51 protein-coding genes and 1 other RNA gene (2 of these 52 running past the window's edge) are annotated in these 57671 nt (G+C 36.1%); 24 read left to right on the top strand and 28 right to left on the bottom strand.

Annotated features, from left to right (window positions below; translation table 11 throughout):
* Window positions 1-2521, top strand: partial view of an ATP-dependent Clp protease ATP-binding subunit gene (locus ULVI_RS10495; RefSeq protein WP_068592518.1) — the 3' portion only. The gene continues 35 nt to the left of window position 1, outside the view; 2521 of the gene's 2556 nt are visible here — the last part of the coding sequence; the start codon falls outside the window, past its left edge; the stop codon is at window positions 2519-2521.
* 215 nt (window positions 2522-2736) lie between these two features.
* Window positions 2737-3114 carry a hypothetical protein gene (locus ULVI_RS10490; protein WP_068592515.1) on the top strand — a complete coding sequence of 126 codons (378 nt, stop codon included), beginning with the start codon at window positions 2737-2739 and terminating at the stop codon, window positions 3112-3114.
* 14 nt (window positions 3115-3128) lie between these two features.
* Here ULVI_RS10490 and ULVI_RS10485 read toward each other — a convergent pair whose 3' ends face one another.
* Window positions 3129-4019 carry a T9SS type A sorting domain-containing protein gene (locus tag ULVI_RS10485; protein WP_068592513.1) on the bottom strand — a complete coding sequence of 297 codons (891 nt, stop codon included), beginning with the start codon at window positions 4017-4019 and terminating at the stop codon, window positions 3129-3131.
* Between the two features lie 5 nt (window positions 4020-4024).
* A complete protein-coding gene (gene hutH, locus ULVI_RS10480; protein ID WP_068592511.1) occupies window positions 4025-5536 on the bottom strand; it encodes a histidine ammonia-lyase in 1512 nt (503 codons plus the stop codon).
* A 99-nt stretch (window positions 5537-5635) separates the two neighbouring features.
* Here hutH and ULVI_RS10475 point away from each other — a divergent pair, with 99 nt between their 5' ends.
* Genes ULVI_RS10475 through ULVI_RS10465 form a run of 3 tightly spaced genes read left to right on the top strand, consistent with a single transcriptional unit; the run spans window position 5636 to window position 8090 of the window.
* On the top strand, window positions 5636-7003 hold the full coding sequence (locus ULVI_RS10475; RefSeq protein ID WP_068592509.1) for a TlpA family protein disulfide reductase: 1368 nt from the start codon (window positions 5636-5638) through the stop codon (window positions 7001-7003).
* Window positions 7004-7020: 17 nt separating this feature from the next.
* A complete protein-coding gene (locus tag ULVI_RS10470; protein WP_068592507.1) occupies window positions 7021-7668 on the top strand; it encodes a hypothetical protein in 648 nt (215 codons plus the stop codon).
* A gap of 56 nt (window positions 7669-7724) precedes the next feature.
* A complete protein-coding gene (locus ULVI_RS10465) occupies window positions 7725-8090 on the top strand; it encodes a DUF2200 domain-containing protein (protein ID WP_068592505.1) in 366 nt (121 codons plus the stop codon).
* A 33-nt stretch (window positions 8091-8123) separates the two neighbouring features.
* On the opposite strand, the gene ULVI_RS10460 is transcribed toward ULVI_RS10465, so the two are convergent.
* Window positions 8124-9665: a bifunctional ADP-dependent NAD(P)H-hydrate dehydratase/NAD(P)H-hydrate epimerase gene (locus ULVI_RS10460; protein ID WP_068592503.1), complete on the bottom strand. Its 1542-nt coding sequence runs from the start codon at window positions 9663-9665 to the stop codon at window positions 8124-8126.
* Between the two features lie 285 nt (window positions 9666-9950).
* Between ULVI_RS10460 and thrA the strand changes: the two genes are divergently transcribed.
* The 8 genes from thrA (at window position 9951) to ULVI_RS10420 (ending at window position 18882) form a co-directional block, all read left to right on the top strand.
* Window positions 9951-12392: a bifunctional aspartate kinase/homoserine dehydrogenase I gene (gene thrA, locus ULVI_RS10455; RefSeq protein ID WP_068592501.1), complete on the top strand. Its 2442-nt coding sequence runs from the start codon at window positions 9951-9953 to the stop codon at window positions 12390-12392.
* 68 nt (window positions 12393-12460) lie between these two features.
* The gene (locus tag ULVI_RS10450) at window positions 12461-13405 is read left to right on the top strand and encodes a homoserine kinase (RefSeq protein WP_068592500.1); all 945 of its coding nucleotides are present in this window, start codon (window positions 12461-12463) and stop codon (window positions 13403-13405) included.
* Between the two features lie 35 nt (window positions 13406-13440).
* Window positions 13441-14742 (top strand): threonine synthase, encoded by a 1302-nt coding sequence (gene thrC / locus ULVI_RS10445; RefSeq protein ID WP_068592499.1) that lies wholly within the window; start codon window positions 13441-13443, stop codon window positions 14740-14742.
* A gap of 47 nt (window positions 14743-14789) precedes the next feature.
* On the top strand, window positions 14790-15872 hold the full coding sequence (gene gcvT / locus ULVI_RS10440; RefSeq protein WP_068592498.1) for a glycine cleavage system aminomethyltransferase GcvT: 1083 nt from the start codon (window positions 14790-14792) through the stop codon (window positions 15870-15872).
* A 74-nt stretch (window positions 15873-15946) separates the two neighbouring features.
* On the top strand, window positions 15947-16861 hold the full coding sequence (locus ULVI_RS10435) for a glutaminase (RefSeq protein ID WP_068592497.1): 915 nt from the start codon (window positions 15947-15949) through the stop codon (window positions 16859-16861).
* An 18-nt stretch (window positions 16862-16879) separates the two neighbouring features.
* A complete protein-coding gene (locus tag ULVI_RS10430) occupies window positions 16880-17740 on the top strand; it encodes a sugar nucleotide-binding protein (RefSeq protein WP_068592495.1) in 861 nt (286 codons plus the stop codon).
* Between the two features lie 4 nt (window positions 17741-17744).
* Window positions 17745-18026, top strand: a complete 282-nt coding sequence (locus tag ULVI_RS10425; protein WP_068592493.1) for a 4a-hydroxytetrahydrobiopterin dehydratase — start codon at window positions 17745-17747, stop codon at window positions 18024-18026.
* Between the two features lie 133 nt (window positions 18027-18159).
* Entirely contained in the window at window positions 18160-18882 is a 723-nt protein-coding gene (locus tag ULVI_RS10420; protein ID WP_068592491.1) for a YebC/PmpR family DNA-binding transcriptional regulator, read from the top strand.
* A gap of 75 nt (window positions 18883-18957) precedes the next feature.
* Here the strand turns inward: ULVI_RS10420 and ULVI_RS10415 are convergent, their stop codons facing one another.
* The 5 genes from ULVI_RS10415 to ULVI_RS10395 all read right to left on the bottom strand — a co-directional run bounded on the left by ULVI_RS10415 (window position 18958) and on the right by ULVI_RS10395 (window position 24659).
* Window positions 18958-19983 (bottom strand): hypothetical protein, encoded by a 1026-nt coding sequence (locus tag ULVI_RS10415; RefSeq protein ID WP_068592489.1) that lies wholly within the window; start codon window positions 19981-19983, stop codon window positions 18958-18960.
* Between the two features lie 180 nt (window positions 19984-20163).
* Window positions 20164-20700 (bottom strand): 1-acyl-sn-glycerol-3-phosphate acyltransferase, encoded by a 537-nt coding sequence (locus ULVI_RS10410; protein ID WP_068592487.1) that lies wholly within the window; start codon window positions 20698-20700, stop codon window positions 20164-20166.
* 17 nt (window positions 20701-20717) lie between these two features.
* Window positions 20718-22550, bottom strand: a complete 1833-nt coding sequence (kdsB, locus tag ULVI_RS15795; protein WP_394330940.1) for a 3-deoxy-manno-octulosonate cytidylyltransferase — start codon at window positions 22548-22550, stop codon at window positions 20718-20720.
* 100 nt (window positions 22551-22650) lie between these two features.
* Window positions 22651-23229: a DUF4126 domain-containing protein gene (locus tag ULVI_RS10400; RefSeq protein WP_068592485.1), complete on the bottom strand. Its 579-nt coding sequence runs from the start codon at window positions 23227-23229 to the stop codon at window positions 22651-22653.
* Window positions 23230-23234: 5 nt separating this feature from the next.
* Window positions 23235-24659 (bottom strand): ATP-dependent DNA helicase, encoded by a 1425-nt coding sequence (locus ULVI_RS10395; protein ID WP_068592482.1) that lies wholly within the window; start codon window positions 24657-24659, stop codon window positions 23235-23237.
* Window positions 24660-24786: 127 nt separating this feature from the next.
* Between ULVI_RS10395 and ULVI_RS10390 the strand changes: the two genes are divergently transcribed.
* From ULVI_RS10390 to ULVI_RS10380, 3 genes are read left to right on the top strand one after another with little or no spacing between them, the layout of a single operon-like run.
* The gene (locus ULVI_RS10390; protein WP_068592481.1) at window positions 24787-25458 is read left to right on the top strand and encodes a hypothetical protein; all 672 of its coding nucleotides are present in this window, start codon (window positions 24787-24789) and stop codon (window positions 25456-25458) included.
* A complete protein-coding gene (locus ULVI_RS10385) occupies window positions 25403-26260 on the top strand; it encodes a DUF3822 family protein (RefSeq protein WP_082830842.1) in 858 nt (285 codons plus the stop codon). Before ULVI_RS10390 ends, ULVI_RS10385 begins: the two co-directional genes overlap by 56 nt.
* Window positions 26260-26796 carry an RsmD family RNA methyltransferase gene (locus ULVI_RS10380; RefSeq protein WP_068592480.1) on the top strand — a complete coding sequence of 179 codons (537 nt, stop codon included), beginning with the start codon at window positions 26260-26262 and terminating at the stop codon, window positions 26794-26796. The genes ULVI_RS10385 and ULVI_RS10380 overlap by 1 nt, the downstream gene beginning before the upstream one ends.
* 685 nt (window positions 26797-27481) lie before the next feature.
* On the opposite strand, the gene rnpB is transcribed toward ULVI_RS10380, so the two are convergent.
* Window positions 27482-27803, bottom strand: an RNA gene (gene rnpB / locus ULVI_RS10375) — RNase P RNA component class A.
* A gap of 91 nt (window positions 27804-27894) precedes the next feature.
* On the opposite strand from rnpB, the gene ULVI_RS10370 reads away from it, so the two are divergent.
* The 4 genes from ULVI_RS10370 (at window position 27895) to ULVI_RS10355 (ending at window position 31562) form a co-directional block, all read left to right on the top strand.
* Window positions 27895-29757, top strand: coding sequence for a DNA polymerase III subunit gamma/tau (locus tag ULVI_RS10370; protein ID WP_068592476.1), 1863 nt, complete (start codon window positions 27895-27897; stop codon window positions 29755-29757).
* Between the two features lie 30 nt (window positions 29758-29787).
* Entirely contained in the window at window positions 29788-30372 is a 585-nt protein-coding gene (miaE, locus tag ULVI_RS10365; protein ID WP_068592591.1) for a tRNA-(ms[2]io[6]A)-hydroxylase, read from the top strand.
* Window positions 30373-30375: 3 nt separating this feature from the next.
* On the top strand, window positions 30376-30687 hold the full coding sequence (locus ULVI_RS10360; RefSeq protein ID WP_068592474.1) for a hypothetical protein: 312 nt from the start codon (window positions 30376-30378) through the stop codon (window positions 30685-30687).
* A 137-nt stretch (window positions 30688-30824) separates the two neighbouring features.
* A complete protein-coding gene (locus tag ULVI_RS10355) occupies window positions 30825-31562 on the top strand; it encodes an RluA family pseudouridine synthase (protein WP_241780978.1) in 738 nt (245 codons plus the stop codon).
* Here ULVI_RS10355 and ULVI_RS10350 read toward each other — a convergent pair.
* The 11 genes from ULVI_RS10350 to ULVI_RS10300 form a co-directional block, all read right to left on the bottom strand.
* A complete protein-coding gene (locus ULVI_RS10350; protein WP_068592471.1) occupies window positions 31559-32473 on the bottom strand; it encodes a Ppx/GppA phosphatase family protein in 915 nt (304 codons plus the stop codon). The genes ULVI_RS10355 and ULVI_RS10350 overlap by 4 nt on opposite strands.
* 3 nt (window positions 32474-32476) lie before the next feature.
* Window positions 32477-34567, bottom strand: a complete 2091-nt coding sequence (gene ppk1, locus ULVI_RS10345) for a polyphosphate kinase 1 (RefSeq protein WP_068592469.1) — start codon at window positions 34565-34567, stop codon at window positions 32477-32479.
* Window positions 34567-35055, bottom strand: coding sequence for a SixA phosphatase family protein (locus tag ULVI_RS10340; RefSeq protein ID WP_068592467.1), 489 nt, complete (start codon window positions 35053-35055; stop codon window positions 34567-34569). Before ULVI_RS10340 ends, ppk1 begins: the two co-directional genes overlap by 1 nt.
* Window positions 35056-35100: 45 nt before the next feature.
* Complete coding sequence (gene pdxH / locus ULVI_RS10335) at window positions 35101-35745, bottom strand: pyridoxamine 5'-phosphate oxidase (protein ID WP_068592465.1); 645 nt, start codon at window positions 35743-35745, stop codon at window positions 35101-35103.
* 83 nt (window positions 35746-35828) lie between these two features.
* Window positions 35829-36734, bottom strand: coding sequence for a ribonuclease Z (locus tag ULVI_RS10330; RefSeq protein WP_068592463.1), 906 nt, complete (start codon window positions 36732-36734; stop codon window positions 35829-35831).
* 76 nt (window positions 36735-36810) lie between these two features.
* A complete protein-coding gene (locus ULVI_RS10325) occupies window positions 36811-37146 on the bottom strand; it encodes a ribonuclease Z (RefSeq protein ID WP_068592461.1) in 336 nt (111 codons plus the stop codon).
* Window positions 37136-38074 (bottom strand): aspartate carbamoyltransferase catalytic subunit, encoded by a 939-nt coding sequence (locus ULVI_RS10320; protein ID WP_068592460.1) that lies wholly within the window; start codon window positions 38072-38074, stop codon window positions 37136-37138. The genes ULVI_RS10325 and ULVI_RS10320 overlap by 11 nt, the downstream gene beginning before the upstream one ends.
* Before the next feature lie 90 nt (window positions 38075-38164).
* The gene (gene pyrR / locus ULVI_RS10315; RefSeq protein WP_068592458.1) at window positions 38165-38704 is read right to left on the bottom strand and encodes a bifunctional pyr operon transcriptional regulator/uracil phosphoribosyltransferase PyrR; all 540 of its coding nucleotides are present in this window, start codon (window positions 38702-38704) and stop codon (window positions 38165-38167) included.
* 213 nt (window positions 38705-38917) lie between these two features.
* Window positions 38918-40204 (bottom strand): glycosyltransferase family 4 protein, encoded by a 1287-nt coding sequence (locus ULVI_RS10310; protein ID WP_068592456.1) that lies wholly within the window; start codon window positions 40202-40204, stop codon window positions 38918-38920.
* A complete protein-coding gene (locus ULVI_RS10305) occupies window positions 40204-42678 on the bottom strand; it encodes a glycosyltransferase family protein (RefSeq protein WP_068592454.1) in 2475 nt (824 codons plus the stop codon). The genes ULVI_RS10310 and ULVI_RS10305 overlap by 1 nt, the downstream gene beginning before the upstream one ends.
* A 123-nt stretch (window positions 42679-42801) precedes the next feature.
* Window positions 42802-43065 carry a DUF4834 family protein gene (locus ULVI_RS10300; RefSeq protein WP_317039837.1) on the bottom strand — a complete coding sequence of 88 codons (264 nt, stop codon included), beginning with the start codon at window positions 43063-43065 and terminating at the stop codon, window positions 42802-42804.
* 85 nt (window positions 43066-43150) lie between these two features.
* Here ULVI_RS10300 and ULVI_RS10295 point away from each other — a divergent pair, with 85 nt between their 5' ends.
* Together ULVI_RS10295 and ULVI_RS10290 are read left to right on the top strand one after the other, a co-directional pair.
* Complete coding sequence (locus ULVI_RS10295; protein ID WP_241780977.1) at window positions 43151-44176, top strand: transporter; 1026 nt, start codon at window positions 43151-43153, stop codon at window positions 44174-44176.
* A gap of 11 nt (window positions 44177-44187) precedes the next feature.
* Window positions 44188-45306: a GTP cyclohydrolase gene (locus ULVI_RS10290; protein WP_068592448.1), complete on the top strand. Its 1119-nt coding sequence runs from the start codon at window positions 44188-44190 to the stop codon at window positions 45304-45306.
* 216 nt (window positions 45307-45522) lie between these two features.
* Here ULVI_RS10290 and ULVI_RS10285 read toward each other — a convergent pair whose 3' ends face one another.
* The 3 genes from ULVI_RS10285 to ULVI_RS10275 form a co-directional block, all read right to left on the bottom strand.
* Window positions 45523-46782 carry an aminotransferase class I/II-fold pyridoxal phosphate-dependent enzyme gene (locus ULVI_RS10285; RefSeq protein ID WP_068592447.1) on the bottom strand — a complete coding sequence of 420 codons (1260 nt, stop codon included), beginning with the start codon at window positions 46780-46782 and terminating at the stop codon, window positions 45523-45525.
* A 139-nt stretch (window positions 46783-46921) separates the two neighbouring features.
* Window positions 46922-47959: a PLP-dependent cysteine synthase family protein gene (locus tag ULVI_RS10280; protein ID WP_068592445.1), complete on the bottom strand. Its 1038-nt coding sequence runs from the start codon at window positions 47957-47959 to the stop codon at window positions 46922-46924.
* A 79-nt stretch (window positions 47960-48038) separates the two neighbouring features.
* The gene (locus ULVI_RS10275; RefSeq protein ID WP_068592443.1) at window positions 48039-50174 is read right to left on the bottom strand and encodes a S9 family peptidase; all 2136 of its coding nucleotides are present in this window, start codon (window positions 50172-50174) and stop codon (window positions 48039-48041) included.
* 65 nt (window positions 50175-50239) lie between these two features.
* Here ULVI_RS10275 and ULVI_RS10270 point away from each other — a divergent pair, with 65 nt between their 5' ends.
* On the top strand, window positions 50240-50563 hold the full coding sequence (locus ULVI_RS10270; protein ID WP_068592589.1) for a YbaB/EbfC family nucleoid-associated protein: 324 nt from the start codon (window positions 50240-50242) through the stop codon (window positions 50561-50563).
* Between the two features lie 151 nt (window positions 50564-50714).
* Here the strand turns inward: ULVI_RS10270 and ULVI_RS10265 are convergent, their stop codons facing one another.
* Together ULVI_RS10265 and ULVI_RS15800 are read right to left on the bottom strand one after the other, a co-directional pair.
* A complete protein-coding gene (locus ULVI_RS10265; protein ID WP_068592441.1) occupies window positions 50715-51182 on the bottom strand; it encodes a thioredoxin family protein in 468 nt (155 codons plus the stop codon).
* 121 nt (window positions 51183-51303) lie between these two features.
* Window positions 51304-52995 carry an OmpA family protein gene (locus tag ULVI_RS15800; protein ID WP_068592439.1) on the bottom strand — a complete coding sequence of 564 codons (1692 nt, stop codon included), beginning with the start codon at window positions 52993-52995 and terminating at the stop codon, window positions 51304-51306.
* Between the two features lie 240 nt (window positions 52996-53235).
* Here ULVI_RS15800 and ULVI_RS10255 point away from each other — a divergent pair, with 240 nt between their 5' ends.
* Window positions 53236-53559, top strand: coding sequence for a YegP family protein (locus ULVI_RS10255; protein WP_068592436.1), 324 nt, complete (start codon window positions 53236-53238; stop codon window positions 53557-53559).
* On the opposite strand, the gene ULVI_RS10250 is transcribed toward ULVI_RS10255, so the two are convergent.
* The 3 genes in view from ULVI_RS10250 to ULVI_RS10240 are tightly spaced (at most 52 nt apart) and all read right to left on the bottom strand, a layout consistent with a single transcriptional unit that may run on beyond the window.
* The gene (locus ULVI_RS10250) at window positions 53556-54578 is read right to left on the bottom strand and encodes a threonine aldolase family protein (protein WP_068592434.1); all 1023 of its coding nucleotides are present in this window, start codon (window positions 54576-54578) and stop codon (window positions 53556-53558) included. The two genes, ULVI_RS10255 and ULVI_RS10250, sit on opposite strands and share 4 nt — an antisense overlap.
* A gap of 5 nt (window positions 54579-54583) precedes the next feature.
* Window positions 54584-55216, bottom strand: coding sequence for a hypothetical protein (locus tag ULVI_RS10245; RefSeq protein ID WP_157632609.1), 633 nt, complete (start codon window positions 55214-55216; stop codon window positions 54584-54586).
* Between the two features lie 52 nt (window positions 55217-55268).
* Window positions 55269-57671 carry the 3' portion of a zinc-dependent metalloprotease gene (locus ULVI_RS10240; protein WP_068592431.1) on the bottom strand. Its footprint extends 6 nt past the window's final position, so 2403 of the gene's 2409 nt are visible here — the last part of the coding sequence; the start codon falls outside the window, past its right edge; it ends in the stop codon at window positions 55269-55271.

Below are 57671 nucleotides of genomic sequence, written 5' to 3'. Positions count from 1 at the left end.
AATCGCTTACAGCAAAGAAGAAGCCTTGCGGTTAGGTCACGATTTTATAGGCACCGAACATTTAATGTTGGGGCTCTTACGTGATGGTAACGGCAAAGCAGTAACAATTTTAAATGCGCTGGATGTAGATTTAAATCATTTACGTAGAAAAGTAGAAATACTAAGCCCTGCCAACCCTAGCGGTGGTATTGGGACAAACGATAAAAAGAACTTACATTTAACTCGTCAGGCTGAACGCGCTTTAAAAACAACATTTTTAGAAGCGAAATTGTTTCAGAGTTCTTCGATTAATACTGCACATTTGTTGTTGTGTATTCTTCGAAATGAAAACGACCCTACTACAAAGCTTTTAAATAAAATGAAAGTAGATTACGACGGTGTTAAAGATCAATTTAAACTTATGATTGCAAACGATGATGATTATATAGACAGCCCATCGGCTGAGTCTTTTTCAAACGACGATGACACAGGCGGTGAAGATGCTAACAAAGACAATCTTTTTGCTAGCTCCACAGGAGGCAAAACTAACAAGAAATCGAAGACTCCTGTATTAGATAACTTCGGAAGAGACCTTACCGCACAAGCTGAAGACGGAAAACTAGATCCAGTAGTAGGACGTGAAGCAGAAATACAACGCGTTTCTCAAATCCTTAGCCGTAGAAAAAAGAACAACCCGCTACTTATTGGTGAGCCCGGAGTGGGTAAATCGGCTATTGCGGAAGGACTGGCACTACGAATCGTTCAACGAAAAGTTTCTCGTATTCTTTACGATAAACGTGTGGTAACGTTAGATCTTGCAAGCCTTGTAGCAGGTACAAAATACAGAGGTCAGTTCGAAGAACGCATGAAAGCGGTGATGAATGAACTTGAAAAGAACGATGATATCATCCTCTTTATTGATGAAATACACACCATCGTTGGAGCTGGTGGAGCAACTGGATCACTGGATGCTTCAAACATGTTCAAGCCTGCTTTAGCACGTGGAGAAATTCAATGCATCGGGGCAACCACTTTAGATGAATACCGACAGTATATCGAAAAAGATGGTGCTTTAGAACGACGTTTTCAGAAGGTATTGGTAGAACCTACTTCGGTAGAGGAAACTATTGAGATACTTCAAAATATAAAAGATAAGTACGAAACGCACCATAATGTTCAATATACAGACGAAGCATTAAAAGCATGTGTGAAGTTAACGAATCGATATATGACAGAACGTTTTCTTCCAGACAAGGCTATCGACGCTTTAGACGAAGCAGGGTCGCGTGTACACATAACAAATATTCATGTACCGGCCAAAATTTTAGAGATCGAAGGAAAACTAGAAGAAGTTCGCGAGCTTAAAAATTCTGTTGTGAAAAAACAGAAATACGAAGAAGCGGCTAAACTTAGAGATGACGAAAAGAATCTAGAAAAAGAATTAGCAACTGCCCAAGAAGCTTGGGAAGCCGACGCTAAAGAACACAAAGAAACCGTTAGTGAAGAAAATGTAGCGGAGGTAGTTTCTATGATGACAGGAGTTCCTGTGAATAGAATTGCTCAAACCGAAAGCAATAAATTAGCAGAATTACCCCAACTTATTAAGGGAAAAGTGATTGGTCAAGATGAAGCTGTTTCGAAAGTGGTAAAAGCCATGCAACGAAATCGTGCTGGATTAAAAGACCCTAACAAACCCATTGGTTCTTTTATTTTCTTAGGTCAAACAGGTGTAGGTAAAACACAACTTGCAAAAGTTTTAGCGAGAGAATTGTTTGATTCTGAAAGTGCGTTAGTACGTATCGACATGAGTGAGTACATGGAGAAATTTGCTATTTCAAGATTGGTTGGAGCACCTCCAGGATATGTTGGGTATGAAGAAGGAGGACAATTAACCGAAAAAATTCGACGCAAGCCTTATGCTGTTGTATTATTGGATGAGATCGAAAAAGCACATCCCGACGTTTTTAATATGTTATTACAAGTGTTGGATGATGGGTATTTAACAGACAGTTTAGGTCGTAAGATCGATTTTAGAAATACAATTATTATAATGACCTCGAACATAGGAGCTCGTAAATTGAAAGATTTCGGACAAGGGGTTGGTTTTGGTACTACCGCAAGAGCAAGTCAAGTAGATGCGAATGCAAAAAGTATTATCGAAAATGCCTTGAAAAAAGCATTTGCTCCCGAATTCTTAAATCGTGTAGATGATGTTATGGTGTTTAATCCACTAGAACGAGAAGACATTCATAAAATTATCGATATCGAGTTAGATCAATTGTTTCTTAGAATTAAAGATCTTGGATACGATCTTAAATTAACCGATAAGGCGAAAGATTACATTGCCGACAAAGGATTTGATAAGGACTATGGAGCAAGACCTTTAAAACGGGCGATTCAGAAATATATTGAAGATGCGCTTGCTGAAGAGATTATTAATTCTAATCTTCAAGAAGGAGATACCATTACGATGGATCTCGATGAAAAGTCGAACGAATTAACAATTAAAATTAAAAAGCAAAAGAAAACGACCGAGTCGTAAAAGATTTATTCGTTTTAAAATGCATATAATAAGACTGGGAGATATATTATCTTCCGGTCTTTTTTTATCCTTATCCTAATTACCCTATTTTTAACAAAACGTAATTTTAAATTACTATAACCTTCAAAAACCAGATTCAGAAAAAAGCAAATTCAGAAAACTGAAACTATAATTCAAAAAGCTATATTTACAGCCTCAACTTAATATCCCCACAAGTGCATAAAACAATACAAGTAGATTTCGGTATTATCGAAATTCATAATTTTTATGTTATTGCAACGATTAATGAAGGCGTTGTATTAACCAATGATTTAAGTTATGAAATTATTCAACATGCAGTAGAACATTTTCAAGACGCCCCATTTGTTTACATCACCAATCGAATTCATTCTTATTCGGTAGATCCAAGTGTTTACATAATGACCAACGACATTAAAAACCTTAAAGGCTTCGGAGTTGTTTCTCCACATGTGTTGGCGAGAGACAATGCGACATTTGAAAAAAATTTTTTAAATAAAGAATTTGAAATCTTTAAAACCCTCGACGAAGCTATTGAATGGGCTCGTAATCTTATTTTTAGTGCCAACTTATAATATACTTGCAGGCCCTATCGTGTGATTATTTTAAAGATTTTCGTTTTATTCTTAGTGCCTTTTACCAACATGAAATAAACACTATCTCTCCAACCTTCAGAAGATATGGTTATTGTTGAAGTAGAATCATATTTTTTAGACAGTAAAGACCTACCTTGAAGATCGTAAATTGATAGCTGTTTAACAGCTAATGCATTTCTAATATATATGGATCCATCATAATTATAAATTTCTATCTCGGGAAACAATTCTTCCTCCTCCGCTTCCAATATATTCGGATTACAAGTTTCAATTCGCTCTGTGTTAGAATAAATATTTTCACCATCTGCAAATGAACAACATACTGCTCCAACTCCATCAAAATTTGGTTCACCTCCAGGAGCATTAATTAATGACAATGAACCAACACCTTCAATCCATACGGCATTCCAAGAACTAGTTGTATTTTCAGGAGATGGTGAAAAATAAAAATGTTTATAAAAATTTCCGTCTGTTAAAGGCTGTATTTCAATGCTAGTAAGAGTAAACATCCCTCCATTTTCTGGAAATGGGGATATAGGATTAAACATTTCTATTTCCTCCCCCACCTCTAAAGAAAAGTCATATAAAAGGTATTCTCTTAAAGAATTATTTATAATAGTTGTTAGGTAAACTTTTCTTTGGGAAATATCTTCTCGAAATAAAAAATTTCTAGCTATATAATGATGACCATCAAGAATTTTATAGCTTTTATTATTAACAATAGTATCTCCGTCAGTGAAATAAGTATCTACAAGATCGCAATCTCCTTGAAAGCAATTCAAAAACTGCCATTCATTTAATTCAGAAAACATGGGGCGGTAATTTTGAGCAACTCCTGTACTATAAAATAAAACTATTAATACGAATCCAATATGTTTTTTCATAACTATTAATTAAACATCAAATCGGTATCTATAGAAAGGCTCTGAAGAAATCCGATAGCAGCGTGAATGTCGTTTGCTAATAATCTGTCTTCAGCTACAAAGGGTACTGCTTCTCTAAAGCTAGCTACAAAAGATTCTACAAAAGGAGAGGATTTTTTAGGTGCCCTAAACGCTAATGCTTGAGAGGCATTCATAAGTTCAATAGCTAAAATAGTTTCAATATTTTCAATAACTCGAAGGCATTTTGTTGCTCCATTAGCTCCCATGCTCACATGATCTTCTTGTCCGTTACTGGAAACGATAGAATCTACCGAAGAGGGAGTTGCTAATTGTTTGTTCTGACTTACAATGCTTGCAGCGGTGTATTGTGGAATCATGAATCCACTATTTAAACCAGGGTTATTAACTAAAAAATCTGGAAGACCTCGTAACCCAGAAACTAATTGATACGTCCTTCGTTCAGATATATTCCCTAATTCAGCCATGGCGATTGACATATAATCTAGTGCAAGCGCAAGAGGTTGTCCATGAAAGTTACCTCCAGAAATTATTTCATCTTCCGCAATAAAAATATTTGGATTATCGGTTACCGAGTTAATTTCAGTCTTAAAAGTTTTACTCACAAAATTTATCGTGTCTTTGGTAGCACCATGAACCTGTGGTATGCAACGAAACGAATAAGGATCTTGCACGCTCATTTTTTCTGAAACTCCCAACTCACTTCCTTCTAAAAATGTACGCATTTGCTCGGCTGTTCTAACTTGACCACTATGGGGACGCACCATGTGTACTAAGGGATTAAAAGGACTCATGTTACAATCGAATGCATCTACCGAAACTGCGCCAATAAGATCTGCTAAGTATGACAATTTATAGCTTTGAAGTAAAATATAAACCCCATATGCACTCATAAACTGTGTTCCATTAAGTAGCGCCAATCCTTCTTTAGCTTGAAGTACTATAGGCTCCCAATTGTATTTTTTTAAAATTTCTTCGGAAGCAATAATTTCATCCTCCACGTACACCTCCCCTTTTCCTAATAACGGAAGGGCCAAATGGGCTAAAGGAGCTAGGTCTCCAGACGCTCCTAAACTTCCCTGTGAATAGACTACAGGAAGAATATCGTTATTATAAAGGTCGACCAATCGTTGTACCGTTTCAAGTTGCACCCCACTATTTCCATAACTAAGCGATTGAATCTTCAGTAGCAACATGAGCTTCACAATATGTTTTGGCACATATTCTCCAGTACCACAAGCATGCGACATGACTAAATTTTCTTGAAGCTTCGAGAGGTTTTCAGAAGATATTTTTACATTACATAGAGACCCAAAGCCGGTATTAATTCCGTAGATAGGTGTATCGTTAGTCTTTATTTTTTCGGCTAAATAATTTCTCGATTTCTTAATATTAAGTATTGCCTCTTCAGAAAGTTCAAGTTTAACATCATGTTCTCGAATGTGCTTAATTGCCGTAAGGGTAAGAATTTCTGTACTTATATAATGAGTATCTTGCATTGTTTCATTGTTTGGAACGTAAAAATACAATTTCTTGTTTAGGTTTTATTTATATTTACTAAGACCTTATCAACTTAAGTAGAATCTAAAACTCCAACCATGAAAAATTTATTTCTATTGGCATTGACCCTCACAATATTCTCTTGTGAACAACCAAAACAACCCGAGTATGTAATTTTTAATGGTACTATTAAAAATAGTGTTGCCGAAGAGGCCATATTAAGTGGCAAGGGGTTTAAAACTACATTACCTATTTCTACGGAAGGGAAATTTACCGATACATTAGATATAGAAAGAAACGGATATTACGATCTTTATATTAATAGAGAACGTACGGCTGTCTACCTTGAAAAAGGAAAGCACGTTACAGTTACTTTAGATGCTTTTAAGTTTGATGAAAGTCTTATCTATGGAGGTTCTCTTGCTCCTGAAAATAATTATCTAGCCGCTAAGTTTTTAATGGATGAAAAATTTAATGACTTCGAAACATTATATAAAATGGAGCCTGCTCTTTTTTCTGAAGCATTATCTGCACAAAATGAACGTTACGATAGTCTTTTAAAAGCGAGTAACATAAAGAATAAAACATTTCTAAATATGGAGCAAAACGAAAATAAATTTGCCCATGCTACCAATCTAGAATCGTATGAAGAATACCATATGCATTTCACAAAAAAGGAAAACTTTGCAGTACCTCCTCAATTTTATGAAAAATTAAAAGACATTAATTACAGCGACACTACACTATTTCGATCCTCGGTTGCCTATCAAAGTCTTTTGAGCACACATTACGGTAGGATTGCTGCACAAAAAACAAAAAAAGACAGTACCCTAGGACCGGCAAAAAGCTTTTTAACCACGATCGACTCTAATTTGCCAGATGGATTTGCGAAAGATAAATTAATGACCGATTATCTTCGCTTCGGATTAAAATCCGATGATGAACTAGAAGAACTATTTAGTATATATAAAAATAGTAATCCTTCGGAAGAAAATCTTGCAATACTCACCGAACGGTATAATAAATTAAAAACCCTAACCAGAGGCAATGTATCGCCAGAATTTAATTACGAAAATCACAAAGGGGGCACGACATCATTAACCGATCTAAAAGGAAAGTATGTGTATATAGATGTCTGGGCGACTTGGTGTGGACCATGCATTAGAGAGATCCCTTCCTTACAAGAAGTTGAAGAAGCGTATTCTGGCAAAAATGTGGCCTTTGTAAGTATATCGATCGATGTGCCTAAAGACTATGAAACATGGAAAAGCATGGTTTCAGAAAAAGAATTGGGCGGCATTCAATTGTTGGCAGATAATAATTGGAAATCTAAATTTGTTCAAGATTATGGTATTCAAGGAATTCCAAGATTTATTCTTTTAGATCCCGAAGGAAACATTGTATCTGCAGATGCACCAAGACCTTCCGACACGAATTTACGGATATTATTAGATGGTCTAATTTAAGTATGCCATAGCAAAGAATGAATTATATAAGCAGAAAAGAAGCTCTTAAAGACCCCATATTTGCATCCTTTATAGCTGGTTGGCAGTATACGCAACATCCAAATAATAGCGGTATTTCTGAAGATGAAGAGCAATATAATGAGGAAGTTATTTCCTTCAAAAAAATTACAGACGAACCTGTAACACAAGAGTTTAAACTGCTATCTCAAATCGTGATTGATGCACCGCAAGATACCGACGAAATAGTATTTATAAGTACTGTAATAACGTTATTTGTTGAACAGCATAATAGTGAACTTATATTTATTCCTTTTTTTAAAACTTCTTGGTTTCAAGAAGACATTGCAACGTATCATCCTGAAACCAAAATAGCATACCATAACTTTAAAACCCATATTGGAAAAGAAAATTACAAAAGAGGAATTGTAGTTTCAAATCCAGTAGAATTACAAAAACTACTTCCAGATTATTTCAACTTGGTGCAAGGAAACTATTATGGTTTTAATTTCTTTTATTCAGAAACATTAAAAACAGTATTATCATTTCATTATTCAGGTCAATTGTTATTCTACGTGTTTAAAGAAGAATCTATAAAAAAGATCGAAACATTTATAACTAATAATAAATTGCTTTTAAATGAAACACAAACTTTTTATTCGAGCTAACATCAACACATTGCTACAAAATTAGAAATGGATCCCTGTAGTAAAATTTAAGAATTATGAAAACAACTCCCGAACACAACGAACGCATTGCTACAATGACCTTCTCTTCTGTATATCCACATTACGTCACTAAAGTGGAAAAGAAGGGAAGAACCCAAGAAGAATTACATCAAGTCATCGAATGGCTCACTGGATATGATGAAGAAAAACTCAACGAATTAATTCATAACAAAGTGACCTTTAAGACATTTTTTGAAAATGCTACACTGCATCCAAATGCACACTTAATTAAAGGTGTTATCTGTGGGTATCGCATCGAAGAGTTACAGAATTCGTTAACAAGACAAGTTCGCTATTTAGATAAATTAGTAGATGAACTTGCCAAAGGACGTAAAATGGAAAAAATACTACGTGCAGAATAGTTTATCCATCTTATTTTTCACATTGCTTTAAATTTATTGTTGCTGCTCCCCTCCTGGCACTGGGTCTTTAGCAAACAGTTCAATATACGCATCTCCAAGCGTATCGGCTATATCTGAAGCCATCACTGCTTCGAAACTAATTTGTTGTGACACGATATTTCCTGCGCTACCATGAAGGTATACTCCAAAAACCGAGGCTAACAACGGATCGTATCCTTGCGATAACAATCCAGTGATCACGCCCGAGAGCACATCTCCACTTCCTGCAGTTGCCATTCCGGGGTTTCCGGTCGAATTAATATACACCATATCTCCAAAAATAGTCATGGTATTTGCTCCTTTAATAAGAACTACAACTTCATATTTTTCAGAGAACTTTTTTGTTTTTTCAATTTTATCGAAGTCGTTTTTCCAATCGCCTATAAGACGTTTTAATTCTCCGGGATGTGGAGTTAACACCGATTGCTTCGGAAGGACCTTTAGCAGCGATTCATTTTCAGAAATACAATTTAAAGCATCGGCATCGATCACCATGGGTGCTTTTGCTTCAGAAAAAAGCTTTTGTAATGCTGCGACTGTTTCTTTTTTGGTACCGATTCCCATTCCTACTCCAATGGCTGCAACTTCAATGTCGAATTCAATGTTCGTGATAAGATCGTCCTCCTTATCGGTAAGTGTCATCGCTTCGGGTATTGCGGTTTGAACGATCTGATAGCCGCATTCTGGCACAAAACACGTAACAAGCCCCGCTCCTATTCGAAATGCCGCTTTTGACGAAAGTATTGCCGCCCCCATTTTCCCATAGCTTCCCGCTATAATGAGCGCATGACCAAATGTACCTTTGTGATCGTATTTTTTTCGTTGTCTGTAAAATTGTTGCGCCTGTGGTTTTAGAATTAATTGCGCTAGTGGTTCTGTAGTATGTAAAAATTCTGGATCAAGTCCAATATCTAAAGCTTCAAAATATGGGGCATATTTTCCAGTTTCGGGTAAAAAGAAAGAAAACTTTGGAGCTTGAAATGTAAGCACATGGTTCGCTTCTACCACCGCATCAAAATCTTCAGTTGCCGTATCTGCATACATTCCGCTAGGCATATCGATAGATAGTGTAAAAGATTCCGAAGTATTTATGTGTTGAATTAGTTTCTTTACCCAGCCCTCTGGTGATCGATTTAAACCAATGCCAAAAAGAGCATCAATCACGATATCTTTTTTATTAATCTGTGGAAAATCTTCTTCCGAAGTCATTAAAACAGGCCATTTCTTGCTTATACTTTTAACCTTATCGTAATTTACAAGAAAGCATTTAGAACGTTTGTCTGTAAAATTTGCAACGTATATCGTAACACTATAACCGTTTTCAATTAATAGTCTTCCTACAACCAAACCATCTCCCCCATTATTCCCAATTCCGCAAAAAATATGAATTGGAACAGGAGCACCTTGCAAGCGTTGATGCAACCAATTAAAAATTTGTGAACCAGCACGCTCCATTAAATCTAACGAAGTAATTTCATGTTTTTTGGTAGTGACTTTATCGGCTTGATGTAACTGTTCAGCAGAAAAAATTTTCATAAATAAAAAGACATTTTAAAAGTTGAAAAATAAACCTTGAGAAAAAAATTAAAAATAATTTTCTATAACATGGCTCTTTTCAGTAAAAATAATACATTTACTACAAGACATCTATGAAAAAGAAACTTTTACATACCACGCAACTATATCTCACCTCCTGCTGGGTTGAAAATTCTTATTGTTCTACAGGTACCCCTTGGGGGTCATAATTTTATATATCGTCGGTATCATGTTTTTCTATTCTGAAAAACTTTCTATTTATTCTATTGATTCAAAATATATTATATGCGTGTTTTAAAATTTGGCGGTACTTCTGTAGGTACCATTGCAAGTCTTCGGAATGTTCTCTCTATTGTTGAAAAAGCATCGAAGGAAGATCGTTTAATCGTAGTAGTTTCTGCATTTGGTGGCGTTACAGATCAATTACTGAAGGCGGGGTTGTTAGCTTCAAAGAACGATCCTAGTTTTAATTCGGTCTTCGACGCTATTAAAAGAAGACATCTCGAAGTAGCCACTGCATTTGGGATTGAAGAAGAAACTACCTCGAAACTATATAGCTATCTCTCTGAACTTGAAGATATGTTAAGGGGTATATACTATATTAATGAACTATCAGAAAAAACAACCAATCGCTTATGTGCTTATGGAGAATTGTGCTCTTCGTTGCTTATTACCGAAGCTATGAAATTGGAAGGCTTATCGGTAAATAGAAAGAATGCCACAGAATTAATTATTACCTCTAATGGAAAATCAAAACAAACCATTCGATATGCCGCAACTAACGCTAATATTACCTCCTACTTTCAAACTTCTTCGGAACGCATCACAGTACTCCCTGGTTTTGTAGCTGCTACTGAAACAGGAGAACTCACTACGCTTGGAAGAGGCGGGTCCGATTATTCAGCGGCCATTCTCGCGGCGGGTGTTGCAGCTTCCGAAGTTCAGATCTGGACCGATGTAAGTGGAATGTTTACGGCAAATCCGAAACTGGTAAAACAAGCCCGTCCAATTGCTACGATTTCGTATCAAGAAGCCATGGAATTATCTCATTTTGGAGCCAAAGTACTGTATCCTCCAACGATTGTTCCAGTGATGTTGCGACGAATTCCTATTCAGATAAAAAACACCTTTTCTCCCGAAGCTGCAGGGACCCTCATTACCCATGAAGGAACGGAACGAACCTTATCCGTTAGCGGATTAACAAATATAGATTCCATCTCATTAATCACGCTGGAAGGAACCGGAATTGTAGGCATACCTGGAATTTCTAAACGGTTATTTGAAACACTATCACAACAATCGATCAATGTAATTCTTATCACGCAGGCCTCTAGTGAACACAGTATTTGCGTAGGTATTTTAGACAATGAAGCAAGTTTTGCTAAGCAAGCGATCGACTCAGAATTTGAAAATGAGATTCAACTCGAAAAAATGCAACCCTTATTGGTAGAAACAAACCTTTCTATAATAGCATTAGTGGGTGACAATATGAAGAACCATCAGGGCATCAGCGGTAAAATGTTCAGCACGCTTGGAAAAAACAACATAAACATCCGAGCGATTGCTCAGGGGGCGAGTGAAAAGAATATTTCGGCCGTTATTGCTTCCAAAGATGTAAAGAAAGCATTAAATGCGTTGCACGAGCGATTTTTTGAAGACCAGCGAAAACAGCTTAATTTGTACATCGCAGGAGTTGGTAATGTTGGTGGCAAATTAATTAATCAGATCACGCAGCAAAAACAATATTTAAAGGAGAAACTCAATTTAAACATTCGAGTGATCGGAATTACAAACTCGCGGAAAATGCATTTTAATACCGATGGAATCTCTTTAAAAGACCATAAAACACTCTTAGAAGTTGAGGGGGTATTAGCAGACATGGATGTATTTATTAAAAATGCAATTTCTTTAAACAAACGCAACAGTATATTTGTAGATGTTACGGCAAGCGATTTAGTGGCAGCGAGTTACTCTAAGTTTCTTAAACAAAGCATTGCGGTGGTTGCCTGCAATAAAATCGCATGTTCTTCAGATTATGAAAACTACCGCAACCTAAAAGAATTATCTACAAAATACAACGCTCCGTTCTTATTTGAGACTAACGTTGGTGCCGGCTTGCCTATTATTGATACCCTAGCTAACTTAATGGCATCGGGTGATGAGATCACCTCCATTGAAGCCGTACTTTCAGGAAGTTTGAATTTTGTATTTAATAATTTTAAGAAAGAAGCAACATTCCACGACACAGTAAAACAAGCTCAGGCAGAAGGATATACAGAACCGGATCCACGTATTGACCTGAGCGGGATTGACGTCGCTCGAAAAATACTCATTTTAGCCCGCGAGAGCGGAATGGAGATGAATTTAGAAGAGGTAATTAACAAACCGTTTTTAACCGAAGAAAACCTGAACAGCAGTTCTGTTTCCCATTTTTATGAAACCCTTAAAAAGGACGAAGCTTATTTTCAGAAAATATTAGGGAAAGCTCAAAAAAAAGGGGCGCAATTAAAATACGTAGCGCAACTGAAAGATGGTAAAGCCAGTGTAGGATTAGAAGAAATCCCAGAAGGACATCCTTTTTATAATCTTGAAGGAAAAGATAACATCGTCCTGTTCTACACGAAACGGTATCATGAACAACCCCTTATTATTAAGGGCGCAGGTGCCGGAGGAGAAGTTACAGCCTCTGGATTGTTCTCAGATATTATTCGCATGCGAACGTACTAATAAAAGACTAATAAAAATCACAATCGCACTAGTGTATTCAATTGCAGATATTTAAACAAAAACAAATAATGAATAGCAAGAAAACCGTCACTATCTTTTCTCCGGCAACAGTTGCAAATGTAAATTGCGGGTTCGATGTCCTAGGCTTTGCTATTGAAGGAATGGGAGATATAATCACCTTAACAAAGGTCCCTAAAAATGGCATTCGCATCACCTCTATTACTGGAGCAACTCTTCCATTAGAAGCTTCAAAAAATGTTGCTGGAGTAGCAGGATTGGCTATGCTGGAATATTTAAAAGTAGACTTTGGATTTGAACTACAGATTAAAAAAGGAATTCCCCTCGGAAGCGGTACGGGAGGTAGTGCGGCGAGTGCGGCGGCCGTTGTATTTGGTATCAATCAGTTTTTGGAGAATCCGCTTTCACTTGAGGAACTTGCGTATTTCGGAATGAAAGGAGAAGTAGTTGCCAGCGGAAATGAACATGCTGACAATGTTGCACCCGCAATTTTTGGCGGATTTACACTTATTCCAGGATACGATCCTTTTGAAGTGGTTTCGCTTCCAACCCCTGCCAATTTATATGTGACTATTATTCATCCTCATTTAGTAATTAACACGAAAGACGCCCGAGAAATATTACCGAAAGTAGTGCCTTTACAACATGCGATACAACAAGCGGGCTACCTTGCAGGATTTGTATCGGGGCTATACACGAGCAATTACAATCTTATCTCTCGAAGTTTAAAAGATGTGTTAATCGAGCCCTATCGAAAGGAGCTTCTTCCCTTGTTTGACAAAGCGAAAAATATCGCATTACAAACAGGAGCATTAGGATTTGGTATAAGCGGTTCGGGACCTTCAATGTTTGCCTTATGTAAGGGGGAAGAAATTGCTGATGCTGTTTCAGAAAAGCTAAATTCCCTATACCAAACTTCAGAAATAAAAATAGATACACATGTTTCGAAAGTGAGTGAGAAGGGCAGTCGGGTTATTTCAGTTTACGAGGAATAAGAAAATACAAAACGAGTATAAATTATAATACAGATATGAAATACTATAGTTTAAATGGGGAGGCACCACAGACTTCTTTTAAAGAAGCAGTAATTAGAGGAATCGCACCCGACAAGGGATTGTATTTCCCGGAGCAAATTAAGCCTTTACCAAAGTCGTTTTTTGAAGATATACAGCATTATTCAAAAGAAGAGATCGCCTTCGAAATGATTCAACAGTTTATTGGGAACGAAATTCCTGCTTCGGCACTCAAAGAGATCATTCAAGATACGGTTTCATTCGATTTTCCGCTAGTTTCAGTTACTGAAAACATAGCATCCCTAGAGTTATTTCACGGTCCAACCATGGCTTTTAAAGATGTAGGCGCGCGTTTTATGGCTCGCTGTCTCGGGTACTTTTCTGAAACTTCCAAAGAAAAAAAGGAAGTTACGGTACTGGTTGCGACCAGTGGTGACACTGGTGGCGCAGTAGCTAATGGCTTTTTGGGAGTTGAAGGGGTAAAGGTGGTAATTCTTTATCCTAGCGGAAAAGTGAGCGATATTCAGGAAAAGCAATTAACTACTCTTGGACAAAACATCACAGCACTGGAAGTTGAAGGTAGTTTCGATGATTGCCAGGCCATGGTTAAAAAAGCATTTCTAGACGAATCTATTATTAAAAATCGCTCGTTAACTTCGGCAAATTCAATCAATGTAGCACGATGGTTGCCGCAATCGTTTTATTTTGCCTACGCATATCAACAACGCAAAGATTTTTCTAAACCTTTAGTATTTTCAGTACCTAGCGGAAATTTCGGAAACATCTGCGCAGGAATGGTAGCTCAGCGATTAGGAATGCCGGTCGCTCAATTTGTGGCTTCCGTAAACAGTAATGATGTGATTCCTTCTTTTATGGAAAGTGGAACCTATTCTCCAAAACCTTCCGTAGCAACTATTTCTAATGCAATGGATGTTGGTGACCCGAGTAATTTTATTCGCATTCAAAAGCTATTTAATAACGATTTTAAGGCACTTTCAAAAGTACTTACCTCCTATTCATTTTCAGATAAGGAAACAAAAAATGCTATTCAAGAATTATACGATAAGCACAACTATATTGCCGATCCGCACGGTGCCGTCGGCTATTTAGGGCTTCAGAAATACTTAAAAAATAATTCTGAAGAGGAAGGAATTTTTCTCGAAACAGCCCACCCAATTAAGTTCTTAGATGTTGTTGAGAACTCAACTGGCATAAAACTAGAAATTCCAAAACACATTCAAGAGTTAATTAAGAAGAAAAAGAAAGCTCATTCTGTTAAAAACTATACCGAATTCAAGTCCTATTTATTACAATCTTAATCGGTAAATAGTACCTTTGCACTTTAAAATTTCACCAATACTATCCTATGAAAAACACAGCACTCTCCAATATTCACGAAAAACTTGGCGCTAAAATGGTACCCTTTGCAGGGTATAATATGCCTGTATCCTACGAAGGTGTTAATGCCGAACATGAAACTGTAAGAAATGCAGTTGGCGTATTTGACGTATCCCACATGGGAGAATTTTTAATCACAGGACCTAACGCTTTGGCGCTCATACAACGTGTTTGCAGCAACGATGCCTCTAAATTGGTAGATGGACAAGCACAATATAGTTGTTTACCCAATGCAAAAGGTGGAATTGTTGACGACCTTATTATTTATCGCATTGAAGAAGAAAAATGGTTGTTGGTTGTAAATGCTTCAAACATTGAGAAAGACTGGGATTGGATTCAAGCAAACAACACTGTGGGTGCTGACATGAAAAATCTCTCGGAAGACTATTCACTCCTTGCCATTCAAGGACCTAAAGCGATTGAAGCGATGCAGTCACTTACTTCGGTAGATCTTTCAGAAATAAAATTTTACACCTTTAAAATAGCTGATTTTGCTGGAATTGAACACGTTATTATTAGTGCTACGGGATACACAGGTAGTGGCGGTTTCGAAATCTATTGTAAAAATTCGGAAGTAGCACAAGTTTGGACGAAAGTAATGGAAGCAGGAGCTGAATTCGGAATAAAACCAATTGGATTGGCTGCACGTGATACGCTTCGACTTGAAATGGGATATTGCCTCTACGGAAACGACATCGACGATACTACTTCTCCTTTAGAAGCTGGTTTAGGATGGGTAACTAAATTCACCAAAGATTTTGTAAACTCAGACAATCTGAAACAACAAAAAGAAGATGGAGTTCAACGCAAATTAGTTGGATTCGAACTTAACGAACGTGGTATTCCTAGACAAGGATATGCTATTGTTGATGCCGACGGAACAAAGATAGGAGAGGTAACAAGTGGAACTATGGCACCTTCAGTTAATAAGGGAATTGGACTTGGTTATGTACCGACAGCACTTTCTAAACCAGGCACAGAAATCATAATTCAGATTCGGAAAAACACCGTACCAGCAACAGTAGTAAAAACTCCATTTTATAAAGCATAAAATATTTTAGTCTAGTCTAAAAAATATAATTAAACATTTGATTGCTAGTAAACTAAACACCCTAAAGTAAATTAATGGTTGAATATCAAAAAATTTTAGATAAAATATATAGTGACCTAAAAAAAACCAAAGATCACGGTGAAGTTGCAGCTTATATTCCCGAATTAAAAAACGTAGATCCCGATAAATTTGGAATGTATTTAAACCGATTACATGGAGATAATTTTTATGTAGGTGATTGGAATGAATCTTTTTCAATACAGAGTATTTCTAAAGTTTTTACTTTGGGAAAAGCAATGTCTCTCATAGGAAATGATGTTTGGAAACGGGTGGATGTTGAACCCTCTGGAAACCCATTTAATTATCTTGCGCTATTAGAACAAGAAGAAGGAATTCCAAGAAATCCGTTAATAAATTCTGGAGCTATTGTTATGGCAGATATATTAGTATCTGAACTCGATGACCCTAAAAAAGATTTTTTACAATTTGTTCGTAATATTGCTAATGACGAATCGATTATCTACAATGAAAAAGTAGCAATATCTGAAGCAAAAACTGGCTTTACAAATTATGCAATTGCCAACTTATTAAAATCGTTTGATAATCTTCACAACGATGTGGAAACAGTAATGGACTTTTATTTCCATCAATGCTCACTTGAAATGACCTGTGAGCAGCTTTCAAATTCATTTTATTTGTTTGCCAATAGAGGGAAATGTCAACGAAATTGTGAATACCTCACTCTTAACCAAATAAAACGGATAAATGCCATTCTACTTACTTGTGGGTTTTACGATGAAGCCGGGGAATTTGCTTTCGAGGTTGGACTTCCTGGAAAAAGTGGTGTTGGAGGTGGAATTGTGGCACTATTACCTAACGAGTTTACGTTAACGTGTTGGTCGCCGGGTTTAAATCCGAAAGGGAATTCATATCTAGGCATGAAAGCTTTGGAAGCATTTACTACAGCGACCAATTTATCCATTTTTTAACGGATACAGGAGTCTTACATGGAAACAACCGCACGTACAAATATTGTTCTAATTCTTGGTGCTAGTGGATTTATTGGCAATACGATCTATAAGGAGCTTACCTCCTATTTTGATGTTTATGGAACCTATTGCACTCCTAACGACTTTTATAAATCGAATCAGGTTTTTTATCGTTATTGTGTAGAAGAAGACACTATTGAAACTATTCTCGAGGAAATACGCCCGAGTTTTATAATTTCTTGTATTCACGGAGATTTTGCAGCACAGTTTCAGTTATACAAAACACTATCAAAATACATTCAACAGCATCATTACAGCAACTTATTATATGTATCTTCCGCTAGTGTTTTCAGTGCGCGACACCACCTTCCTTCTTATGAAAATGACAAACCTGTTTCAGAAAGTGTTGAGGGAAAATTTAAAGCTTCCGTAGAAAAAATTTTACTTACTGAAATCCCCGCACAAACAGCGGTATTGCGATTGCCCATGGTTTTAGGGATTCATTCCCCTCGGATCATCCAATTTCGTGAAGCAATAAAACATCAAGCGGCATTCGAGGTATATCCTAATGTTATTATTTCGGTAACTACGGCACAAAAAATTGCACAGCAAATTCACTATATTTTAAACAAACGACTGTCGGGAATTTTTCACTTAGCAAGCAGCGACATGACGCATCATGAAGACCTGTTTCGGGAGATCGCTTCTACTATGAATACTAAAATGCCTATCTTTAAGAGCGTATTTACTAGTAATGACGATCGGTATGCGGCGATACTTTCAAAAATAAATCCCTTACCCGATCCGTATACAATTACAGTTTCCGAAGTAATTGAAGACAGTACATTACCAGAGGAAATTACAACATTTAGAAATTAAAATTATGAAAGCATTTACAGAGAAAGAAATTAACGAAAAACTGAAAGATTTTGAAGGTTGGGAATATTTTGAAAATAGCATTCACACCGCCTTTGAATTTGAAAACTTTAAAGAGGCCTTTACCATGATGACTCGCATTGCGTTTGAAGCAGAGCGACTACAACATCATCCAGACTGGTCGAATGTGTATAATACGGTAAGCATTAGTCTTTCCACACATGATGCAGATGGAGTTACTGAGAAGGATTTCGAACTAGCCAAAACAATAGACAATCTAATGGGGTAACTTCCTAAAAGAGCTGCTAAAATCATTTTTTAAATTTTAGCGGGTATAGGTAGGATTTTTTATATTTGGGTTGCACTAATTTATTAAAGAATAAAGGGTTTCTTCGGAAAGCCATACTAAACAAATTTGAATTATGGGAAGAGCTTTTGAATTTAGAAAAGCGAGAAAAATGAAACGTTGGTCGGCGATGTCGAAAGCGTTTACACGTATTGGAAAAGATATTGTAATGGCAGTAAAAGAAGGAGGACCAGATCCCGATTCGAATGCCCGATTACGTGCTGTAATTCAAAATGCCAAGGCGGTAAACATGCCTAAAGATAACGTTGAACGTGCAATTAAACGCGCCAGCGATAAATCGTTAGGAGATTTTAAAGAAGTTTTGTTTGAAGGCTACGCGCAACATGGAATTGCTATTCTTATTGAAACAGCTACCGACAATAACACACGAACCGTTGCTAATGTACGTTCGTACTTTAATAAAACAGACGGAAGCTTAGGAACATCTGGGTCTACCGTATTTATGTTCGACCATACCTGTAATTTCAGAATTAATGGAGAAGGAATTGAATTGGAAGAACTAGAGTTAGAACTTATCGATCACGGTGTAGAAGAAATTTTCGAAGATGATGATGGAGTTCTTATTTACGCTCCTTTTGAAAGTTTTGGTGCCATTCAAGCGTATTTAGAAGAAAATAACATTGAGATCTTATCTTCAGGTTTCGAGCGAATTCCTCAAGTAACTAAGAAGCTTACTTCGGAAGAAGCTGCCGATGTAGAGAAACTTTTAGAGAAATTAGAAGAAGACGATGATGTTCAAAACGTATATCACACGATGGAAGAAACCGCTGACGAATAACGTCTAAATTTTATATAATAAAAAAGCCCTTTTCAGAAATGAAAAGGGCTTTTAAGTTAAGTGTTTCGTATGAACTTATTCACTGTAAAAATACAATGAAGATGCACCGCTTAATGTATTATTTACACTAGGTGCAATATTACCGCCTGCATCAGCATTGGTAAAAGCAAGTACTCTTCCTCCTCCATTTGCTCTTTCAGCAATAAAAACAGTATTAGTATCTGAATCAAATTCAGCCGAAATAGGATTTCCTAAAAAAGTATTACTTCCTGCAACTCGAACTTGATCGCTAACCGCTAATGTTCCACCATCTGCAACGCCAGAGAATTTAGAGTCGAAATCGGTTATAATATGGAAACCTCCATCGTTATCTACTGCTGCATCACCAATATCAGTTAAGATCATTGTACCATCATCGTATCCAATACCATGAGTTCTAACAATACCTTCTACTGTAATCGTTTTACTTGCAGCTACTGTAGCGTCTGTAGTATTTGATGCACTAAAGTTAGTAAATACTGCTAATTGATTTGTTTTATCTACAACTGCATACAGGTTATTTCCAACAAATTCAATACCCCATACTGCAAAATCTACTGTTACAGTATTACGAAGTGTAAACCCGTTATCTCCTTTTACAAATACAAATAATCTTCCATCATTCGTAGTAGTATCACCATCTACATCTGCATTATCGGACACAACATAAATGTCGTCGTTTACTGCTAAATCTCTAGGACTTAATAAAACTGGTGAAGAACTAATAGTAGCATTTAATGTAACACCATCTGTTGCTGCATCAATATTTGCGTACGTATTTAATTGTAATGGGGCTCTTGAAGACAATGTTAACTCGTTAGTGTCATCATCATAATATAGACCTTCAGAATCGGTTGATAATGTTACAAACATTTCTGAAGTGGTATTGCTCATATCACTCATATCGTACTTAGTAACATTTCCATCGGTATTACTAGAAGCATACAGTTCTACTCTAAGATCTTCAGATGGAATTTCGCCACCGTTATCATCATCGTCGCTACAAGACACCATACCAAATGATACGATTGCAGCCATTGCTAAAAATTTAATTGATTTCATAAGTTTGTTTTTTTTATTTCTACATAGATAGGAATAAGTAGAACAACTTTGAAAAACCTAAAAAACACTTAACTAACATTTAACAACACATATCTGATTAACAAAGTGTTACGGAAACACAAGGTGATTTCTATTAACAAGATATTAATCTAAATTTCTGTTAAATTCTCGTAGCTAGAATTAACATTTATCGGGAAATTTTCCGATGATTCCTTTATAGAAACTTTTCAAGGTGTTTTCGTCGTTTTGAATGTTTCCTGTTGGGTAGAATGCGCTCCCGATATGAATTGTTTTATTTGGATAATCGAAACCTATAGGAATAATTGGAACATTTGCAGAAATAGCGATATAATAGTATCCGGTTTTCCACTTCTCAACTTTATTTCGGGTTCCTTCGGGAGCGATTGCAAGTCGAAACTCATCGTGTGCTTGAATTACTTTTGAAATAGCTTCAACTTTATTTTCTGAAGTACCCCGATTTAACGGTGCTCCCCCCATCCATTTAAAGAACCATCCAAAAGCACCGGTAAATAATTCTTTTTTCCCAACAAAGTTAATCTCCACTTTTAAGATTCTTCTTGCCGCAATCGAAATAAGAAAATCTTGATAACTGGTATGAGGCGCACAAATTAATACAGACCGCTTTATAGCACGATCAAAATCACCGTTGATTTTCCAACCAAAGACTGTAGTATATAAAAATTTTGTGAAGCCCATATAATGTAATTATCCAATTACATTTTTAAATATAGCTGTTTCAATTTATCACGAGTCATAATAGTTTCCCAATTATCTCCTAAGGCATTCTCCCAAAGGGGGACAAGACTAAGGGCGATATCGATCATCGTATTTATTTGATTTTCGGTAAGATTACTACAGAGTCCTTTTGGTATTGTAATATTAAATTTGTCGACCATCTTTTTAAACAATGCAACATCTTTAGGGTAAAATTCTTCTAAATGATCGAAAACGATGCAGTTTCCAATACCGTGCTTAGTTCCTAATACATAAGAAAGTCCATAACTCATAGCATGTGCGACACCAACTTGAGAGTACGCGATGCTCATTCCTCCGTGCCATGAAGCCATCATTAATTTTCCTCTTGATTCTTCTTCAGATAGATTTTCATCTTCTAAAAATATTTCCATACAGAGATCGTATGCTTTCTCACCATAGCTTTGACTAAAGGCATTTAAAAAAGTTCCGTTTAAAGATTCAACACAATGAATAAAGCAATCCATTCCCGTGTAAAACCATTGATTTTTAGGAACACCTATCGTTAGATTTGGGTCTAAGATAACTTGATCGAATGGTGTAAAATCACTATTAATCCCTAGTTTTCTAACGGGTCCTGTAAGAACCGTAGTTCTCGACACTTCTGCACCAGTACCTGAGATTGTTGGAACTCCAACATGATAAACCGCCTTAGTTTTAACGAGATCCCAACCTTGATAGTCGGAAGCACTTCCCTTATTAGTTAACATAATTGCTACAGCTTTGGTCAAGTCTAGAATTGTGCCTCCACCAACACCAACAATTCCCGAAGGTTTATAGGTAAACTCTTCTTTAATCTCTTTAACAATCTGATCTACTTGAGATGTTTTTGGCTCTTCGTCTGCTGAGATAAAAATTAATTTATCATTAAACCTCAAGTTTATACGATCGACAAAGATTTTATTCTCTTTAAAAACGTCATCCACTAAGAATATAAAAGGAGCTTTATCTTTTCGTTGTGGGTTTAAGATTGAAGAAAGTTGGTCGAAACTTCCCTGTCCGAATACCACTTTTGGCACCATTGGAAAATTTCTGTATTTATTATTAACCGTTTCTCTTTTTTCTTCTTTTAATATTTTATTCGCACGCACTAGATCTTCTGGCGTATCTATTTCTATTCCTTGTGTGTTTGATATTGCCATTTTAATATTTTTACCATATTCTAAATACCGAATGCATTCAATCTTTTCTGCAGCTTCCAAAGATCGCATTGGTAATCTATAGAAATCTAAAATTGCTTGTTTTCTAAAAGCGTAAATCCCTTTATGTTTATAGTATTGAACTGCAGCATTTTTATCTCTTGGATATGGAATTGGAGAGCGTGAAAAATACTGTGCAAAATTATCTTTATCTACTATCACTTTTACACAGTTAGGGTCGCTAATCTCCTTCCAGTCGTGAATTTCGGTCATTAGTGAAGCAAGATCAATCTTTTCTGCGTCTGGACCATCAAAGACACGCAACACCTGCTCTAAACCTTCCTTACTAGTAAAAGGTTCGTCCCCTTGAACATTCACCACAATATCAACATCCATATTTTCGACCGCTTCTGCAATACGATCACTTCCACAATCATGTGTTTTTACGCTCATGATTGCTTTTCCCCCATTCATTTCTATTTCTTGAAAAATTACGTCACTATCGGTTACCACATACACTTCATCAAAAAGTTCGGTTGCTTTTGCAGCCTCATAGGTACGCACAATAACTGTCTTACCACCAAGGTCTTGCATTAATTTTCCGGGAAATCTCGATGCGCCGTAACGCGCGGGAATCATAGCTATTATTTTCATAGAATCTGTGAGGACTTATTAATTAGATACCGAAAACGACTTTTGGTTGCTTCCTCATTATCGTTTCCTTTTTTCTGAAAGTTGTCAAAAATATAAAAGATCAAGGACGTGGCGATGGCTTTTTCCGAAGCTTTTTATAAAATCTAAAGATTCCATAAAATAATAGAAGTACAACTATAAATGCGACTATGGGTATAAAAATTGATGCAACAGACATAATCGTTGCAGTTCCTGTTTCTACAGTTGTTACTAAAGGGTTTGCAATACCACCAGTTGTTGCGGTCGACCCTACCCGTAATGCCGCTGCATTCCCTTTTATTGCTGATGCAGTACCCCCTCCAGCGATAATGGCCAAAGCCCAGGTTACAACTGGATCCATATCGGCAACAGTCGCTACTATAACAATAGTGCCCGCTACCGTTGCTAATGGTAAGGCAATCGTATCTAATAAATTATCGAACCATGGAATGTAGTACCCGAATATTTCAAGGAATGTGGCAGCAGCTAAAGTAATAATTGCTGTTAAACTTCCTATCCATTCCCAATTTTCCGTTAGCGGAATGTATTCGTAATATCCAGCAATGCTTAAAGCAAGTAAAGGAAGAAACACTCGAAAACCTGCAGAAGCCGCAAGACCAATGCCTAAAAATAAACTGATTAAAACTGAAAAGGTATCCATTGCCACTAATCTACAAAAAACTCATTCTTAAAACCAATGAGGTATAATTTTTCTTTTGCTCGGGTAATGGCTGTATACAACCACCTTAAGTATTCTTTATCGATTCCGTTAGGTAAATAAGGCTGCTCAACAAAAACGGTATTCCATTGTCCTCCTTGAGATTTATGACACGTAATAGCGTATGAGAATTTTACTTGTAGCGCATTAAAGTATTTGTTCTTTTTTACCGCCATGAACTTTTTATATTTTGATTTTTCATCTGCGTAATCTTTCATCACTTCTTGATACAAACGGTTGGAATCTTCATACGGCAGCGAAGGTGTTTCCGAAGTAAGAGTATCTAAAAGTAATACTGTTTCAAACGGCTTCATATCTGGATAATCCACCATTTGTACTTGTACTTCAGCAAATTTAAATCCGTAGAGCTCTTTAATTCCGAAGATCTCTAAAATTTTTATAATATCACCATTGGCAATAAACCCAGCTTCACTGGTAGTTTTTACCCAGAAATAATTGTTTTTTACCACCATTAGATAATCTCCTGCAGCCAATTCTTCTTCTTGAAATAGAATACGATTACGAATGTTCTGATTGTACAGATTGGCTCTTTTATTAGATCTAACAATAATTACGGTGTCTTCGTTTCCTAGTTGGTGATACGAATCGCTAATTGCTTCTAACAACTCGTTGCCATCTAACGGGCGAATTACATCTGTATAAGGTAGTTCAGAAAACTTAAACGTGTCGTAAAAGCCCTCGTCAAGATGTTCTCTTAATTTAGTAGCATTTATAAGAATACCACTTTCTCTTTCTTGCCGCACTACTTCATCGAGCTCTATAGAAACAACCTCTTTATTATAATGATTTTCGAGCGTTCGGGCATCTAGAGCTGGACTAATATCTAATTTTATAGGAGGCAATTGTGCAGTATCTCCTATAAGTAATAATTTACAATTGTGTCCAGAATATACGTATTCCATAAGGTCATCTAGTAATGAACCATTCTCAAATAGTTTTGCGTCTTGATTAATATCCGGGATCATAGAAGCTTCATCGACGATAAATATTGTATTTCTATGCTTGTTTTTCTGAAGTGTGAACGAAACACCACCTCCCTTTTCTCCTTTTGGGAAATATATTTTCTTATGAATTGTAAACGCTTCCTTGTTAGAATAATTACTAATTACCTTAGCTGCTCTACCCGTAGGGGCTAATAAAACAGGTGATTGTTTTACTTTCCAGAGGTTTTTCACTAGGGTTCCTACAATTGTTGTTTTTCCAGTACCCGCATAACCTTTTAGTAAAAAGGTCTCATTTGCTACATCATTCAAGACAAAAGCAGCTAATAATTGAAGCGTAATGTCTTGTTTTGCAGTTGTGTTAAATGGGAAGTCAGATTTTAAAAGGCTATAAAAATGTGGTACATCCATGTATCGAAGGTTACTAAGTGGGTTTAAAGATAGCTATGATTTTTTCAGAATATACTTTAACGAACAAAAAAAAATTGTAGATTTGCGATAGACCTTACTCTAAAAAAAACACTTAAACTATCATACAATGAAATTAGTAATTCAGTTAGTTCTTTGGGTTGTTATCGTCTTTTTAGGATATCAACTTTACAATTCAGTAATCGGCCCTGTTAATTTTAACAAAGTAAAAGAGGCTCGCTACGCCAAAGTCATTAAAAACTTAAAAGATATTAAGAATGCAGAATTAGCGCATCAAGAAATTACAGGAAAATTTACTGGAGATTTTGATAGTTTAATACGATTTTTAGATACTGCAAAATATGCTATCACTGTAAGACGTGATACAAGTTATGCTGATCAAGCTAAAAACAAGGCTTACGGACTAGATGCACTTACTGGAGGATATATTATCGAAGAAATTGTAACCGATACGTTAGGTTTTACCTCTGTTAAAGATTCTTTATACAAAGGAAGCGATCGTTTTAAAACAATGATGAACGTTCCTATAGAAGGAGTTAATGAAAAATTCGAATTAAAAGCTGGAAGCATTGTAAAAAATAAATCCAAATATCCTGTTTTTGAAGCTCGTGTTGCCAAAGATTTAATTCTTGGTGATAAAAACAAAGATTTATTGGCTCAAGAAAAGCAAGTTGTATCTGTAGATGGTGTAAATGGTGCCTATATTTCGGTAGGTTCTATGACCGATGTTAATACTACTGGTAACTGGCCTAAAAAGTACGACACTGCACAAGACAAATAACATATCAAATTCTATATCGAAAAGACTGTCCGTTCAAGTTTCATTGACCGGACTTTCTTTTTTGATACAGCAAGGTTCCTCCTGCGAAACACTTTTCTTTTATGAAAAAGAGTTTTCGAACAGTCGAACACCAGAAGAGTTACTTTTTGAGATTAACAAAATAGTAAAGCAAAAAGAGGAACTAGGCGTATCATTCGATGAAGTTTCTGTAGTCTACGCAACCGATTGTTATACATTGGTCCCTTCTTCCCTATTCGATCCTGAGAAAGCTGTAGAATATCTTAAGTTTAATACAAAGATATTAGGAAACGATTTTATCGCACATGATAAGGTAACTCTTGGAGATGTGATTGTAGTTTATGTCCCTTTTGTAAACATTAACAATTACTTTTTTGAGCGTTTTGGAACTTTTCAATATTATCATGCCACATCCGTTCTTTTGGAGAGTATTCTTAAAAAAGAAAGACATTCTATATTGCCAAAAATCTTTCTTCATGTACAAAAAGAGCATTTCGACTGTATTATTATAAAAAATGGACAACTAGAACTTTGCAACAGCTATCCGTTTCGTACTACAGAGGATTTTATATATTATGTATTATTCGCGATGGAACAACTTCAACTTTCTACAGAAAATACACAGGCCTATATCTTCGGAAAGATTACACGAGACGATAATCTTTATACCGCACTATATACATATATTCGGAACATTGAATTTTTTAAAGACAATAGAACAACTCCTTCTGAAACAAATTTAGAAGATCACCAGCATTACTTAATTCATCAAGTACTATCCTAATGCGAATTATTTCAGGCACATATAAAGGCAAACGACTAACAGCACCAAAAAATCTTCCTGTACGCCCTACAACAGATTTTGCTAAAGAAGCTTTATTTAATATTCTTCGACATCGCATCGATTTTCACAATAGTTCCCTGTTAGATCTTTTCGCAGGAACGGGAAATATAAGTTACGAATTTGCTTCTAGAGGAACAGAAGATATCACCGCCGTTGATATGCATTACGGATGTGTGAAATATATAAATAGTATTGCTGAAGAGTTATCTTTTCAAATAAGCACTGTAAAAGCAGATGTTAAAAAATACCTCAATTCGAAACATAGAAGCTTCGATGTGGTTTTTGCAGACCCTCCATATGCATTTACTCCAGAGGACCTTCAAAAAATGGTTGAAAAAATTTTTAATAATGATTTACTCAATTCTGAAGGTATTGTAATCATTGAACATACCAAACATACAGATTTATCTCACGTCGTTAATTTTAAGGAAGCACGTAGGTATGGCGGTTCTGTATTTAGTTTTTTTGAAATTTAATTTTAAAAGAATAAGTCATATCGAATCTTTATATACCATTTTTAGGAATTTACAATACCTTTAATACTACTCTCAAAATTGTAGAAGCTATTAAAACAAACATTCTGTTTAATTACTTGAAAATCAAAAATTCGCATAATTTATAGCGTTAAATTGTATTATAAAATGAATGGTCTCTAAATTTAGTTTAACATATTTATAACACGAGATATTATTAAAATGGGAAAAACAATCGGTAGCTTTAGTGATGGTTGTATAGTAATACACCAAAAAATAAACCCCATATTAATTTAAACTAAGAATTCATGGTAACCCCACAACCAGAAATTCTTGAATTGGATTTTATCCGCTTTGAGATATACCCCACATACTTAATTGGTACAGCCAAAGAAGGCAGTGTTATATCTACTCAAGAACGTATTATAATAGATGATGTCTTCAACAAATATTATAAAGACAAACCTTTCGGTTATATATCTAATCGGGTAAATGATTATACCGTAGACCCCATTAGTTATTTAAAACCAGTAATTTACCCATTGTTTTTAGGGGTTGCTGTAGTATGTTATTCAGAAAAATCAAAGGAAATAGTAATGTTTGAAAAAAAATTTCATCCTGGTTCTTTTGAAATTTTTGAAAACCTACAGGATGCTGAAAAACACATGGAAAGTCAATTAAAATATTTTAAAAAAGCAGGCCTATAAGCCGAGTTCTGTCTTTTAGAACACTAAAAGCCTTATCATTTATCTGGATATTTCGTTACCGAAATACTCTATCTGCCTACCCTCCTGCATCGGGCGGGAACCCTTAAGCACAGGTTTACGTGACATTTCACCGCATAGAGTTTACCTGGTTTCACTACAGCATTATCTGTACATTCTTTCTGTTGCACTGGTCCTTTCATATATATAACATGACGACGGCTGTTAGCCGCTATGCTTCCCTATGGTGCTCGGACTTTCCTCCCTGCTTTATTTATAAAACAAGACGATAAGGTGGCCTGCTGTTACAAATGTACTTTAATGTTAATAAATAGCGTAAAATTACACGTGCAACTTTTCAATAAATAGTCCCACATACTTATATTTGTTGAGGCCTATGGAACATTTTATTGTATCAGCAAGAAAGTACCGCCCTACCGTTTTTAAAGACGTTGTAGGACAACAAGCTATTACTAATACGTTAGAAAACGCTATTAAAAATGATCATTTAGCTCAGGCTCTTTTATTTACAGGACCTCGTGGTGTAGGGAAAACTACTTGTGCTCGTATTCTTGCAAAAAAAATTAATCAAGACGGTACCGAAAAAGAAGACGAAGATTTTGCTTTTAACATTTTCGAACTCGATGCGGCTTCTAATAATTCAGTAGATGATATTCGTAATCTTATAGATCAAGTTCGAATTCCTCCTCAGGTTGGAAATTATAAAGTGTATATTATCGATGAGGTGCACATGCTTTCATCTGCCGCTTTTAATGCATTTTTAAAAACATTAGAAGAACCGCCGAAGCATGCGATTTTTATTCTTGCCACAACCGAAAAGCATAAGATTATCCCAACCATTTTATCTCGGTGCCAAATCTTCGATTTTAGACGAATTACTGTACAGGATATAAAAGGTCATTTGGCAGAAGTCGCCCGTTCTGAAGGTATAGAAGCCGAAGATGACGCACTTCATGTAATCGCTCAAAAAGCAGACGGAGCCCTTAGAGATGCGCTTTCTATTTTCGATCGAGTTGTTAGTTTTTCTGGGAAAACTATGACTCGTGAAGCGGTTACCGAAAACTTAAATGTCTTAGATTATACGTATTATTTTAAAATTACCGACCTCCTTCTATCCAACAACATTCCGCAGGTTTTAATAGCATACAATGAAATTTTGGCAAAAGGATTTGATGGTCATCATTTTATAATGGGTATTGCTTCCCATTTTCGCGACTTGCTTGTTTGTAAAAACCAAGAAACAATTTCACTTCTTGAAGTTGGGGAACAAGTAAAAACGATGTATTTCGAACAATCCCAAAAAACAAGCACCGAGTTTCTATTAGAAGCGATTCAAATAGCCAACAGCTGCGATCTTACTTATAAAAATAGTCGCAATCAGCGATTATTGGTCGAACTTTGCTTGTTACAATTAGCCTCCCTTACTGCAAAGGGTGAAAAAAAAAACTCTAATTCCTTCTTACTAGCGGGTAAAGATCGTTTTGTATTACCTCCCTCCCACTTTAAAAAACAGGCAACAGAACCTGTATTTTCTGAAACAACATCAGAGAATCAAGTAAATAATAGTACTTCGGAAATAAAACTGGATGGCCCTTCAGAAGCCTCCTTGAATAATAATGCTTCTCAAAGTACTGAAACTATTCAGAAAACGGAAGATGCTACTATAGAAGAAGCTTCAGAAAGTTCTAATGTTGCAATGGTATCAACCTTTAAAAAACCTTCCGAAGAAAAAAAAGAAAAAGTAATCGATCGCCCGCAATTACTGGCGGAACGCAATGCCAAAAAGGTATCTGGACTTTCATTAAAAAGCATTCAGAAGAAAAAAGAATTACAGGAGGAATTGGTAGCTAAACAACCCGATCAGAAAAATCTACCTACAAAAGAATTTACCGAAGAGGCAATGATCGCAACTTGGAACGAGTATACTAAGAAAGTTGAAAGTGATGGTAAGTATAATTTGTTATCTCACCTTACTATGGGTGTTCCCAGGCTAGAAGGATCTTTAATTCATTTAGAATTCCCCAACCAAACCATTAAAACCGAGGTGGAACGCGCTAAATACGATCTGCTTGGTTTTATTAGAGAACAACTGGAAAATTACGATATCGACCTTTCTATTGAAGTGAATGAAACGGCTGTAAAACGCTATGCGTATACTCCTATTGAAAAGTTTCAAAAACTAAAAGAAAAGAACCCTCTTATCGAACAATTAAGAAAAGAATTCGACCTAGATATTTAAAAATACATGAAAGAAGAAAATCCAATAAAAATGCTAGGGCTACAACTTCCTACCGATCCTCGATGGGTTAATATTGTAGAAAAAAATATTGAAGAAATTCTAACAGATCACGCTTATTGTGAACAAAAAGCTGCTTCTACAGCCATCTCTTTGATTGTAAGTTTTCCAGAATATTCGGAGTTAATTCAAGAAATGGTAGCTCTGGTTAAAGAAGAAATTAGTCACTTTAAAATGGTACATGACAAGATTTTAGAGCGTGGATGGATCATGGGTCGGGATCGAAAAGATGACTATGTAATTGCTATTACAAAGTTTTTTCCAAAAGGCGGGAGTCGAACCACACAACTGGTTCACCGACTTTTATACGCAGCACTTATTGAAGCACGAAGCTGTGAACGTTTTCGTTTGTTGAGTGAACAACTAGAAGATAAAAAACTTGCCGAATTTTATCGGAATCTAATGGTAAGTGAAGCCAATCATTATACAATGTTTCTTCAGTTCGCTCGAAAATATGGTGAAAGTCGTACCGAAGTAGATAAGAAATGGCAGGAATTACTCGCTTTTGAAGCAGAGGTAATGAAAGGTCTTAGCAAAAATGAAACGATACATGGGTAACCTATGATTTCTATTAAAACATTTCAGATATTTTTTGTAGCATGCTTTGCTACCCTTAGTATAACAAGTATGGCGCAACAACCAACCAATTCGATGGTTAAAAAATGGTGTTATTGTTTTGTTGAAAATAGTGAAGGCAAAAGTGTATGGCATAAAGTAGATTGTGACCTCTCTACACTGAGCAAAAACGAAATAACCGCGCTTCAATATAAATTAAAAAATTACGGCTACGACCTTGAGATTACGGGCATGCTAAATATGACTATGGCGAATGCTTATACTGATAGTAAAAAGAAAAAAGCATCAAAAATTTAAAAACGTAGATAATTAAAAAACAAGAAACTCATCGTGTAGCACCATTACCATCTTCTACAAGACTTTTAGATTATTGTGTAGGAGTTTTTGAAACAGTTTCCACCAAATCAGCTTTAAAGAAAGCTTTTAAAAAAGAATTGATTTTTTTAAATGATTCGGTGGCGCATGGTAGCAACTATATAAATGGTGGTGAAATTATCACACTATACAGAGATGAAGAACTATTTCTGAAAAAACAAATAGAACTGTCATTATCGGTTTGTTACGAAGATGATCACCTTGCAATCATTCATAAACCAGCAGGGATCTTGGTTAGTGGAAATAAAGCAAAAACGATTGTGAATGCGTTGTCTTTCAATTTGAAGAAAAGTCAACAACCAGATGCCTTATTACAACCACAACCAGCACACAGACTTGACTTCGCCACAAATGGCTTATTAGTAATTGGTAAAAGTAAATCTGCGTTACAAGCTTTAAACTTATTGTTTAAAAAAAAACAAATTGTAAAAACCTATCATGCAGTAACGCAAGGCGCTATGATAAAAACGCAACACCTTGATATTGCAGTAGACGGAAAGAAATCGGCAACTAACTATAAAGTGCTTAAAACAGTTGCTTCCTCTAAATATGTATATTTAAATCTCGTTCAATTACAACCTTTAACCGGACGGAGGCACCAATTGCGAAAACATATGGCAGAGATTGGCTCTCCGATTTTAGGAGATGCATTATATGGTATAGAAGGAGCTATTCTAAAAGGAAAAGGATTGTTTCTACAAGCTAGCTCGCTTTCATTTAGACATCCATTTACATCTGAAGAAATTTCTATCATGTTACCTCTTCCTAAGAAATTTCAAAAATTATTTCCTGTTTAAAAAACTTTCGATGTTTTTTCAGCTATTTTTTCGTTGTACAGACTTTTAATAATTCCGTCTGAAAGTCCGATCTTCGGAACATAACAATTCTTTGCTTTTCCCCATTTCATTGCAGATAAATAAATTCGTGTTGCTGGAATAATAACATCCGCACGATCGGGATTCATATTTAGCTCTGTGATACGTTCTTCATAAGAATAGTTGCGTATAAGCTCAAAGTAGTTAGCAAGAAAAAAATAACTTAAAGGTTTCCCTAATTTTACACCACTATTTTTATAAATGTGATTTATATTTCCTCCAGAACCAATCATACTCACTTTCGTATATTCCTTGGTGTTTTCTTTAATCCATTGCTCTACCTGTTCCCACATAGTGTCTTCCACCATATCGTTAATTAATCGCACCGTACCTAATTTAAAAGAGCGAGATGCTACGGTATGGCCGTCTGCGAAAATTGTAAATTCCGTACTTCCACCACCAACATCTACGTAAAGAAAGACTTTATTATCTTGTATCAATGATTTAAGATCGGTTGATGCAATTATGGCAGCTTCATCATTTCCATCAATAATATTAATCTTTAAGCCAGTTTCATTTTCAATATTTTCGGCAATAGCCGCGCCATTTTTCGCTTCCCGCATCGCTGAAGTAGCACACGCCCTAAATCGAACTATATTATGAGTTTTAACTAATAATTTGAATGCCTGCATGGCATCTACCATACGTGCTGCGTTAGTTTCTGAAATTTCTCCTTCTAAAAAAACATCTGCTCCCAATCGAATTGGAACTCGCACTAATGATGTTTTTTTAAATAATGTATCTTTTCCTTCCTGTTCGATTACAGATGCGACTAACAACCTTATGGCGTTAGACCCAATATCTACTGCGGCATATTTTTCTATGTGTAACAATTATTAGGCGTTTAATTTTTGTTGGTAATATTCGTATAATTTGAATTGTGAACGAACTTTTTCTTTTCTGTTTTTACGATAGGCATTGTCTTGCTTATCTGAAATAACACGAGCTTTTACATTATCGCTCCAACTAATTTCGAAGGTGTCAAGAATTTCTTTTTTAATGGCTTCATCATAGATAGGGCAGGATATTTCTACCCTACTATCAAGATTTCTACCCATAAAATCTGCTGAAGAAATATAGATTTTTGTATCCCCTGCATTTTCAAAAATAAATAATCTTGGATGCTCTAAAAATTTATCGACGATACTAATAACCTCAATAGTTTCACTCATTCCCTTTACTCCAGGAATTAAACAACAAATACCTCTCACAATTAGTTTTATTTCTACCCCAGCGCGACTTGCTTGATACAATTTATCGATAATTTTAAAATCGGAAAGGCTATTAAGTTTCAGTTTAATTCCGCTTGAATTGCCATTCTTTTTGTTTTCAATTTCGGTATCAATTAGGTGATACAAGGCATTTCTAGTATAATGCGGAGATACAATAAGATGTTTGTATTTTTTTATTTTGTAATTCACTTCAAAAAAATCGAACACTTTATTAATCTCTTTGCAAATCTTCTGGTTGGAAGTGAATAAGGTATAGTCTGTATAAAGCCGTGCTGTAGATTCGTTAAAATTTCCTGTGCTTACAAACACATACCGTTTTAATTTTTCGTTTTCTATTCGTTCTATGTAACACGCTTTGCAATGTACTTTTAATCCAGACACCCCAAATATAAGTTGCACTCCTTCACTTTGCATTTGTTCTGCATAACTAATATTTGCTTCTTCATCGAATCGAGCTTGTAATTCAATTTGTACCGTAACTTCTTTACCGTTCTTTGCAGCATTAATTAAAGAACTGGCAATATGCGACACCTGCGCAAGCCGATAAATAGTAATTTTTATAGCTCTTACTTTTGGATCTAACGCTGCTTCTCGTAAAAATTTAACTACGTAAGAAAAAGTTTGATAGGGAGCATACAAAAGAAAGTCCTTTTGAGCGATCATTTCAAACAAACTTCCTTGTAATTTTAAGTCTGGTATTCGTAATGGTGTAATTTTTTCATACAAAAGATCCTCTCTTCCTAAGCTTGGAAACCCCATATAATCTCTTCGATTGTGGTAGCGACCTCCAGGAATTAAACTATCGGTTTCATCAACACCCATTTTATCTAAAAGATACTTCAAGGTTTTTCTGTCAATCTTTTTATCGTATACAAATCGAACCGGATCTCCTACACTTCTGTTTTTTACACTTTTAGAAATTTTATCTATAAAACTACGACTTAGATCACTGTCGATATCCAATTCTGCATCCCTCGTAATTTTAATCATATGGGCTGAAATACTGGAATATTTAAATATGCTAAAAATGTTATGCAAACAATACCTAATAAGATCATCTAAGATTATTATGTATTGTTTATCACCCTCTTGTGGCAGGACCACAAACCGCTCAATCACCTTTGGAATCTCAATTAATGCATAATTATTTTTCTCTTCAAATGTTTCATCTTCTTTAGACATGACCATTCGAACAGCGAGATATGCCGCACTATCTTTTAACGAGGGAAATTGCTCTAATTCACCTATCATGATGGTAACTAGCGCCGGGCTTACCTTTCTAATAAAATATTCTGAAATAAATTGACTTTGAGTTTCTGAAACTTCAGTTTCATCTATAACAAATATGTTTTCTTTCTGAAGCTCTCCTTTAATCGATTTTAGAATACGAAGGCTGGTAGATTGTTGATGTATCACCGTTTGTGTGATCTCTTCTAATAAATCTTTCGCTGTGATTCCTCCCAACACACTTTTTCCGCCCTTACCAGCATCTGCAATTCTCTTAACAGTCGCATAACGAACTTTAAAAAATTCATCCAAATTATTAGAAAAAATACCTAAAAAACGAAGGCGTTCGATGAGCGGTACAGATGTGTCCGCAGCTTCCTGTAACACACGTGCATTAAATTGCAACCAACTTAATTCACGATTTCTATATTGGTTGGTCGTATTTGAATCGATTTTTATCTCTGTCATTATTTTTTTAAATCTCTTGGGAATACCGTTTTAACCGTTTTTCCTGTTGTGATATCTTTCCAAGAATCCACGGGAAATTCGATCATTACAAAGCCGCAAGTCGGCACATTGTCAATATACTTGTTTCCAAGCATATTTGCAATTGAAGTAAACGCATGATTATGTCCAACGATCATAATACGATCCTGTTGATCTTCCAAACTTTTCACAATTTGCATTACCTGCTGTCCGCTAAAATCGTAAAGAGCACTGTTCGTTGAAAAATCAGCCTCCGAAATATTTAACGCATCTTTAAAGTAATGTGCAGTAGATAAAGCTCTATTAGCATCACTACTAACAATTTTTTGAGGTGGCTCAAAATTTTTAGCGACATATTGAGACACCAATTTCCCATCTCGTTTTCCTCTACCCTTCAAAGGTCTTTGGTGATCGCCAACATCATGTTTCCATGAGGATTTAGCGTGTCGAACCATATAAAGTGTTTTCATATATTATTTTTAATTGATGTTCTTATTTCTATTATAAAGTAAAAATTAAGGCTGCAGACGTTGAATTTTCCATTCTTTACCTTCTTGGATATACTGAATTCGGTCGTGTAAACGACTTCGTCTTCCCTGCCAAAATTCAAATGCTGTGGGTCTAATTAAATATCCTCCCCAATGCGATGGCTTCGGAATTTCCTTTCCTTCGTAAGCAACTTCTAGTTCAGCAAGTCTATTTTCCAAGACGTTTCGACTCTCAACAGGAGAACTTTGTTCTGAAACTAACGCTCCTAACTGACTCTTTCTTGGACGGGAATGAAAATAAGCAGTGGATTTTTCTTCCGAAATTTTTTCAGCAATTCCTTTTACACTAATCTGTCGTTCCATAATCCCCCAATAAAAAGAAATGCAGACATGTGGAAATGCTTCAATAGAAATTCCCTTTTCACTTGTATAGTTGGTATAAAAGATAAATCCTTCTGAAGTTATTTCTTTTAACAATACCACTCGTCCCCGTGGAAATCCATCGGTACCCATGGTAGAAAGTGTCATTGCATTAATCTCTGCAACGGTTTCTGAAGCTTCCGTTTCTTTAAACCATTGCTGAAATTGCTCTATCGGATTGTCGCACACAATCGATTGGTTTAATTCGCCTTTTTCATAAGATTTACGGTAGTTCTGAAGATCTTGATTCATACTTTGAAGCTTTGTGGCAAGGTACGAGATTTACAGAATGATATAAAAACTAGATTATTAAATATGTATTAAATTTTTAACAATCACCATTCGAAAACTTTCCCATCTTCCGCTAGTTCAACACGTTCAAAAAGCTCTTGTGCTTCTGTACGAAACATTTCTAGATCTTTATAGCGTCCCGAATAATGTCCAAGAATTAATGTGCCTACCCCAGCTTTTTTGGCAATAGCCGCAGCCTCTTTACTTGTACTATGCTTTGTTTTTTCAGCAAGGTCTGCATGTTGTTCTAAGAACGTTGCTTCATGATACAGCCTATCTGCGCCTTCGATGATAGGAACGATTGCAGGAGCATACGCCGTGTCACTACAATAGGCATACGATTTTGGTGCGTCTGGTGGAAATGTAACGTGTTCGTTAGGTATGAGGTCCCCTTTTTCATTGACCACATCATTTCCTAATTTTATTTTTTGAAAATAACTCTGATCGATATGTGCTGCACGTGCTGCTTCAACATTTAGTTTTCGGGCTTTAGGTTTTTCTTTAAATAGAAACCCATTGGTATATACGCGATGCTCTAATGGAATTGTTTTTACTGAAACTTTTTCGTCTTCAAAAATAAGTTCTGAAGCATTACTCTCTAATTCGTGGAAATACAAATTGTAATTGGTCCACGATTTTCCTAGCTTTAACTGAAGCGTAATAGCTTCTTTTATGCCCTTAGGGCCGTATACATGAAGATCTGCTTCCCTTCCCAACAAGCGAAACGTAGATATTAATCCGACAAGGCCAAAAAAATGATCGCCATGTAAATGCGAGATAAACACATGTTTAATACGAGCAAACTTTACCTTATACCTTCGCAGTTGTACCTGTGTACCTTCCCCACAATCGATCAAAAACAGATGACCACGAACTTCTAACACCTGTGCTGTTGGATGTGCGTCCCAACGTGGTGTAGCAGAATGGCAACCGAGAATGGTAAGTTTCATTTTGAAAAATTAAGGGTGAATACACGGCAAATAATGATCGGTTGGTATAAATCATTATTCATTATACAAAGGTTGTTTAAAACCCGAGATCACGCTCTATGGCTTCCATTTCAATAATATCTTGCCCTTCTTGTAGTGTAGGAACTACAATCATTTCCATAGGGATATCATCAGGATTAATAGCATCGTTCACAATTACAAAAGAGTGTTTTGTTTTGCGGTGCAAGTTAGAAACTTTTAAGAACAATAATAATTCGGGGAGTTCCAGTTCTTTGTAATCCGAAAGGTTTAAAACGACGTTTTGCCCTTTAAATTTATTCGGAATTTGATATTCTAGAAAAGAGGCAAAATCGGCTGCATCATCTTTTTCGTCGGCTAGTATCACAAAGTTTTCGTGATTTTCAATCTTCATTGTGTTGTATTTTTGAAGCTAATAAATAGAGCACGGCCATGCGCACAGCAACTCCATTTTGTACTTGGTCTAATATAATGGCTTGTTTGCTGTCTGCAACATCACTGGTAATTTCAACACCTCGGTTAATAGGTCCTGGGTGCATTAATACAATTTCTTTATTAAGTGAATCTAATAATTTTTTATTCACTCCAAATTGCTGAGTATATTCTCTTGTTGAAGGGAAAAAACTAATGTCCATTCGTTCATTTTGTACTCGGAGCATGTTAGCAACATCACACCATTCTAGAGCTTTTCTTAAATTTGGTTCGAAACTAACATTTAAACTTTCTATATATTTCGGAATAAGTGTCTTAGGACCACACACTTTAACCGAAGCTCCAAGTTTTTGAAGAGCAAATATATTCGATAATGCTACACGAGAATGAAGAATATCTCCCACAATTACGACTTTTTTTCCGGCAACATCTCCTAATTTTTCACGAATTGAATAAGCATCCAGTAATGCTTGGGTCGGATGTTCATGCGCTCCATCACCAGCATTTACAATACTAGCATTTACGTGTTTGGATAGAAAAACACCTGCCCCTGGATTGGGGTGTCTCATTACAACCATGTCCACTTTCATAGACAGAATATTGTTTACGGTATCGATGAGGGTTTCTCCTTTTTTTACTGACGAAGAGGCTGCAGAAAAATTAATAACATCTGCAGAAAGTCGTTTTTCTGCCAACTCAAACGAAAGTCGTGTTCGTGTACTATTTTCAAAAAATAGATTGGCGATTGTAATGTCACGAAGCGAAGGCACTTTCTTAATGGGACGATTTATTACTTCTTTAAAATGATCGGCAGTTTCGAAGATGAGCTGAATGTCATCCTCGGTAACGTATTTAATTCCCAATAAGTGATTTACACTTAGTTCTTTCATTAGTTTTTTATTCAAAAACGCTATAGGCTTAAGGCATGTTGCTTTAAGCTGCCTATTGCATATAGCTTAAAGCTTGTTGCGTAAATAGCCTTAACTATTTACCAGATATACAGCATCTTCCCCATCGTTTTCTTTCCAGCATACTTTTACTTTTTCATTATTAATCGCATCTACCTGTCTGCCACGATAATCGGGCTGAATAGGAAGGTGACGACTAAAGCGTCGGTCGATTAATGTAAGAAGTTCTATTTCTGAAGGTCTCCCAAAGGATTGTATAGCGGTTAATGCCGAACGAATACTACGTCCAGTATAGAGGACATCATCAATAAAAACAACCTTTTTATCTTCTACTATAAAATTAATGTTGGTTTTATTCGCTTCTAGTGGTTTTGTACTTCTTCGAAAATCATCCCGATAAAAGGTAATATCTAAATGCCCTAAAGACACATCTTTAATCTTATAATCGGTTTGTAAAAGTGTTTTAAGTCGGTTGGCAAGAAATATCCCTCTTGGTTGTATGCCAACGAGTACGGTATCACTAAACGTGTCGTGCTTTTCAATTAACTGACAAGCTAAACGATGAAGTGCAATATGGACCTCGGTTTCGTTTAATAACACTTTTTGACTCATAGGAAAGTTCTGAATAGTATTCAGCCAACAAAAGTAAGACAATTTTTACGAATAAAATTTTAAACTCACTAAAAACCCGCGTTAGGGATTGAGCGGCTTGTGTAAGCTCTTTGAGTTGCCCCAAAGCAACGAAAAAGCGAGTAGCGAAAGCCCGACCGCCTTAGCGGGAACGTCCATGAATAAAACTAATATAATATTTGCAAAAAAACTAAATTAACATGCGCTTCGAATTAATGCTGCCATCTTTCTTGTGAGCTCCCTCCTGCTATAATTTTCTATTGCATTGGTTTGTATCGAAAGTGTCCCATCTTTAAAAGCCTTATAATGTGTTAATAGAAGCTCTTTTAAAGCCTCTTCATCTTGATATGTGAAGAATTGACCACTATGCGTTTGTTGTAAAATTTCTTGAATGTCACTTCCTTTGGGACCTAAAGCAATTATAGGACGTTGCGCTGCAAGATATTCGAAAAGTTTCCCAGGGATAATCGCACGGGTCTCTGGTCGATCCATCTCCACAACGAGTAATAATTGCGCATTATGCTGCATTTTTAATGCTTCGGCGTGAGTAACATATCCAATTGTTTTTAACGCCGTTTTTAGTCCTGCGTCTTCAATACTCGATATGATGGTTTCACTTACTGCTCCCACTAATTTTAATTCTAGATCGGTTGCAAATTCTTTATTTTCTGAAGCTATTTCTGAAAGTACCTTCCAAAGAATCTTAGGATTTCGCTCACTTAGTAACGAACCTATATGTGCTATTGAAAATGAAGTGTCTGGTATGGGGTAAATGTCTTCTGAAACTTCATAGCCATTTGTAATAACCTCTATTGGTGTGTTGGTGAGCTGTTTAAATTCTTTCTTTGTGGTCGGGCTTGTCACTACAATCTGATCTGCTTTTTGAAGCACCTCGGTTTCCATTTGTTTATGCTTCTGGGCGGCAGCTTTACTTAGTTTTAATTCTTTATGATAGTGTATGGTGGTCCAAGGATCCCGAAAATCTGCTATCCAAGGAAGGTTTAATTGTTTTTGAAGCTGCATCCCGATAAGGTGAAGACTGTGTGGTGGTCCCGTGGTAATAATACAATCTACCAGATTATTAACAAGTTCTTTTTTAAGAAAAGCTACTGAAGGTTTTACCCAACCAATGCGTGCATCGGGGATAAAAAAGTTTCCTCGCACATACAACATCGCTTTTTCTATAAAAGATTGCTCTTTTTTATTTATTATACCTTTACTAATGGTGTTGGTTTTCTTTTTTGAAAGCATCCCAGCAAAACGATAGGGTTCTTTTATAGGATGTTTTAAAATTTTAATGTCTAAGGGAATTTCAGAAACAAAACTCTCGTCTACGATGGGGTAATGCGGGTTTTCTGGAATGTACACCACAGGCTCAATGTCGAATTCCTTAAAATACTTTACAAACTTTAACCATCTCTGCACGCCCGGTCCACCGGCCGGAGGCCAATAATAGGTAATAATCAGTGCTCGTTTTACCATTATTTCGTATCTCTAGAAGACTTCTTTACTTTAAAATTGTAATAGAGTCCGCCAAGTAACAGTAAAAGAAAAACAATACTGCTTGTTAGTGAAATCATACTTCCCGTTTGTACGACGGTTGGTTCAAATTTAAATTCGATTTTGTGATTTCCTGCAGGAACAGCCATTCCACGAAGCGCATAATTTACACGAATATATTCTGCTAATGTACCATCGATGTATGCGTTCCACCCATTTGGATAATACACTTCAGAAAATACAGCAAGTTGCGGCGAAGTTGTAGATGCTTCATAAACGAGGTATTCTGGTTCGTGATGCACCAACTCTATGGTTGCAGCGCTATCTCTTTTAATTTGTTTTGTAGGAATGAGATTTTTAAATTTTGAATCGACCACCACTGTCCTTTTGGTATCTAAACTGTCTAGTTCCCGAATTTCTTGATTGGCGTTTTCGGTAAATATTACATTATCTACAAACCAAACAGGCCCATTTACATAGGGGTTTCTTTGAGCATACGCAGCTCCGTTTTCTCCTTGTGTGATAATATACTTTACGTTAAGCATGTTTAACATTCCGATATTTCCCTTGCTAATGTAAAACTCATTTAAATCCTGCATTCTTCCAGGTTTGGCGGCGTGATATCCTCCCAGAGCATTATGATAAAAACTTGCACGTCCACTATTAAAAGCCTGCGCAGTGGCATCGTACACCCTGTAGTGCCCGTCATCTTGTAAAATCATTTCGTCTGCAGAGCTTTTCTGAAACGGTTGGTCCATGACTCGTGACTGTACAAAATCATCGTTATTTACATACCGTCTATCCACGCCTACCAAATCGAATACAATTAATCCTGCGATTACGATAATTGTAGCAAATTCTTTCAATTTAGATTTAAAATTTAGCCAAAGTGCAGCAGCTGTGAGCAACACAAAAATTAGAGAACGTATGGCATCGTTTGTTAATAATGTCATTCTATCTTCTCTAATAGCTTCTACAAATCCCATTCCGAGGTCTTCAATAAAGTATTTATCATATGGACTTGCAAAATCAAGAAACACAGATTTCAATACGATCAAAAGAACCGTGGCTCCTCCCACAATTGCTGTTGCGTATAATAATGCTTTCTTGCGTCGTTCTTCACGGTTAGAAAGCTCTTCGGAAGATTGAGTTACTGAAGTAAAGGTAAAATAGTGATGCAACCCAACCACCGCAAGTATTGGTAAAACCAATTCAATAATAACTTGTATTGAGGACACCGCCCTAAATTTATTATACAGTGGTACGTACTCAACGAAAAATCGCGTTAACCCAGAAAAATTATCTCCCCAAGAAAGTAAAAGGCTTAGCACAAACGCAGAAACTAACCACCACTTTATTCGACCTCGAATTAAAAATAAAGCAAGCACGGCCAGAAATAGTGTTACCGCTCCCACATAGGCTGGCGCAGCCACAATTGTTTGGTCACCCCAATACACGGGCACCTGATTGAGTATTTGATTCGCCTGTTGAGGAGAAACGCCCATTTTATATAAAAACTCTTGTGCTTGAGAATCATCGGGAAGTGGATCTCCAGAACCTCCTCCCATAAAACTAGGAATAAATAGATTTAAGCTTTCCCATTTTCCGTAGCTGTATTCTGTAATGTACTCATAATCCAATCCTTCTGAAACTTCTTTAGGCGTGCCATCTGGATGTATGGTTAAGTCTGTTTTTCCACGAGTGGAGCTATCTGCATATTCTTTTGTTGCCAGAATGTTGGTTGCATTTAAGCCAACAGCAATTAAAACACCTAAAGCCATTATTGCTATAGAAATTCCGAAGTGCTTCAATCGCTTCTTACGATAAGCATCAATTAAATAAGCAACCCCTACGCACACCACTAACAACAACAAATAATACGTCATTTGAAAGTGGTTGGTTACTAACTCTAGCGCCATAGCGACTGTAGTTAATAAAAATCCGTACACATACTTTCCTCGAAAGGTTAAAATAATTCCGCTTAGAACAAGAGGCATGTAAGCAATGGCATGGGCTTTGGCATTATGCCCTACGCCTAAAATAATAATGAGATATGTAGAAAAACCGAAAGCTAACGCCCCTAAAAATGCGAGTTTGTAATCAACTTTAAGAACTAGAAATAAAATATACATTCCTATAAAATATAGAAAGAGATAATCTGCGGGCCTCGGAAGAAAACGTAGGGTAAGATCTAGCTTTTTTATATAATTATGCGGGTATTTTGCTCCTAATTGATAGGTTGGCATTCCTCCGAAAGCAGCATCGGTCCAATATAACTCTTCACCAGTTTCTTCACGATGGTCAATTTGCTGTTTGGCCATCCCAGTATATTGAACAATGTCGCTTTGAAAGATCTTCTTTCCTTGTAATACTGGACTAAAATATGCCAGTGCAATAATTACGAAGAGGACTACAACTACGAAATGAGGTATAAAACTTTTAATGGAATAACGCATAGAAAAGAAGTGAAAAATGTAGCGTGAAAAGTATAAAAAATATGGTAGAATTAACCGTGTATTGATTGTGTATTTCTACACAATTAATAAACAAATAAATAGGTTAGAAATATAATTGGAGATTTACTCTTTTATCTCTTCAAAATCAACATACTCTCCAACTGTTTCTTTAGTTCGTCGTGTAGAAGGAGGTTTTTTATCGATAGTTACTTTTCCTTCTTTTTGTGGTTCTGAACGCATTGGATTTTGCCCAAAAGCTTGTTCGAATTTTTGTCCTGCTTTTTTTGCGACATATCGCATAATGTAAGGCGTCAACAAACGTATTAAAAACTTTAGTCCAAAATATACGAGAAGTATGACTAAAATCGTTTTTAGAAAAGTCATCATAATAAATTATACTTTTTTCAAAAATACGGATTGCTGTAGAAAAAGAAGAAAATCAACTATTAAATAAATGATAAAACTTATATCTTTGAAAGAAACAACGAACTGTATGCACCACCCCATCCTTCTATTTCTTATTCTTGTTTTTACCCCACTCTTACAAGTATCCGCTCAGTATACAGATATGATTAACACCAATCGCCCTGGAGTTTCTCAAGGTGCATTTTCGGTGGGTACAAATGTACTACAACTAGAAACTGGTTTTTCGTTGGGCAAAGAAGAACATCGCTTATTTAATACTGAAACAGATGCCTTTAGTTGGGATTATAGTTTACGCTATGGATTATTAAAAGAAGAGCTTGAAATTAGTTTAATTGGAGAATTTCAATCGAATACGGTAAATTTTGCAAATTCTTCAGTCGTTAGTGAAGATAAATTTGCAAACTTCCGAAGCAATACACTCGGAGCAAAATATCTTTTTTACGATCCGTATCGCAAAAGACAACTTGAAGGTCCTAATTTATATAGTTGGAAAGCAAATAATAGATTTCAATGGGCAGATCTCATACCTGCTATTTCCCTATACGCTGGAGTTAACTTCGACTTCGAAGACAATCCGTTTTCGCCAGAATTTGAACAAACTATTAGTCCTAAATTTGTTTTATCCACACAAAATAATTGGATTGGCGGTTGGGTATTTGTTACAAATATCATTGTAGACCGCGTCACTACAGACTTCCCAACCTATGGATATATTGTTACCCTTACGCATTCGGTCACAGATTATTTTTCAGTTTTTCTTGAAAATCAAGGATTAAAAAGCGATTTTTACGCCGACCAATTGTTACGAGGTGGAGCAGCTGTTTTAATTAATAAAGATCTGCATGTTGACCTTTCTGGAATGGTAAACTTTAAAGACACTCCCTCTAGGCTGTATGTACGAGTGGGTGCAGCATACCGTTTCGATATGCATTCGAAAGACGAGTTTATTGAAGAAAAAGGAAAGTCGGGTCGTGACAAGAGAAGAAAAGAAAAAAACAAAAAAGAGAAAAAGAATAACAAACGCAAAGATGGTTTTGAAGATGAGGACGATAATGGCGACGGAAGACTTTAGCTTATGACTCTATGATTACGATAAAAGAAATTCACTCTACACAAGAACTTAAACAGTTTGTAACCTTTCCATTTACTCTGTATAAAAACTGTGAGTTCTGGGTTCCACCGTTGATAAAAGACGAAATGGAAACACTGGACAAAACAAAGAATCCAGTTTTTAAAAATGCAGAAGCATCCTATTTTCTTGCCTATAAAGAAAATGAGATTGTTGGGCGCATTGCGGTAATAATTAACCATCTAGAAATTAACGAAATAGGAAAAAAGAAAGTTCGTTTTGGTTGGTTAGACATGATCGATGATATTGAAGTAACCAAAGCGTTGTTAGAAAAAGTGTATGAAGCTGGAAATGCTCATAATTTAGAATATGCCGAAGGTCCTGTCGGGTTTTCGAACATGGAAAAAGCGGGGATTTTAACCAAGGGATTCGATGAGATGAATACCATGATTACCTGGTACCACTATCCATATTATGCAGAACATTTTGAGAAATTAGGTTTCGAAAAACAAGCAACCTGGGTAGAATATAAACTAAGCATTCCTTCGTCCATTAAAGAAAAAGTAGCTAAGTTTTCGAAAATAGTAAAACAACGCTACAAGCTTTCAGTAATTACATTTAAGAACAAAAAGGAAATTCTTCCCTACGTAGATGTGATGTTCGATCTTTTAAATAAGACGTATAATACACTACAAACATTTGTGCCGGTACAACAATATCAAATTGACTACTACAAAGAGAAATATTTTACCTTTATTCAGCCAGATTATATTACGTGTATACAGGACGAAAAAGGAAATCTTATCGCATTTTCTATTGTCATGCCTTCGTTTACCAAAGCATTAAAAAAAGCTAACGGACGCCTTCTCCCCTTTGGCTGGTATCATTTATGGAAAGCACAACGAAAAAATGACCGTGCCGCTTTTTATTTAATAGGCATCGATCCAGAATATCAAGGAAAAGGAGTTACCGCTATTATTTTCGAAGAGATGCAATATTTATTTAATTCAAAAGGCATCGATACGGTAGAAACCAACCCCGAACTTATTGAAAATACAGCCGTGCAATTACTCTGGAAAGATTACTCTCCAATTCAACACAAAGAAAGAAGCACCTTTAAAAAGTCACTCTAAATCCACTTTGGGCGTTCCCCTCGTCACCTCAGGTCGGGCTATACGTTTCAATCTGCTTAGGCAGGATTTTCACTGCTATCCCTAACGCAAAACTTATGTATGCGTTACATAAAACCGATGTCTTTAATAGACACTAGAGTTTTAAAAATTGTTTTATTAAAAAAGCACCTGCTATAAAATAACAGGTGCTTTTTTAATTTTATAAAACTATAAAGTTTACTCGCCCATAGCTGCAGCAACTGCTGCTGAAAGTCTCTTGTATGTTCCGTTTTCTAGTCGCTCTCGGATTGCTGAGAATGCTTCCAGTGTTTCGTTAATATCTTCCATTGTATGGGAAGCTGTAGGGATCATTCTTAAAAGAATTAATCCTTTAGGAATAACAGGGTATACTACAATCGAACAGAAAATACCATGATTTTCACGCAAATCTTTCACAAGAGCCATTGCTTCAGGAATACTTCCTTTAAGATAGACTGGTGTTACACAACTCTGCGTCGTTCCAATATCGAAACCACGTTCTTTAAGTCCGTTTTGTAAAGCATCAACATTTTTCCAAAGTTTTTCTTTAAGCTCGGGCATAGTACGCAACATATCAAGACGCTTTAACGCACCTACAACTAATTGCATTTGTAAAGATTTTGCGAACATCTGTGAACGCAAATTATATTTAAGGTAATTAATAATTTCTTCGTCAGCGGCTATAAAAGCTCCCGTACTTGCTAAAGACTTTGCGAATGTTGCGAAGTATACATCGATCTCATCTTGCACTCCCTGCTCCTCTCCTGCTCCGGCACCTGTTTTTCCAAGCGTTCCGAAACCATGAGCATCATCAACAAAAAGTCTAAATTTATATTTTTTCTTAAGAGCGACAATTTCTTTCAATTTCCCTTGTTCTCCACGCATTCCGAAGACCCCTTCAGAAATTAAAAGAATTCCTCCGCCAGTTTTTTCTGCAACTTTTTCAGCACGTTTTAGATTTTTTTCGATACTTTCCATATCGTTGTGCTTGTAGGTAAAACGCTGTCCTAAATGTAGACGAACACCATCGATAATACAGGCGTGGGCATCTACATCATATACAATAACATCATCTTTAGAAACCAAGGCATCTACAGTAGAAACCATTCCCTGATATCCAAAATTTAAAAGATAGGCAGCTTCTTTACTTACAAATTCTGCTAATTCATTTTGAAGTTGCTCATGGAGATCTGTGTGACCACTCATCATACGTGCACCCATTGGATACGCAGAACCGTATTCAGCAGCTGCTTCAGCATCTACTTTACGAACTTCAGGGTGATTTGCAAGCCCTAGGTAATCGTTCACACTCCACGTGATCACTTCCTTACCTTTAAAACCCATTCGGTTTGAAATAGGACCTTCTAGCTTTGGAAATACAAAATACCCTTCCGCTTGTTCTGCCCACTTACCTAAGGGACCTTTGTCTTTATAAATTTTATCGAATAAATCTTTCATCAAATGTCAAAAATTATGATTGCAAGGGGCAAAAATACTGAAATTTCTCTTCACTACCATACCCTTTATCGCTAAGAAATGAACAGAAAAAAAGCCGTTATTGTTAGTAACGACTTTTTATTCTGATAGTTATTTTAACTTACTTAATGTATTGTACATCAGAAACTTCTTCAGGTTCCATTTCCATAAAACCTTGCTGATCCATCCAGTCGTCACTATAGATTTTACTCATATAACGCGAACCGTGATCGGGAAATATAACGACAACATTGCTGTCTTTCGAAAAAACGCCTTCTTCATCCAGTTGTTTCAACCCTTGCATAGCAGCTCCACTCGTATACCCTGCAAACAACCCTTCTGTTCTTGCTAGTTCACGTGCGGTGTGTGCACTACTTTCGTCTGTAACTTTAATAAAATAGTCAATCTGATCGAAATCGGTAGCAGAGGGTATTAGATTCTTACCAAGACCTTCAATTCGATATGGATAGATTTCATTCTTATCTAATTCTCTGGTTTCATGATACTTCTGTAGCACCGACCCATAAGCGTCGATCCCTATAACTTGAATATTAGGATTTTGTTCTTTCAAATATTTTGCAGTTCCTGAGATTGTTCCTCCTGTACCACTACAAGCCACTAAATGCGTGATTTGCCCATTTGTCTGTTTCCAGATTTCAGGACCAGTAGTCTTATAGTGAGCCTCAATATTGAGCTTGTTAAAATATTGATTTATGTAGACAGAACCTTCGGTTTCTTTATGAAGCCGCTTAGCTACTTCGTAATACGATCTAGGGTCATCTGCTGGAACATGCGCTGGACAAACATAGACAGAAGCCCCCATTGTTCTAAGCATGTCTATTTTATCTTTAGAAGATTTAGAACTTACCGCCAGAATACATTTGTATCCTTTAATAATACTCACCATTGCAATACTAAAACCCGTATTACCACTTGTGGTCTCGATAATGGTATCCCCAGGTTTTAAAATCCCCTTTGCTTCGGCTTCTTCAATAATGTGTAATGCTATTCGGTCTTTGCTTGAGTGTCCTGGATTGAATGCTTCTACTTTTGCAAAATAATTACCTTGCATTTTTTCCGTAATGTTGTTAAGCTTAATTAACGGTGTATCACCAATTAATTCTAACACATTCGAATAGGCTTTAATTCCTTCTTTCATACAGAGTTATTTTGTTATAAATTAGAAGTTAAATCACTTCAGTTTTTAAAACAGGGCAAAGATACTAAGTTTTTTTTAATTACTCTTTTATCCCCTCCATATCAAGTAGAAAGGCATAATCTATAGCTACTTCCTTTAATGCTTCAAAACGACCCGATGCTCCTCCATGCCCTGCATCCATGTTAGTTTGTAGTAGTAATAAATTGTCATCCTTTTTTAGTTCTCTAAGCTTTGCAACCCATTTTGCTGGTTCCCAATACTGCACTTGTGAATCGTGCAAGCCAGTTGTTACTAACATATTGGGATACTCTTTCGCTTCCACATTATCGTAAGGGGAATACGACTTCATATACTCGTAGTATTCTTTTTCATTTGGATTTCCCCATTCATCGTACTCTCCAGTGGTAAGAGGAATGCTATCATCAAGCATGGTCGTTACTACATCTACAAAAGGCACAGAAGCAATCACTCCGTTATATAATTCAGGTGCCATATTTACGATGGCTCCCATTAATAGTCCTCCGGCAGAACCTCCAGAAGCGTATAAATGCTCTTTAGAGGTATAATTTTCAGTAATTAAAAATTTAGAAGCATCTACAAAATCGGTAAATGTATTTTTCTTTTTCAATAATTTTCCGTCTTCATACCATTGACGTCCTAAGTATTCTCCGCCACGAACGTGTGCGATTGCAAAAGCAAATCCACGATCTAGCAAACTTAACCGTACTGTAGAAAAATAAGGGTCGATCGTTGAGCCATACGAACCATACGCATACAAGAGCAATGGACTTTTACCGTTTTGTTCGAATCCTTTTTTATAAATTATCGAAATAGGAATTTTAGTACCGTCTTCTGCCGTCGCCCATACACGTTTCGATTCGTAATTATCTTTGTTGAACTTACCGCCAAGTACTTCTGTTTCTTTTTTAACTTCCTTTTCTTTAGACTCCATATTAAAATCGATTATCGATGCAGGAGTTCCTAATGCATTGTAACCATAGCGAAGTATCTTTGTGTCAAATTCAGGATTTTGAACAGTATAAGCGGTGTAGGTTTCATTTTCGAAAGGCAAATAGTACTCTTTGCTTCCGTCCCACCGTTGTATATGAATTTTATTTAGACCATTACTGCGTTCACTTACTACCAGATATTCCTTAAAAATATCGATATCTTCCAAAAGTACGTCTTCCCGATGAGAGATTACATCGCTCCAATGCTCTTTCCCTGTTGCAGTTTCTGAAGTCTTCATCAATTTAAAGTTGATGGCTTTATCTTTATTTGTAAGTACGTAGAAATAGCTTCCGAAGTGAGATATACTATATTCTAATCCACGCTCTCTTGGCTGAAAGACTTTAAAAGGTTTATTTGGAGTATTGGCATCAAGAATTCTAAATTCAGAAGTAAGTGTGCTGTAAGAGCCAATTACTAAATACTTCTTCGACTTTGTCTTGTAGATATACGTTCCGAAAGTTTCATCTTCTTCAGTAAAAATTAATTCATCTTCTGAAGCATTAGTTCCTAAAGTGTGTTTGTAGATCTGATTAGAACGTAAAGTTTTTTCGTCTTTTCGGGTATAAAATAATGTTTTATTATCGTTTGCCCATGTTGCACTTCCTGTTGTTTGTGGAATATTTTCTTCAAGAAGCTCACCCGTTTCAAGGTTTTTTATAAAAATGGTATATTTTCTTCGGCTCACGGTGTCGATTCCAAACGAAACTAATTTATTATTCGGACTTATATTTATTCCATTTAAGTTGTAATATGAAAATCCTTCAGCCATTTCATTGACATTAAAAAGGATTTCTTCTTCCGCATCTAATGTTTCTTTTTTTCTAGTATATATTGGGTAATCGTTTCCTTTTTCAAAACGCGTGATATAATAGTACCCATTTAATTTATACGGCACAGATGAATCGTCTTCTTTGATTCGCTCCTTCATTTCTTCGAACAATGATTTTTTTAAACCATCGGTATGAGCTGTCATTTTATTGTAATAATCGTTCTCTCTTTCTAGATAATCGATCACTTCAGGATTTTCTTTGTCGTTTAACCAATAATAATTATCTACGCGAATATCGCCGTGCATTTCAAGGTTTTTAGCATTTTTTTCGGTTGTAGGAGGGGTTATTTTCATAGTATTTTTTGAGGTTTCCTTACTATTACAAGAAATAGCAGAACTTAGTAACGTAAGAGAAACAATTAGTGCGATTTTCATAAACAAAAGGTTGAATTGTAGCGGTGCAAAGTAGTAAATTTGCAATGAATATAAAAAAGAAAGATATGTTTGGAGATTTAATGGGAATGATGGGGAAACTCAAAGAAACCCAAGAAAAAGTTGAAGCCACAAAAAAGAGGCTTGACACAGTATTAGTAGATGAATCGAGTAATGATGGATTAATAAAAGTGACAATTACTGCCAATAGAGAAATTAAAAACATTTCTTTAGATGATGCCCTTTTGGAAGACAAAGAGCAACTAGAAGATTATTTAGTACTCACTCTTAATAAGGCAATAGCTAAAGCTACAGAAATTAACGAAACCGAAATAGGTGCTGTAGCAAAAGAAGGCATGCCAAATATCCCTGGAATGGACCTTTTAAAATAAAACATGATGTGCTTTAAATTGTAATTTAATAGAATTGTACTTCTATTATTTTGACTACTAAAAATCCACGAATAAATTATATTCGTGGATTTTTATTTTAGATTGGCTTCCCTTACTAAACTTAAAACTAATCCATTATTTTGTTCTTGCTTTAATTAGAAGAGCTAAATTTATCTACAAAAGCAAAATGATGACTGGTATCTTTATAGGTATTAAAAGAACTATATCCAGATAACTTTCCTAACTCTTGTCCTTTAGCGTTTAACATTACAAGTTTTGGAAACGACTTATTCTTATTATATTTTGCTACAATTTTTTTATTGTATGCCAATTGGTCTTCGGAAAGTATATCGACTCGTCTAGGATAATCTATCATTACCAATACAAAATTATCTGCTCGATCTGCAAATTCTGAAGTTTCAAAAAAATCTTTTTTTAGTGCAATACAAGGAGAACACCAGTCACTTCCTGTGAAATAAACCAAAATTTGTTTGTTCTCAGCTTGAGAAATTTTCTCTGCCTCTTCAAGATCTGTATGCCAATTAAGAGTAATTAACTCATCTTGGGCAAAACCAAGAAAGCCCGAAAATAAAAAAACAATTATCAAGAGTCGTTTCATAAGATGTATTTTAAATATATTCAACATATTATGTGCCAAAGATGACACAAAAAAAAAGAATTCCCAAATTAATGGGAATTCTCTTAAAACGTGTCGATGGTTATTTTAGTGTATTATAACACTATTTACCACTGTTATTCATTAATCTGAATTCAGTTCTACGGTTAATAGCGTGCTCACGTTCTGTACAAGATACTCCGTCTGCACATCTGTTTTTAAGTCTTGTTTCACCAAAACCATTAGCTACTAATAAACTACTGTTTATTCCTTTCGCTTGAAGGTATGTTACAACAGCTTGAGCTCTTCTTTCAGAAAGATCTTGATTCGAAGTTTTACTTCCTCTTGAATCTGTATGAGAAACAATTTCTAATCGAGCTCCTTCGTTCTGATTTAAAACAGGCATTAAGCGCGTATCAATAAGACTTTTAGCTTCTGCAGTTAATGTAGCGCTACCTAAGTTCCAGTTTATTGGAAGTGCTTGATATTCTACTAACTCACAATCAACTTCTTTCCAAGTAGTAAGACCACCTTTTTGTTGAAGAACTTCTTTTGTAACTGTTTTACTTACAGCAGGAACTGTTTCCTCTTCTACTCTTGCGTCTGCTACTAGTTTTGTAACAGTAAGTGATTGAGACTTACCAGAAATGTTTACAGTTCTAGTGGTTGGAGGAGTTTTCATTACTCGCTTCGTAAACGTCTTAGATACTGCAGGAGAAGTTTCTACTCTTGTAGTTTCGTTAGAGTAAAGAGTTTTAGTTACCGTTTTAGTCTCAGCAGGAATTTCGATTCGCTCTGTAGTTGGAGGTGTTACCATAACTCTTTTAGACATTGTTTTTCTAACTTCAGGAACAGTAATAGTTCTCGTTGTTGGAGGCGTTACCATAACAGTAGTTTTAACTGTTTTAGTTTCACCAGGAATATCAATTACACGAGTCGTTGCAGGACTTGTCATAACCGTTTTTGTATACGTTCCAGTACAATCTTCGCCACTTGAGTTACTTCCGTCAGCACAATCTGGAGTTTTCACGAAAGATGCGTCTGTTGCTAAACGCTGTACACTTACTGTAGTAAATTCAGCAGGAATTCCCTTATAACACCAGTATCTACAATCGTTAGGGTCGCTTGAAGCACACTCAGCAGCTGGAGTATCACTCATTTCCCAACGAGCCGTAGCAGGCTTAACCTCAATAGACTCGTAGTCTGAAGTAAAACTAGCAGGAGTAGTTCTAATAGACGATCCACCTTCTTTCTTTGTATAAGTTACAGTTTCAGTTCCCCATTGCGCTGGAATAACCTCTAATCGCTGCGATGGCTCTTTTACAGTAATTACGACATCTCTTGTTTCGTATACTGCTGGTACAATTTCAACTTTTTGATACGCTGGTTGCACTACTACTTCGAAATCTCTGTTTTCGTAAACTGCAGGAACCACACGAAGACTATAACTTGCGTCAGACACAGTTACTGTTTCAGTATCGGTAGATTTTTCTGAACCTATTTTAATAAGACTTTGAGAGGCTTCCTTTGTAACAATGTCAAAAGACTCTGTAGCGTACTCTGCAGGGATCACCTCTAAGGTAGTTCCAGCAGATTTAGCATCTACGGTCATTGTTTCTCTTTCGTATTGTGCTGGTACCACTCTTAATTTTTTGTATGCAGGGGATACCTGTACCGTCACTTCTTGGTTCACCCAAACGTCAGGAGTTACACAACGAATGTAACATTTACCAGGCTCAGGGTTTGTTGGTAGATCTTGTCCAAAAGCTACAGAAGCAACCAGTAAAGAAAGACCTAATAAAATAATTTTTTTCATGTTTGTTGATGTTTAAGGTTATTTATTTGACACGAAATTAGTGCTATAGACATAAATTTACTAAAAAAAAACGGACAAACTTTCATTGCCCTCCTTCATTTTCGACTAGTTGTCAAATTAAGAGGATTAAGTACAACGTCCAAAAAATATTAGTTCTACGGTATTAATTTATTGTTTCAATAGAGCTAAATCAATTTTTTTTTAGAATTTTAACAATCCAAATTAAAACATTAATAGATTATGTTCGAGTTAACCAAAAATAAAGAAAAAGGCACATTTCACTTCGTTCTAAAAGCTGCGAATGGACAGGTGATTTTAACAAGTGAAACGTACGAAAGTAAGATGAGCGCTTTAAATGGAATAGCATCCGTTCAAAAAAATTGTGCCGATGACACTAAGTTTGAACGTAAAACATCTAGAAACGGAAAATTTTTCTTTAACCTAAAAGCAAAAAACGGAAAAATTATTGGTAGCAGTCAGCTTTATGTTGGGGAATCTGGTTTGCAAAATGGTATTGTTTCGGTTCAAAAACATGCGGTTGATGCTGAGACGAAAGAACTTTAGCTATAAGCGTTAAGCGTATCTAAAAAATATTTGTGCATCTCCTCGGTATAATCGTAATGTGTTACCACCCTTAGCTTTCCTTTTCCCATAGCACTTATTCGAATCTTCTTTTCTGAAAGATCTTTCATAAAGACTTCTTCTGAAAAAGCAGGCTTGAGTGTAAAAATAACAATATTGGTCTCTGTAGGCTCTACTGATGCGATATAACTTTGTTTTTTTAGAACCTCTGAAATTTCTGTAGCCTTTTGGTGATCTTCCGATAATCGTTTAACATGATGTTCTAAGGCATAAATGCCAGCAGCAGCCATAAAACCTATTTGGCGCATCCCTCCCCCCAATACTTTCCGAACACGTATTGCATTTTTCATTATTTCTTTTGTCCCAATGAGCACTGTTCCTAACGGAGTGCCAAGACCTTTGCTAAGACATATAGAAATTGTATCGAAAATTTCCCCGTACACTTTTGGGTCTTCATTTTTTGCCACTAATGCATTAAATAAGCGCGCTCCATCTAAATGTAAACCTAGACCATGTGCAGTACAAACAGAGCGAATTTTTTTTATTTCTTCCAAATCATAACATGCCCCTCCCCCTTTATTGGTTGTGTTTTCTAGACACACCAATGTGGTTAACGGACTATGATAAAAATCAGGAGGATTTATGTTTTCTTCTACTTGGGCCGCTGTAATCATCCCTCTGCTTCCATCTATTAATTTACAAGAAACGCCACTATTAAATGAAACACCACCGCCTTCATAGTTAAATACATGTGCCCATTTATCACAAATGAGTTGCTCTCCTGGTTGTGTATGTAATTTAATGGCAGCTTGATTCGCCATACTCCCCGTGGGAAAAAATAACGCATTATCCAATCCGAAGAGAGATGCTAACTTTTCTTCTAACTCGTTTACAGTGGGATCTTCTTTATATACATCATCGCCAGTTTCTGCATTTATAATTGCTTGTAACATGGCAGCAGTTGGCTTAGTTACAGTATCACTTCTAAGGTCAATGGTCATAGTAATTATATTCTTTTTAGATCTGTACTCAATTCAATATTCTCAATTGCTGTGTTAAGCAATCTATCAAAAAGTACTATTTTAAGATTGCTATTGTAAATATAATTTACGTTTTCCATATCAGGCTCTGTTGTCGTAGAACGAGTGTTGTAAGTCTGTCCTACAGTCTCGTCACCTTTAATAAATTGAAAATTTCGATAACAGGCATAAATAGGGGTTCGTAAAGAAGGTACTTTTCTCCTATTTTCTGAAATAAATGGCCGTACAAATCCAAAACGAAGTTCTTGAAAGTGAAAATTCATAAAAGTAATAAGATCTTTATTTTCAATTATTAAGGGGTAATAGCTTCCGCAGTTATCAATTTTTTTTCCATAAACAATTTCATCCTTCTCCCAAAAAAAATAGGTTTCGTAATTTGTCCCCTTACTAATACACCGCTGATTGTTTCCAAGGTCATAAATCACAATTTCACCTACACAATATCGCTGGGTATAAAAGAATTGATCTATTCCTTTATCTTTTAATTCTAGAATAAATTCGTCAATTAATTGATCGACATATGTCTTGTCATTTTGTGAAAAGACGCAAGTAACCGAAATAAGCATTAAAAAGAAAAGTATTTTTTTTATCATACTCATCAATCCCCTGAAGGTTGGTATTCAAAAATATTAAATATATTTAACTATAAAGCTATTGTGAAACAAAACATTGAAAACTCCCAATAGGGCTTCCATCGGGAATTTTTGGAGGTTTTATTTTTTCAAATTTTTCTGGCTGAGCTCTGTATTCTTCAATCATTCTAATTATTTCTTCAGAATAAGCATTAGTAGAATTCATGTATTTTTTTAATAGATTATTTAAAATCTGATTTGCTAACGCTTTCGTTTGATGAGTACTTTTTTCAGAAGAGATTAAACCAATAACTTGCTGCACAGTAATAAATTGAAGGGTTTGTGTTATTTCATTTTCATAAGCGCTTTGTTTACTTTCTAAAAACACCGTTTTAATTATTTCTGTAAGCATTTCCTCTAACCCTAAATTTCTAGGATCTAACGCTTTTTGTTGCACCAATCTATTGCATCGCTCGGGGTTTAACAACAATGCAATTGTCATGTCGCCTGCTGTTGCAGCAGCCCCTAATGCATCAAAACTTACACCTGTTTTGCTTTTAAAAGATTCCCGAGTGCGTTGATACCCGTATGCACGTGGAGGAAATAGTTCCAGTATTTCTTTTGGTATCGCTAGGGCTTCTGGACTTAAGGTTTCTAAAACATTTTTTAGCGCCTGCATTTGATCCTTTTTTGATAATATACGTTGTATAAACATCTCATCCCCTTTTACTCCATACCGATATTCTATACCTCCAATAAGCTTAACTGCCGCTTCTGTTTGAAAACGATGGTAGAAATATAGCGGAACAAACACGTCTTCTAATACTGAATATGGATCTCCTGTTCTAATGTTATCTACGGAAAAGTTATTGATGGCGGTTTTACGAATTTCAAGAGTTGTTTTTAATGCTACTGAAGCATTACTCCCGTTATCCCATAAATGTGCCGTTGAGTGAGCCCCTCCCTGTGATCGAGCATCCGAGTCGCTAATAAATCGGTGTCCTTCGGCAGCTGCATTTTCTATGATTTTTTGGAGTGCAACAGCTTCAGACATAGTTTTTGAAAAATCGGCATAACTATAAGCCACTGTTACTTTATCCCAAGTTCCTATTCCGCTATCATATGCTTTCGAAAAATCTATTGTGCCATTCTCTAATTTTAAAAAGGGATGTGGATAATCCATTACGCTTGCGTTATTAGTCGCACTTGCCGCAAAATTATGAGCAAAACCCAAGGTATGTCCTACTTCATGAGCAGCCAACTGTCTAATGCGTGCTAATGCCATTTCCAGCATCGGTTGGTAGTTCGCATTATTGTTTTTAAATGGCTGGTTCATTAATGCTTGAGCGATCATAAAATCCTGTCTAATTCGTAAGCTTCCTAAGCTAACATGCCCTTTTATTATTTCGCCTGTTCGAGGGTCTGTCACACTACTCCCATAACTCCATCCACGGGTTGAACGATGCACCCATTGTATGGTATTGTACCGAACATCCATCGGGTCGGCATCGGGAGGAAGCATTTTTACTTGAAATGCATTCGTGTATCCAATAGCTTCAAATGCCTCATTCCACCACAAGGCTCCCTCTAACAGTGCACTACGAACTGGTTCTGGAGTACCTGGGTCGAGATAATATATAATGGGTTCTACAGCTTCGCTCTGCGCTGCTTCGGGGTGTTTTTTTGTTAACCGGTGTCGGGTTATAAAGCGTTTGGTAATAGGCTCCCAAATGGGTGTGCTGTAATCCATAAACGTTAAGGGAAAAGCACCACACCCTGGTTGAAACACTCTTGGAGTATACTTTTTGTCTGGCAGGGCAACGAAACTGTGATGTTGTATTACGGTAATAACTGAAGCATCGGGAGAAACCTTCCTAAGATTTTTTCCTGTGGGTTCTCCTGTAAAAGTAAGCATGGCTTCAAATTCTGAATTCTTCGGAAAAGATTTTGTTCGTTCCATCCAAAGGGTATTACGTGTCTTATCCAGTTTATAAGTACCTTCTTTTTGTTTTTTAAGTTTTGTTGCCACGCCATGTGCATCAAGTAACAAAAATGGAGTAAAATCAATAATATAAGTAGTTCCTTTGGTCTCTTTTATGTCAAATCCAAATAATACAGAAGTCGCAAATGCTTCCTCAATCGATTTTCGTTCCAGTTCGTTGTTACTTTCGGCACGGAAGTTTAAATTCTTTTGTACTAAAAGTAACTTGTTACCACTTTTTAGAAATGATACAACAACGCCTCCTCCTAATTGCCCCCTGTCTAATCCTATATCGTTCGAGCCTACTCCTGTGCGTAACGAATGTACATACAGAAATTCTGAATTAATTTTATCGGCAGGCACCTCTAGATATATTTCTCCTTCAGTTTCCGAATAGTGAAAATTAAAAAAACCTTCATAAGACCGTAATTGTTCCTTTTTATCTAGAAATTGAGCGGCAAGTAATTGGATTCCGAAGAAAAAGAATAGGACTGTAAATCG

It is taken from the genome of Cochleicola gelatinilyticus, assembly GCF_001637325.1.
GTDB classification, from domain to species: Bacteria; Bacteroidota; Bacteroidia; order Flavobacteriales; family Flavobacteriaceae; genus Cochleicola; species Cochleicola gelatinilyticus.
Note: the sequence above shows the minus strand (reverse complement) of the source record. Positions and strands in the feature narration are given on the sequence as shown.

Excerpts from the sequence above, each read along its gene's own strand:
- ULVI_RS10485 (WP_068592513.1), bottom strand. The coding sequence starts at position 4,019 with ATGAAAAAACATATTGGATTCGTATTAATAGTTTTATTTTATAGTACA.
- hutH (WP_068592511.1), bottom strand. The coding sequence starts at position 5,536 with ATGCAAGATACTCATTATATAAGTACAGAAATTCTTACCCTTACGGCA.
- ULVI_RS10475 (WP_068592509.1), top strand. The coding sequence starts at position 5,636 with ATGAAAAATTTATTTCTATTGGCATTGACCCTCACAATATTCTCTTGT.
- ULVI_RS10470 (WP_068592507.1), top strand. The coding sequence starts at position 7,021 with ATGAATTATATAAGCAGAAAAGAAGCTCTTAAAGACCCCATATTTGCA.
- ULVI_RS10465 (WP_068592505.1), top strand. The coding sequence starts at position 7,725 with ATGAAAACAACTCCCGAACACAACGAACGCATTGCTACAATGACCTTC.
- ULVI_RS10460 (WP_068592503.1), bottom strand. The coding sequence starts at position 9,665 with ATGAAAATTTTTTCTGCTGAACAGTTACATCAAGCCGATAAAGTCACT.
- thrA (WP_068592501.1), top strand. The coding sequence starts at position 9,951 with ATGCGTGTTTTAAAATTTGGCGGTACTTCTGTAGGTACCATTGCAAGT.
- ULVI_RS10450 (WP_068592500.1), top strand. The coding sequence starts at position 12,461 with ATGAATAGCAAGAAAACCGTCACTATCTTTTCTCCGGCAACAGTTGCA.
- thrC (WP_068592499.1), top strand. The coding sequence starts at position 13,441 with ATGAAATACTATAGTTTAAATGGGGAGGCACCACAGACTTCTTTTAAA.
- gcvT (WP_068592498.1), top strand. The coding sequence starts at position 14,790 with ATGAAAAACACAGCACTCTCCAATATTCACGAAAAACTTGGCGCTAAA.
- ULVI_RS10435 (WP_068592497.1), top strand. The coding sequence starts at position 15,947 with ATGGTTGAATATCAAAAAATTTTAGATAAAATATATAGTGACCTAAAA.
- ULVI_RS10430 (WP_068592495.1), top strand. The coding sequence starts at position 16,880 with ATGGAAACAACCGCACGTACAAATATTGTTCTAATTCTTGGTGCTAGT.
- ULVI_RS10425 (WP_068592493.1), top strand. The coding sequence starts at position 17,745 with ATGAAAGCATTTACAGAGAAAGAAATTAACGAAAAACTGAAAGATTTT.
- ULVI_RS10420 (WP_068592491.1), top strand. The coding sequence starts at position 18,160 with ATGGGAAGAGCTTTTGAATTTAGAAAAGCGAGAAAAATGAAACGTTGG.
- ULVI_RS10415 (WP_068592489.1), bottom strand. The coding sequence starts at position 19,983 with ATGAAATCAATTAAATTTTTAGCAATGGCTGCAATCGTATCATTTGGT.
- ULVI_RS10410 (WP_068592487.1), bottom strand. The coding sequence starts at position 20,700 with ATGGGCTTCACAAAATTTTTATATACTACAGTCTTTGGTTGGAAAATC.
- kdsB (WP_394330940.1), bottom strand. The coding sequence starts at position 22,550 with ATGAAAATAATAGCTATGATTCCCGCGCGTTACGGCGCATCGAGATTT.
- ULVI_RS10400 (WP_068592485.1), bottom strand. The coding sequence starts at position 23,229 with ATGGATACCTTTTCAGTTTTAATCAGTTTATTTTTAGGCATTGGTCTT.
- ULVI_RS10395 (WP_068592482.1), bottom strand. The coding sequence starts at position 24,659 with ATGGATGTACCACATTTTTATAGCCTTTTAAAATCTGACTTCCCATTT.
- ULVI_RS10390 (WP_068592481.1), top strand. The coding sequence starts at position 24,787 with ATGAAATTAGTAATTCAGTTAGTTCTTTGGGTTGTTATCGTCTTTTTA.
- ULVI_RS10385 (WP_082830842.1), top strand. The coding sequence starts at position 25,403 with ATGTTAATACTACTGGTAACTGGCCTAAAAAGTACGACACTGCACAAG.
- ULVI_RS10380 (WP_068592480.1), top strand. The coding sequence starts at position 26,260 with ATGCGAATTATTTCAGGCACATATAAAGGCAAACGACTAACAGCACCA.
- ULVI_RS10370 (WP_068592476.1), top strand. The coding sequence starts at position 27,895 with ATGGAACATTTTATTGTATCAGCAAGAAAGTACCGCCCTACCGTTTTT.
- miaE (WP_068592591.1), top strand. The coding sequence starts at position 29,788 with ATGCTAGGGCTACAACTTCCTACCGATCCTCGATGGGTTAATATTGTA.
- ULVI_RS10360 (WP_068592474.1), top strand. The coding sequence starts at position 30,376 with ATGATTTCTATTAAAACATTTCAGATATTTTTTGTAGCATGCTTTGCT.
- ppk1 (WP_068592469.1), bottom strand. The coding sequence starts at position 34,567 with ATGACAGAGATAAAAATCGATTCAAATACGACCAACCAATATAGAAAT.
- ULVI_RS10340 (WP_068592467.1), bottom strand. The coding sequence starts at position 35,055 with ATGAAAACACTTTATATGGTTCGACACGCTAAATCCTCATGGAAACAT.
- pdxH (WP_068592465.1), bottom strand. The coding sequence starts at position 35,745 with ATGAATCAAGATCTTCAGAACTACCGTAAATCTTATGAAAAAGGCGAA.
- ULVI_RS10330 (WP_068592463.1), bottom strand. The coding sequence starts at position 36,734 with ATGAAACTTACCATTCTCGGTTGCCATTCTGCTACACCACGTTGGGAC.
- ULVI_RS10325 (WP_068592461.1), bottom strand. The coding sequence starts at position 37,146 with ATGAAGATTGAAAATCACGAAAACTTTGTGATACTAGCCGACGAAAAA.
- ULVI_RS10320 (WP_068592460.1), bottom strand. The coding sequence starts at position 38,074 with ATGAAAGAACTAAGTGTAAATCACTTATTGGGAATTAAATACGTTACC.
- pyrR (WP_068592458.1), bottom strand. The coding sequence starts at position 38,704 with ATGAGTCAAAAAGTGTTATTAAACGAAACCGAGGTCCATATTGCACTT.
- ULVI_RS10310 (WP_068592456.1), bottom strand. The coding sequence starts at position 40,204 with ATGGTAAAACGAGCACTGATTATTACCTATTATTGGCCTCCGGCCGGT.
- ULVI_RS10305 (WP_068592454.1), bottom strand. The coding sequence starts at position 42,678 with ATGCGTTATTCCATTAAAAGTTTTATACCTCATTTCGTAGTTGTAGTC.
- ULVI_RS10300 (WP_317039837.1), bottom strand. The coding sequence starts at position 43,065 with ATGATGACTTTTCTAAAAACGATTTTAGTCATACTTCTCGTATATTTT.
- ULVI_RS10290 (WP_068592448.1), top strand. The coding sequence starts at position 44,188 with ATGATTACGATAAAAGAAATTCACTCTACACAAGAACTTAAACAGTTT.
- ULVI_RS10285 (WP_068592447.1), bottom strand. The coding sequence starts at position 46,782 with ATGAAAGATTTATTCGATAAAATTTATAAAGACAAAGGTCCCTTAGGT.
- ULVI_RS10280 (WP_068592445.1), bottom strand. The coding sequence starts at position 47,959 with ATGAAAGAAGGAATTAAAGCCTATTCGAATGTGTTAGAATTAATTGGT.
- ULVI_RS10275 (WP_068592443.1), bottom strand. The coding sequence starts at position 50,174 with ATGAAAATCGCACTAATTGTTTCTCTTACGTTACTAAGTTCTGCTATT.
- ULVI_RS10270 (WP_068592589.1), top strand. The coding sequence starts at position 50,240 with ATGTTTGGAGATTTAATGGGAATGATGGGGAAACTCAAAGAAACCCAA.
- ULVI_RS10265 (WP_068592441.1), bottom strand. The coding sequence starts at position 51,182 with ATGAAACGACTCTTGATAATTGTTTTTTTATTTTCGGGCTTTCTTGGT.
- ULVI_RS15800 (WP_068592439.1), bottom strand. The coding sequence starts at position 52,995 with ATGAAAAAAATTATTTTATTAGGTCTTTCTTTACTGGTTGCTTCTGTA.
- ULVI_RS10255 (WP_068592436.1), top strand. The coding sequence starts at position 53,236 with ATGTTCGAGTTAACCAAAAATAAAGAAAAAGGCACATTTCACTTCGTT.
- ULVI_RS10250 (WP_068592434.1), bottom strand. The coding sequence starts at position 54,578 with ATGACCATTGACCTTAGAAGTGATACTGTAACTAAGCCAACTGCTGCC.
- ULVI_RS10245 (WP_157632609.1), bottom strand. The coding sequence starts at position 55,216 with ATGAGTATGATAAAAAAAATACTTTTCTTTTTAATGCTTATTTCGGTT.